The sequence below is a fragment of the Natronococcus sp. A-GB1 genome, from assembly GCF_029688845.1.
GTDB lineage: Archaea > Halobacteriota > Halobacteria > Halobacteriales > Natrialbaceae > Natronococcus.
This window is the reverse complement of record NZ_JARUKW010000016.1, coordinates 1-53,990: the sequence shown is the minus strand read 5'-3', so window position 1 is coordinate 53,990 and position 53,990 is coordinate 1. Positions and strand designations below refer to the sequence as shown.

Here is a 53,990-nt window from a genome sequence, read left to right as displayed (position 1 = left end):
GAGGCGGTTGATCTTCCGCAGATCGATCGGAACCCCCTGATCGGTCGCGTACTCGTAGCTCCGGGCCAGCGCCTCTCGATCTGGAAAGAGGACGCGAAACCGCCACCGATCGTCCTCGAGACCCGCCTCGAGGACTGTCGCCTCCTCTCTGGTGAGCAGGCTGACGGCGTCGACGACCGCCTCGTTCCATCGGATCCGGTAACACCGCTCACCCTCGAGGTCGAGGATCGACGTTGCGATCTCGACCGTCGGATCTCCGGCGAGCGCGTCGTCGGCGCGCTCGAGGGTCTCCTCGTCGCCGAGGAATCGGACGCAGGGTATCACTGTCCCGGGACCCGCCGCGACGATGCGCTCGACCTCGACCTCGAGGTCGGAGACGCGCTCGAGCGTCTGCCCGAGCGCGAACGCCTCGGCGGGGATCGTGAACTCGGCGATCGTGCTCATGCCGAGTCACACGACGGCCGACTGCAAGAGTCATACACCACGTGAGGTGGAACTGCACCGCCGCTGACGAAACCGAAATGGGTTACGAAGGTTGATTTCGTCCGGCGAACTTAAGCAGTTTCACCTGAAACTGGGTGGTATGTTAACCGACGAGTTCGGGCGCGAGGTCACGGGGGTTCGGATCTCGCTCACCGATCGGTGTAACTTCGACTGCATCTACTGTCACAACGAGGGGCTCGGCGACACGCGGGGACCGATGGATCCGCAGGACGACGAGATGAGCGCCGACGACGTCGTTCGCTTCCTCGAGGTCGTCGAGGAGTTCGGCGTCGACTCGGTGAAGTTCACGGGCGGAGAGCCGATGCTTCGTCAGGATCTCGAGGAGATCATCGAGCGTACGCCCGACTCGATGGAGGTCTCGCTGACGACCAACGGCACCTTCCTTCCCGGTCGGGCCGAGGACTTAGTCGACGCCGGGCTCGAGCGGGTCAACGTCTCCCAGGACGCGCTCGATCCCGAGGACTTCGCCGCAGTGACAAAAAGCGGCGCCTACGAGAAGGTCCTCGAGGGCGTCCGGGCGGCCGTCGACGCCGGCCTGGACCCGGTCAAACTCAACATGGTCGTTTTCGAACATACTGCCGGGTACGTCCCGGAGATGGTCGACCACGTCGCCGAGAACGACGGGCTCCAGCTCCAGCTGATCGAGTACATGCCCGAGCTGACGGGCCGGCCGGAGTGGAACATCGACATCCAGCGGGTCCACGACTGGCTCGCCGAACAGGCCGACGAGATCGAACACCGGGAGATGCACGACCGCAAGCGCTACTGGGTCGACGGCGGAATGGTCGAGATCGTCGACCCCGTCGAGAACCCGACCTTCTGTGCGAACTGCCACCGCGTTCGGGTGACCCACGAGGGGTACCTGAAGGGCTGTCTCAACCGCAGTGACGACCTCCGGCCGATGGGCGAGATGACCAAACCCGAGATCCGCGAGGCCTACCGCGAGGTCGTCGCGAACCGCGTTCCCTACTACGGCGAGTACATGATCAAAAACGACGACGGTGAGTGGGAGATCAACGACGAGTACGTCGAGGGGTACGCGGAGGTTTAGCTCAGTCCGTCGACGGTCGTCGAGGACGTCTCCCCGAAGACGTGGTGTTCGGTCGCGGCGACCCGCCGCAGCCCCTCGCTGACGGTCGCCTCGACGCGGTAGCCTTCCTCCACGAGGTCGTCCGTACACGCCGACGTCCACCCCGAGTCGTCGGCCGCGACGACGATGACGTCGAGTCGAGCCTGGGAGTCCTCGTAGTCAGCGTGTGCGAGCTCGAGCGCGCCGCAGCTGCTCGACCCGTACTCGATCGTGCCGCGAACGGTGACCTCCTCGCCGTCGACGGTCACGTCGGGCGGATCTTGTGGCCGAAGCTCCGGATCGGTCGTCTCCAGCGAGGCGTCGAGACCGACGCCCGGCAGTCGCTCGAGACAGCCCGCGGTGGCAACGAACCCCCCGGTCGCCGCCGTCGCGAGGAACGCACGTCGCTCCATACCGGTAGTTTCTGTTAGTACACAAAACTATTGTGGCCGACACGCTCTGCGGCTCCGCTATCAGTGGCGGGTTCGCCGTCGACGGGTCGATCCCGACCGTCCGCCGCCGAATCCGACGACGATCAGTACCGCTGCGACGAGCAACAGGACGACGGCTGCGACCGGTTGTCCGCTCCCGCCGAAGACGTACACTGCGTAACCGACAGTCCCCGATAGCAACCCCACGAGAAGGCTCGAGGACGCCCGAATCGCCTCGAGCCGGCGCGTATCGGCCTCGCGACCGAGCTGGTCGCCGAGCGCGATCGCCCCGTGTGCGAGGTCCCAGGCGACGACGGTCGCGACCGTGGCGACGATCGTCGGCTCGACCGCGGTCGCCTCGAGCCCGCCGGCGACCACCCCGAGGAAGAGCGCGAGCGCGCCGACGTCGACGGCGCGGTGACGGCCGGTCGCCAGCCCGACGGCGAAGACGAGCCCGCCGACCGCGCCGAACCCGAGGGCGCTCGCCGATTGGTTCCCCGCGGCGAGGACGGCGACGAGGACGACGGCGCCGGCGGCGACGCTCGAGCGAACGGCGGGTCGACGGGTGATCTCGCTCACCGGCGATCACCCGCGCTCGCGGCTCGCCGGGCGAAGACGGTGTCGATCGACTCGTCGGCAGGCCAGTCGACCACGGGGATCCCCGCTCGCCGGAGGTCGAACATTCGGACCGTCCTGGCGACGCGGGCCAGTCGCTCGCCGGCGGTGCCGTCGGCGGTCGGATCCGGGCTGACGATCGTGACCGGATACCCTCGGGAGTCAAGCCGGCGCGCGATGTCTTCCGAGACGCCGTCACAAAGCGGCGTCAGGAGGACGACCTGCGTCCCGGTTGCGAGCCGTCGCCTGAGTCCCCGAAGCTGCCAGAGCCACCGACCCCCGTTCGTCGGCGGGATCGTCGAGAACTGCGGGTGGCTCGCGAGGAGCTCCGCCAGCCGGACCTCGTGGTGGCGACCCGCGGCCGGCGCGAGCCAGCAGGGCTCCTCGTCCCGATTCCGGTCGATCGCTCCGAGCCCCGCCAGACCGACGGTGTCACCCTCGGCCAGCAACGAGGCGGCGATCCGGCCCGCCGCGGCGACCGACCGGTTGACGGCGTGGGTGGTCTCGGAGTCGGGCGCCAAGTAGGCGTCACGCCGGGCGTCGACCAGGACGACGACGCGGGCCGAGCGCTCCTCGTGGAACTGCAGCGTCGCCAGCTCGCCGGTCCTCGCGCGGCGGTTCCAGTCGACCCGGGCGAGGGGGTCGCCCCTTCGGTACTGCCGGACCGAGTGGAAGGTCGTCCCGGCGCCCGCCTCTTCGGTTCGAAGTCGACCCGAGACGGTGGCTCCGGCGGGACGCAGCGGAACCGGAGCCGCGACCGGTCGCAGCTCGGGCTCGCAGACGACCGTCGTCTCCGCGCCGACCAGGTACTCGCGTTCGGTCGACCGCGAGAGGTCGCCGACGACCGCGAGCACGGGGTCGAACTCGTGGCTGCCGCGCCCGACCGTGACCGCGTACTCGAGGCGAACCGACTCGCCGGGCCGGAGCGCGGTTCCGAGCCGACTCGAGCCCTCCGTGACGGCCATCCCCGCGGGGACGCCGTCGACGATCCGGAGGTCGGGGACGAACCCGTCGCGCTCGTTGATGATCGTCACCGTCACGTCGATCTCGTCGCCGGGTGCGGGCTCGTCGTCGCTCAGTTCGCGATCGATCGAGAGCTCGAGCTCGGGCGGCTCGAACGCCCGGGAGAAGCCGGCGTAGCCGACGCCGACGACGCCGGCCAGGACGACCGCGGGGGCCTCGGCGACGACCCCGACGCCGACGGCCAGCAGCGCGACGACGCCGATTCCGTGCCAGTAGTTCGTCGCGCGCTCGCGGCGCCGTTGGGTGCCGTCGATCGGGTCCGTGGCGGTCCGTGTTCCCCGATCGCGAACGGGTCGTCCCTCGTCGGGATCGTACCGGGGAAGCGAGCCGTCGCTCTCGCCGTCGCCGACCCTCGCGATGGCGGCGACCGCGCGTCGAACGCCGTCGTCGCACCGCGACCCGCGACCCGCGACGGCGGCGATTCTGTCTCGAACCGATCCCGACGGTCGCTCGAGCGAGGGCGAGAGGAAGGCGGCCGCGACGTCGTCGTCGGTCCACTCCCCGGACTCGACGCGCTCGCGTGCTCGCTCCTCGTCGTCCCCACCGAACCGCGAGCAGACCGCGATCGCCGCGGCTCGAAGCCCCTCGACGGTTCTGCGGCTCGTCACCGCGTAGCTCGTCTCGACCGACCGAAAGGCTCCAAGCGACTCCCGGAGGGTTTCGCCCGGGACGGGAACGTCAGTCGAGCGCTCGGGGTCGGGTGTGCCAACGTTCCGAGGCGGCTCGCGGGCAAACAGCGCCCGAAGGCCGATCCCGATCGCGGCGAGACCGACGACGACGATCACCGGCTGTGCGAGCCCGAACTCGAGGAGGCCGGCGAGGACGGCGATCGCGGCGACGAACGCCGCCAGACCGAACGCCAGCGCGATGGCTCGGCGGTTCACGTTCCGTCGCCTCCGTCGGCGTACTCGGACTCGATCTTTCGGAGGACCGACACGGCCCGTCGCTCCATCGCCGCCGTCGTCTCGCTGTCGCCGTACCTGACGTCCTCGAACAGCCGGGTGAGTTCCTCGACGTGGTCGCGCTCGAGTCCAGCTTCGATCGCGGCGTCGGCGAACTCCCGGGGCGTGCTCGAGTCGGGGCGGTCGACCTCGAGGGGTGCGGTCATCTCCCGCCAGGCGCGGTACACCTCGTTGTCGGCGGCGGTCCCCCCGTCGATCCGATCAGCCGCGCGACCCGCGGCGGAGCCGACGGCGGCAGCCTCGGTCTCGGTCGGCGCTCGTCCCTCATCTTCGGGTGTCGGTTCCGAGGGCGGAGACGTCGGTTCGGTCGCGTTTCGAGTTAGCAGGAGCCCACCGACGAAGACGGCCGCGAGAACGGCGAGGACACCGAGGAGCGGCCCGGTGGGAACCGATCGCTCGCCGTCACCCTCCCCGGGCTCACCCCCTTCTTCCCCGATGCCCGGCTCCTCGGCCTCTTCGACGGTCGGCTCCTCGCCGCCGAGCGGCACCGTTCCCAGGGCCGCCAGCGCGTACGCCAGCCCGAGAGCGACGAGCGCGACGACGAGGGCGATCGCGAGCAGCCGAACGGCATCCCGACGGTGGGCCAGCAGGTACCAGACCAGGATGATCGCCAGCAGGGCAACGACGGCGTAGAGGAGATACTCGAGAAACGGCGGGATCTCACCGCCGGTCTGGGGGTCGGGTTCGGGTGGCTGTCCAGTGCCTCCTCCCTCCCCCTCGCCGGTCCCCGTCCCGCCGGAGCCACCGGTCTCGAGCGGTGAGCGAACGGTCGCCGCGGCCAGCCCGATCGCGACGATCGCGGCGGCCGCGGCGACGAGGCGGACGAGGACGGTTCTTCGTGACACGCGTTGACGGCGATACGAAGGCGTCGGTAATAAGCGCCGGTCCTTCCGTTTTGCCAACGTTTGGCGCCCGCAGCCGAGGGGGATTCGTTGCGCTTAAGTACCCATCGGCGATAGGTGTGAGTGCAATACGTGCAGGGGACGCCGTCCCCGAGTCCGTACGGGCGACGATACACACACCGTGTCGTGGTAGCCAAGCGGCCCAAGGCGCATGGTTGCTAACCATGTGGCGTCAAGCCTCCGGGGTTCAAATCCCCGCCACGACGTCGGCTTACCCGATCGACGTCCAGTCGGTCGGCTCTGAAACGCGCGCACACCAGACACAGATTCACCACACATGAGCGAGGAAGAACCTCAAGAGCAAGAGGACGAAGACCTTCAGTACTTCGTCCGCATCGGTCAAACCGACCTCGACGGGACGAAATCCGTCGAACGCTCGCTCTCGGAGATGAACGGGATCGGTCGTCGGACCGCCCGACTCATCGCCGAGAAAGCGGGCGTCGACCGAACGGCGACGTTCGGCCGACTCGACGAAGACGTCATCGACGAGGTCGTGACAGTCGTAGAGAACTACGCCGACGAAGTCCCGGACTGGCTCAACAACCGCCAGAACGACTTCTACACCGGCGAAACAACCCACGAGATCGGCAACGATCTCCAGTTGACCCGACAGCACGACATCAACCGGATGAAGATGATCGACTCCTACAGGGGCGTTCGCCACAAACGCGGCCAGAAGGTCCGCGGCCAGCGAACGAAGTCCACCGGTCGTACGGAGGGCACCATCGGCGTCAACGTCGAGGAGATCCGCGAGGAACAGGAAGAGGAAGCCGCCGAGGAGGATGACGAATAATGCCGCTCGGAACCGACACCAAGCAGTACGAGACGCCGAATCATCCCTACCAGGGCGAGCGCATCGCCGACGAACACTCGCTGGTCGAGCGCTACGGGCTCTCGAACAAGGAGGAGCTCTGGCGAGCGCAGTCCGAGCTTCGTTCCTACCGACGCGAGGCGCGTGACCTGCTCGGTCAGGCACAGGACGACGAGACCGTCATGCGCCGCTCCGAGGAGTTCCTCGGACGGCTCAAGCGCGTCGGCATCCTCAACGAGGCCGACGAGCTCGGCGACGTTCTCTCCCTCGAGATCGAGGACGTCCTCGAGCGCCGTCTCCAGACGGTCGTCTACCGGAAGGGGTTCGCGAACACGACCCAGCAGGCCCGTCAGTTCATCGTCCACGGCCACATCGTGGTCGACGGCCAGCGCCACCGGGTTCCCTCCTACGTCGTCGACGTCGACGAGGAGGATCTCGTCGGCTTCGAGGAGAACAGCCCGCTGTCGGACGACCTGCACCCGGAACGCGCGGAGGAGCAATAACATGAGCCAGGACGACGAGAAGTGGGGCGTAGCCCACGTGCACGCATCGTTCAACAACACGATCATGACCGTCACCGACCTCACCGGGTCGGAGACGATCGCCAAGTCCTCCGGCGGGACCGCGGTCAAGCAGAACCGCGACGAGGCCTCGCCGTACGCGGCGATGCAGATGGCCGAGTCGATCGCCGAGGAGGTCAAGGCTGCCGGCATCACGGGACTGCACGTTCGCGTGCGCGGTCCCGGCGGCAACCTCCAGAAGTCCCCCGGTCCCGGCGCGCAGGCGACGATCCGCGCGCTGGCCCGCTCGGGCATCGAGATCGGGCGCATCGAGGACGTCACGCCGATCCCACACGACGGATCGCGCGCACCCAAAGGCAAGGGCGGCTACTAACCCATGAGTGAGGAGTACGACGTCGAGTTCGTCGAACGCGGGGATCGAGAGGGTCGATTCCTCGTCCGCGGGATCACCCCCGCGTTCGCCAACGGGATCCGTCGCGCGATGGTTGCCGACGTCCCGACGATGGCGATCGACACCGTCCGGTTCGTCGAGAACTCGTCGGTGATGTTCGACGAACAGCTCGCCCTGCGGCTCGGACTCGTTCCGCTGACGACCCCGCCGGAAGGCGAGTTCGTCGAGGACGACACCGTGACGCTCTCGATCGACGTCGAAGGACCGGCCACCGCCTACTCGGGCGATCTCGTCTCGAGCGACTCGCTCGTCGAAGCCGCCGACGAGAACGTCCCGATCATCGAGCTCAAAGAGGGCCAGCGCCTCGAGGCCGAGGCCGAGGCCCGACTCGAGCGCGGGAAGAACCACGCGAAACACCAGGGCGGGGTCGCGGTCGGCTACCGACATCTCCAGCGCGTGGAGGTCGTCGACGACCTGCCGGAGTTCCAGGAGCCCGAATCCCAGATCGTCCGGGGAGTCGTCGAGGAGAACGGCGAACTCGTCCCGACGAGCGAGTTCGACCACGACCTCTCGACCCGCCATCCCGGCAAGGAGGTCCACCTGGAGGACGTTTCGAACGCCTTCGTCTTCCACGTGGAGACGGACGGCTCCTTTAGTGTCGAGGAACTGGTCACGCGAGCCGTCGACTCGATCGAGGCGCGCGCGACCGAACTCGAAGAGGCAGTACAGCTATAACATGATCCGACGCCCCCAAACCCACGTCGCCGACGCGTTCCTCGCCAGCGCCGTCTCCAGCGAGACTGGCAGGACGTCGGCAGCTCGAACCGAAAGGGGTTTGAAGGGGCGACGGGTAGACGGAAGTGCGAGCAGGGATAGCCAAGTCAGGCCAACGGCGCAGCGTTCAGGGCGCTGTCTCGTAGGAGTCCGCAGGTTCAAATCCTGCTCCCTGCATTTTTCGGCTCGACCGAACCGAAGAGCCGTAAAAATGGACCGCACGGATTTGAGCCACGGGAGTCGCAACAGCGTCTCCCGACGGTTCAAATCCTGCTCCCTGCATCCACTTCTCAGCGATCAACTGCACCGACGAGACGAGGAACTGTCTCGTCGCGTGCCCGCAGTATTTGGAGGAAACCAATGAGTAGCAAAACCAATCCGAGGCTCAACGATCTCATCGCCGAGCTGAAGTCGACGTCCCGGGAACGGGACGCCGACGTCTGGCAAGACGTTGCGGATCGTCTCGAGAAGCCCCGGCGTACTCACGCCGAGGTCAATCTGGGCCGTATCGAGCGATACGCACGCGAGGAAGAGACCGTCGTCGTTCCCGGCAAGGTGCTGGGATCCGGCGCACTACAGAAAAACGTCACCGTCGCCGCCGTCGACTTTTCGTCCTCCGCAGAGACGAAGATCGAACAGGTCGGCGACACCGTCCCGCTCGAGCAGGTGCTCGAGAACAACCCCGAGGGAGCCAACGTCCGGGTGATTCGATGAGCATGGCAGAGTTCGAAGCAGATGTCGTCGTCGACGCTCGAGACTGCATTCTCGGCCGCGTCGCGAGCCAGGTCGCACAGCGTGCCCTCGACGGGGAGCGCGTCGCGATCGTCAACGCAGAGGACGCCGTCATCACCGGCGACGCCGAGGACGTCTTCGGGACCTACCGCAAGCGTCTGGAGCTCGGCTCCGACAGCGGTCCGTACTACCCGAAGCGACCCGACACGATCCTCAAGCGCTCCGTTCGCGGCATGCTGCCGTACAAGAAGCCCCGCGGCCGGGAGGCGCTCGACAACGTTCGGGTCTACGTCGGCAACCCCTACGAGGACGACGAGGCAGAGGTCCTCGAGGACACGTCGCTCGATCGACTCTCGAACATCCGCTTCGTGCACCTGCACGAGGTCAGCGAACAGTTAGGTGCTAACGTCACATGGTAACGAACACGAGTGGAAAGAAGAAGACCGCCGTCGCCCGCGCAACGGTTCGCGAGGGCGAGGGCCGCGTCCGTATCAACTCGAAACCGGTCGAACTGGTCGAACCGGAGATGTCGCGACTCAAGATGCTCGAGCCGTTCCGCATCGCCGGCGACGAACTCCGCGACGAGATGGACATCGAGATCCACGTCGAGGGTGGCGGCATCAGCGGACAGGCCGACGCCGTCCGCACCGCCATCGCCCGCGGGATCGTCCAGCATACGAACGACGCCGAGCTCCGCGACGCCTACATGGAGTTCGACCGCTCGCTGCTGGTCAACGACGTTCGACAGTCCGAACCGAAGAAGTGGGGCGGCCCGGGCGCTCGGGCTCGCTACCAGAAGTCCTACCGCTGAGGTGATTCACATATGATGGTACCGGTTCGGTGTTTCACCTGTGGAAACGTCGTCGGCGAACACTGGGAGGAGTTCGACGAGCGAGCCAACCAGGGCGACGAAGACCCACAGGAGGTGCTCGACGATCTCGGCGTCGACCGCTACTGCTGTCGGCGGATGCTCGTCAGCCACACCGACCTCGTCGACGTGGTCTCACCATACCAGTAACAATGCAACAGGAACGCCACAACCGATACGAGAAGGCACGCATTCTGGGCGCGCGAGCGCTGCAGATCTCCTACGGTGCGCCGGTGCTGATCGAGACGGATCGGAGCGAACCGATCCTGATCGCCGCCGAGGAGTACGACGCCGACGTGCTCCCCTTTACGGTCAACCGGGGGTCGAAGCGATGACGCTCGTCACCGACGTCCGGCTCCGCCGGATCCTCGACTCGCGTGGCAACGCCACGGTCGAGGCCGACGTCGTCACCGAGAGTGGTGGCTTCGGCCGCGCCGCGGCGCCGAGCGGGGCGAGTACCGGCGAGTTCGAGGCGATCGAACTGCCGGCTGACGAGGCGATCGCTGCAGCCCGCGAGCACGCCGTGCCGCGGCTCGTCGGCGAGACCTACGCGGGCAACCAGCGCGAGATCGACGCCGCACTGCGGGCCGCCGACGGCACCGACGACTTCTCGAAGATCGGCGCCAACAGCGCGGTCGCGATCTCGATGGCTGCCGCGAAGGCCGGCGCCGACGTGCTGGGCGCGCCGCTGTTCCAGCACCTCGGCGGCACCTTCCGGGGCGAGAACTTCCCGACACCGCTTGGCAACGTCGTCGGCGGGGGCGAACACGCCGCCGACGCGACCGACATTCAGGAGTTCCTCGCCGCACCCGTCGGCGCGCCGAGCGTCGAGGACGCCGTCTTCGCCAACGCCGCCGTCCACGGCGAGGTCGCCGACATCCTCGAGGAGCGTGACTACCCCTCCGGAAAGGGCGACGAGGGCGCGTGGGCGCCGTCGATCGACGACGAGGAAGCGTTCGAGATCGTCGAGGAGGCCGTCTCACGGGTCGAAGACGAGGTCGGCTTCACGATTGGCTTCGGACTCGACGTCGCGGCCGCGGAGATGTACGACGCCGACTCGGAAACCTACGAATACGACTCGGCGGGCGTCAGCCGCGACACCGACGAGCAGATCGAGTACATCGCCGATCTGGTCCGCGAGTACGACCTGGTCTACGTCGAGGATCCCCTCGACGAGAACGACTACGACGCCTTCGCCGACCTCACCGACGAGGTCGGCGAGCAGACGCTGGTCTGTGGCGACGACCTGTTCGTCACGAACACCGACCGACTGCGGGAGGGAATCGATCGCGACGCGGCAAACAGCATCCTGATCAAGCCGAACCAGATCGGGACGCTGACCGACGCCTTCGACGCGATCGAACTCGCGACCGAGCACGGCTACGACTCGGTCGTCTCCCACCGTTCGGGCGAGACCGAGGACGCGACTATCGCACACCTCGCCGTCGCAACCGACGCGCCCTTTATCAAGACGGGCGCCGTCGGCGGCGAGCGAACCGCCAAGCTCAACGAGCTCATCAGAATCGCAGACGACGCGACATGACAGACGAAAACGCAACCCAGGAAGGGCTCGACGCCGCCGACGAGGAGATCGACGAGGAGCCGGCCGAAGGGCCCGGCCCCGCCGCCGATCCCGACGAGGACGTCGAGCCTGCTGACGAACAGCCCGCCGAGGCCGAGGAGGCCGAGGCCGAAGAAGACGCAGGACCCTCGCTCGACGACGACGTCATGAGCGACGAGGAGGCCGACCTGCTGATCCCCGTCGAGGACTACCTCGGCGCCGGCGTCCACATCGGGACCCAGCAGAAGACCAAGGACATGGAGCGGTTCATCCACCGCGTCCGGACCGACGGCCTCTACGTGCTCGACGTCTCGAAGACCGACGGCCGCATCCGAACGGCCGCGGACTTCCTCTCGAACTACGACCCGGAGCAGATCCTGGTCACCTCGAGCCGCCAGTACGGTCGGTTCCCGGCCGAGAAGTTCGCCGAGGCCGTGGGCGCCCGCGCCCGCACCGGCCGCTTCATCCCCGGCACACTGACCAACCCGAAGTACGACGGCTACATCGAACCCGACGTCGTGGTCGTCACCGACCCGATCGGCGACGCCCAGGCCGTCAAGGAGGCGATCACCGTGGGTATCCCGGTCATCGCGATGTGTGACTCGAACAACCAGGTCAGCAACGTCGACCTGGTCGTCCCAACGAACAACAAGGGTCGCAAGGCCCTCTCCGTGGTCTACTGGCTGCTCGCCAACGAGGTTCTCGACCGCCGCGGCGCCGAGCCGTCCTACGCGCTCGAGGACTTCGAGAGCATGGTGTAGCCGACGGATTTGCTTTTCTCGTCGATCGTCGCCCCGGAGCGATAGCGTTAGGGTTCTTCCCTGTGAAACGAACTGTATGCTCGAGCACGTCTTCGAGTTCGAAGAGAAGAAAATGCCGCTGCCGGTGTTGGTGTCGACGATCGGCCTGATAGCGCTTTTTGCGGTCGGGCTCGTCTACCGGCTGATCTCGTTCGCCGTTCTGTAGGGCCGACCGGCGCGAGCGGAGCGATCCGACACGACGAGCGTCGCACCCGGACACAGTCAACTATTAACCGCCGTCGTTCGAACGGCCGGGTATGACACGCTCGAGCGCCCCCGGCAAGGTCTATCTCTTCGGGGAGCACGCGGTCGTCTACGGCGAGCCCGCGGTCCCGTGTGCGATCGAACGGCGGGCGCGCGTCGGCGTCCGGCGACGCGACGACGGGAAGCTGCGCGTTCACGCCGAGGACCTCAGTCTGGACGGCTTCACGGTCGAGTACGGCGGGAGCGCGGACGAACAGCCCGACGTCGACGTCTCCGAGTCGCTGGTGACGGCGGCGATGGGGTACGTCGACGGCGCGATCGAACAGGTACGAGACGTCACTGGTGAGGAGGCGGTCGGCTTCGACGTCACCATCGAGAGCGACATCCCGCTGGGTGCGGGACTGGGCTCCTCCGCGGCAGTGGTCGTCGCCGCTATCGACGCTGCAACCCGCGAACTGGGAGTCGAACTCGAGCCAACCGAGATCGCCGACCGCGCCTTTCGGACCGAGTACGAGGTTCAGGATGGCCAGGCCTCCCGCGCCGACACGTTCTGCTCGGCGACGGGCGGGGCGGTCCGCGTCGAGGGCGACGACTGCGGCTCGATCGAGGCGCCAGACCTCCCGCTCGTGATCGGGTTCGACGGCGGCGCGGGCGATACGGGGCAGCTCGTCGCGGGAGTTAGAGAACTCCGCGAGGAGTACCACTTCGCCGAGGATACCGTCGCGGCGATCGGCGACGTCGTTCGCAACGGCGAGGAGGCCCTCGAGGCGGGCGACCTCGAGGAACTCGGTCGACTGATGAACTTCAACCACGGGCTGCTGTCGGCGCTGGGGGTGTCCTCGCGCTCGCTGGACTCGATGGTCTGGGCGGCCAGAGACGCCGGCGCCCGCGGCGCGAAGCTGACGGGGGCCGGCGGCGGCGGCTGTATCGTCGCGCTCGATCCGACCGACGAGACCGAGACTGCCCTCTCGTACACGCCCGGCTGCGAGGAGACCTTCCGTGCCGAACTCGCCGAGACGGGGGTGGAGCGACTCGAATGATCGTCCTGAAGCTCGGCGGCAGCGTCGTCACCGACAAGGACCGCGCCGAGACCCTCGACGGCGAGGCGCTCGACCGGGCGGCAGATGCCGTCGCCGACGCCCTCGAGTCCCCCTCGGAATCGCTCGCCGAGGGGCTCGTCGTCGTCCACGGCGGCGGGAGCTTCGGTCACCACAACGCGAGCGAACACGGCGTCAGCACGACGTCCGGAACGCACGATCCAGCCGCAGTACAGGACATCCACGGGGCGATGACGACGCTGAACGCGTTCGTACGGTCGCGGCTGCTCGAGCGCAACGTCCCCGCGGTCCCGATCCACCCCTTTTCGGTGGGTCATCGCGACGCCGACGGCGAACTCCACCTGCCGACGGGACAGGTCCGGACGCTGCTCGAGGAGGGGTTCGTTCCCGTTCTCCACGGCGACGTGATCGCTCACGCGGGCGAGGGAACGACGATTGTCAGCGGCGACGAGCTCGTCGCCGAACTCGCGCGCGCCCTCGAGGCCGACCGGATCGGCCTCTGCTCGACGGTTCCGGGCGTACTCGACGACGACGATGCGGTCATCGACCGCATCGCGTCCTACGGGACCGTCGCCGACGTCCTCGGCGAGAGCGAGGCGACCGACGTCACCGGCGGGATGGCCGCGAAGGTGCGGGCGCTGCTCGCACTCGAGGCCGACGCGTCGATTTTCGGGCTCGAGGAACTCGAGGGGTTCCTCGAGGGCGAGGCGTCGGGGACGACGATCGAATAGCGCGTCGGTGACGTTCGTCGGCGTCGAACGGTCGCTCCGCAGTGAGGAAACGATTATCGAGAGCGGGGCTGTACGCTCACTATGTCTATTGGTAGCACACCAGCGGCGCCGCGAGAGGCGATCGACGACGTCGCCTACCTCGCTCGGTCGGAACACCGCGTTCCGGCGCTGGCCGCGATGGCGGCCCGTCCGCGGACTCGCGGCGAACTCCGCGGGCTAACCGGGGCGTCGCCGTCGACGATCCGACGAACACTCCGGAGCTTCGAGGACCGCGGCTGGGTTCGTCGCGACGGACATCGGTACCGGGCAACCGCACTTGGGACGGCCGTCGCCAACGGGATGGAGACGCTGCTCGCCCTGATCGAAACCGAGCGAACGCTGCGGGGCGTCTGGACCGAGCTGCCGGACGCGATCCTCGAGCTCGCCCTCGAGCAACCGGGACGGACGACCGTGACCGCCGCCGAACACGACACGCCGTATCGGCCGGTGAACAGGTTCCGCTCGCTGCTTCGCGAGACCGACCGGTTCCGGTTCGTCGGGTTCGACGTCGGGCTCTACGATCCCTGTACTGACGAGTTCGGACAGCGCGTCCTCGATGGGATGGACGCGGAGCTGATCGACTCGCCCGACGTCGCCGCGTACATGCTGTCGACGTATCCCGAACGGTGTGCCAGGCTCCTCGAGAGCGGGAACCTGACCGCGCTGGTTCACGACGAGCTACCGCCCTACGGGATCAGCAGGCTCGACGACCGGGTCGCCGTCAGCGGCTACGACCCCGACAGCGGCGGCGTGACGGTACTCGTCGATACGGACCTACCCGAAGCCCGCGAGTGGGCCGACGCGGTCTACGCGACCTACAGGAGCGAGGCCCACCCGCTCGATCCCGAACGGATCGAGGATGTAGAGATCGAAGCCTAACACGGAGCTCCGGCGGCAGGCGAAACTGGGGCCATCAGTCGAACAGCACCCGATTTAGAATCGGTCGCAGGAACGACCCTCGGCGCGTCTTTTTCGAGTGGACCAGCAGTACGGGCTGTTCGATCGCGGCGGCGAGTCGATCCGACCGTCGTTCGACGAACAGGTCCGGCAGCCGACGGTGGGTGACAGTACTCAGCATCACCAGATCGGCCGATGCGATCGCTTCGGAGAGCCCCTCGACCTCGTCGTCCGTGCGAACGATCGTCGAGTCGACGGGGACGGTACAGAGATCGTCGAGATCGTCGTGGTACGCCTCGACCGTCTCGAGCAGCTCCTCCGGTGCGTCCTCGGAGACCGCAAAGAGGAACCTGACCGACGCCCCCAGCGTGTCGGCCATCGCGTCCGCGAGCTCGACTTTGAGCGGGTCGTTGAACGGGCTGCGATCGGTGACGACCGCGATCTCGTCGATCTCACCGCGCTGTTCGTGCTGGACGAAGACGACGTCACAGGGGGCGTGTTCCATGATCCAGTCCGCGTCCCGGCCGAACAGGGTCTCGAGCCGGCTCGTCGGCCGCTGGCGAGCCAACACGAGGTCCGCCCCGGTCCGTTCCGCGAAGTTGACGACCGCGTGGCGGCTGTCGTGGCTGACGATCTCGCCGACCTCGACGGGCACCTCGAGGTACCGCACCAGGTGGTCGGTCCGGGTCTCGAACTCGACGTCCTCGGAGGTGAGCTCGTCGGCCGCGGTGTCGAGGGGAACCTGGTCGGGTACCTCGTCGAACCGAACGACGCGGATCCGCCCGCCACGGCGGCGAACGATCGGTGCGGCCATCTGGATCAGGGCGTCCTCCTGCTCGCGGGTGACGTCCCGCCGGATCGGGATGAGGACTTCGTACTGGTCGGATCGCTCGAGCTGGGCTTCCGTGTCGCGGACGAACTGTCGTCCCGCTTCGCGGCGCGCGAGGCCTTTCGCGATTCCCTCGCGCTCGACACGTTCCTGGGCGTACAGCTTGTACCAGACGAACCCGCCGATGACGATCCCGACCGAGCCGACGATCGGGAGCAGCTCCATCCGGGAGATGATGAACACGCCCGAAGCGATGCCGAACAGCTGGACCCACGGGTAGCCGGGCGTGGAGAACTCGGGGTCGTACCACTCCAGATCGCGTTCGCGAAATGCGATGAGGGCACCACAGACCAGGATGTAGACGAGGATCTGGAAGGCGCCGGCGGATTTGGCGATCTGTTCGACGTCGAGCGTGAGGATCGCGAGAATCATGATCCCGCCGGTAGAGAGGATCGCGACCGCCGGAGTCGCGAATCGCGGGTGGATATACTCGAAGATGTCCAGAAAGAGATTGTCGCGACTCAACGCGAGCGGGTACCGCGAGGCCGTCAGAATACCTGCGTTGGCGGTACTGACCAGGGCCAGCAGTGCGGCCAGAACGATCGCGTACAGGAACAGTTCGCCAAACAGCAGGTCGACCGCCTCGGCCATCGGCGCCTCCTCCCCGGCCAGCGCTTCGCCCTCGATGACGCCGACGAGGACGAACACCAACAGGGCGTAGAGGATCGAGGTCGCGACCAGCGAGACGAGGAGTCCAAGCGGAAGGTTCCGGCCCGGGTCCTCGATCTCCTCGGCGACGGCCGCGACCTTCGTGACGCCGGCGTAGGAGACGAGCACGGTCGCGGTCGCGGTGAACACGCCACCCATCCCCTCGGTGAAGAACGGATCGTAGTTCGCGCCGTCGACCCGGATGATCGATCCGGCGACGAACACCGACAGGATCACCAGCATGACGACGACCATGATCAGTTGCAGTCCGCCGGTCTGTTTGACCCCGATCAGGTTGATAGCGATGAGAACGACCGCGAACGTCACTGCCACCGCCTCGACGCTCGGCAGCGCCATCACGGCCTCGAGGTAGAACATGCCGCCGACGAGCGCGAGCGCTCCCTTCAACATCAGCATGAGCCAGGTCCCGAGCCCGGCGATCGTTCCCATCGCCGGCCCCATCCCTCGCTCGATGAAGACGTAGTCCCCGCCAGCTTCCGGCATCGCCGTCCCCAGCTCGGCGATGCTGAGTGCGGCGGGAACGACCAGGATCGCCGCGACCACGAACGCGAGGATCACGGCGGGGCCGGCTTCGGCCATCGCGATCCCGGGCAGGATGAAGATTCCGCTGCCGATCATCGCGCCCATGCTGATCGCGATTACGGCAGACAGCCCCAGGTCGCGCTCGAGATCCTTCGTCATCGGACGATGGTTTTCCGCGAGCGCTAAGAAACGTTGGTGTTTCGGAACCGATTGCGAAGCCGTCGACACCTCGACCCGCACTCGTCAACCACTTTCGGTCAAAAGCAAACGATCGGGCGGTTCGACACTCGATCGACGGCTCGGCGCGCTCGCCGGGACCCAACCCACTGCGTTTTTAACATCCGAGCGTGTAGGGAGGAACAACGTACCCGCGGGCAAGTGCGTTCGGGCCTCACGGCGTTTCCGGGAGGCCGACTGGCGGAATACCCTGCCACGAACGCATAGCGGGATGGCCGACGCGCTGCAAGACGCCGGGGCCGCACAACCGGGAGTCCGCGGACCGTTTCAGTGAGAGTCCACACGCGGCTTTCAGTGCTAGCAACTATGGAAATCGAAATTGCAACGATTGGCGGTTACGAGGAAGTCGGACGGCAGATGACTGCCGTTCGCGCCGGCGACGACGTCGTCATCTTCGACATGGGGCTGAACCTCTCGCAGGTTCTTATCCACGACAACGTCGAGACCGAGCGGATGCACAGTCTGGATCTGATCGACATGGGTGCGATTCCGGACGACCGAATCATGTCCGACCTCGAGGGCGACGTCCAGGCGATCGTCCCGACGCACGGCCACCTGGATCACATCGGCGCCATCTCGAAGCTGGCCCACCGGTACGACGCACCGATCGTCGCGACGCCGTTTACGATCGAACTGGTCAAACAGCAGATCGAGGGCGAACAGAAGTTCGGCGTCGAGAACGACCTCGTGAAGATGGACGCCGGCGAAACGATGTCGATCGGCGACTCCGGCCAGGTCGACCTCGAGTTCGTCAACGTCACCCACTCGATCATCGACGCGATCAACCCCGTGCTCCACACCCCCGAGGGCGCCGTGGTCTACGGGCTCGACAAGCGGATGGACCACACGCCGGTCATCGGCGACCCGATCGACATGGAGCGGTTCCGCGAGATCGGTCGCGAGGGCAACGGCGTGCTGTGTTACATCGAGGACTGTACGAACGCGAGCAAGAAGGGCCGGACCCCCAGCGAGAACGTCGCCCGCGAACACCTCCGTGACGTCCTCTACAGCATGGAGGACTACGACGGCGGGATCGTGGCGACGACGTTCTCGAGTCACATCTCACGGGTCACGAGCCTCGTCGAGTTCGCGAAGGACATCGGCCGCCAGCCCGTGCTGCTGGGCCGCTCGATGGAGAAGTACTCGGGCACGGCCGAGCGACTGGACTTCGTCGACTTCCCGGACGATCTCGGCATGTTCGGCCACCGCAAATCCGTCGATCGCACGTTCAAGCGGATCATGAACGAGGGCAAGGAGAACTTCCTGCCGGTCGTAACGGGCCACCAGGGCGAGCCCCGCGCGATGCTCACCCGGATGGCCCGCGGCGAGACTCCATACGAACTGGACGACGGCGACAAGGTCGTCTTCTCCGCTCGCGTGATTCCGGAGCCGACCAACGAGGGTCAGCGCTACCAGGCCGAGAAGCTGCTGGGTATGCAGGGCGCCCGCGTCTACGACGACATCCACGTTTCGGGCCACCTCAACCAGGAGGGCCACTACGAGATGCTCGACGCGCTCCAGCCCCAGCACATCATCCCCGCTCACCAGGACCTGAAAGGGTTCTCCAGCTACGTCGACCTCTGCGAGAGCGAGGGGTACAGGATGGGCCGCGACCTGCACGTGACTCGCAACGGCAACCTCATCCAGCTTGTCGACTGATATGACGATTCCCGAGGCACGCGAGGAAGCGGTGCTCGAGGCCGTCAACCAGCGCCGCAAACTGGTCAACGAGGCGATCCCCGAAGCGCTTCCGATCCAGCGGCCAGAACGGCTCTACGAGGCCTCACGGTACCTGCTGGACGCAGGCGGCAAGCGGCTCCGACCGACGGTGTTGCTGACAACCGCGGAAGCACTCGCCGACGTCGAGCCGCTCTCGACGGACTACCGGGAGTTTCCCACCCTCGACGGACGGTCGGACCCACCGGCCGCGGACGGAGAGGACGCCCAGCCGCAGACACCGGAGACGATCGACGCGATGGCCGCCGCTGTCAGCGTCGAGGTCATCCAGTCGTTTACGCTGATTCACGACGACATCATGGACGACGACGACCTCCGCCGTGGGGTTCCGTCTGTCCACCGCGAGTACGACCTCGAGACGGCGATTCTCGCGGGCGACACGCTCTACTCCAAGGCGTTCGAGATCATGCTCGAAACCGGTGCGGCGTCGGACAGAGCGGTCGACGCCCTCGACGTGCTGGCGACGACCTGCACGAAGATCTGCGAGGGCCAGGCGCTCGACGTCGACTTCGAGCAACGCGAGGACGTCTCCCCCGAGGAGTATCTCGAGATGGTCGAACAGAAGACCGCCGTCCTCTACGCCGCGTCGGCGTGTCTCCCGGCAATCTTGCAGGGAGCGGACCAGGAGACGATCGACGCGCTGTACGGCTACGGGCTCGACATCGGGCGTGCCTTCCAGATCCACGACGACGTGCTCGATCTGACCGTGCCAAGCGAGGAGCTCGGCAAACAGCGAGGAAGCGACCTCGTCGAGGAGAAACAGACGCTGATTACCGTCCACGCCCGCGATCAGGGAGTCGAAATCGAGGACCTGGTCGACACCGAGGACGTCGAACGCGTCACCGAAAGCGAGATCGACGACGCCGTCGCCGAACTCGAGCGCGTCGGCTCGATCACCTACGCGAACGACCGTGCCCGCGAACTCGTCGAGCAGGGGAAGGACCGACTCGAGGTGCTCCCGGACAACGAGGCCCGCGAACTGCTCTGTGACATCGCGGACTACCTGATCGAACGCGGATACTGATCGGGTCGGTCTCGACCCCGATTCTCGAGGAGTTCCGTCGGGAGTCCGGGAGTCGATCCGACTGGAGACCGTTCTCGTGCGAACTCCTGCCGTCGGTTCCGAAGATCGCGAGCCGTCCTCCGACCGCTCCGGGAAATCGGGACGGCAGCCGTCTCAGTCGAGACAGAACTCCTCGACGAGACTGCGACACTGCTCGGGCTCGAGGGGCTTCAGGACGTACGCGTCCGCCCGTGGCGGTTCGGACTGTACCTTCTCTAGCTCCGGTTGTGTCCCCGTCAGCACGACGACCGGAATCTCGCGGAGTTCCTCGTCGGCCCTGATAGTTTGGAGCACCTCCTCCCCGCTTTTCTTCGGAAAGTGCCAGTCGAGAAGGACGAGATCGGGACGGGGGGCGGACTCGTACTCGCCGCGTCGCTCGAGGAACTCGATCGCCTCGACGCCGTCGGTGACGACGTGGTAGTTCCCCCGGAGCCCTGCGTTCTCGAACATCTCCCTGGTGAGACGGACGTCGCCCGGGTTATCCTCCGCTAAGAGTATCTCTCCCACATGCTTCGGACCACCCATACTGGACCTACCAGAGACGGGTACATAATTGTCACTACCGATTGGCAACGGTGGGCTGCTCCGAAAGACCGAGCGGCGAACGGGGGCTATCAGATCGCGGGGTCTCAGCGTCGCTCCATTCTACCCCGCGATGGGACCGGCGTGTACGTCCGTCGAACGACGCGTTCTCTGCTAGTTCCCGAGAAGGGCATCGATCACCAAGTGTGTAGGGACGAGTCTTAGGCACGTAACATCCGTAGTAGTGTGTATGAACGACCACACGCCCGACGAGCCGGTAGACGTGCTTCTGATCGAGGACAACCCGGGTGACGTTCGCCTCACGCAAGAGGCGTTCCGCGCGACCGAGAGCGAGATCTCGTTCCGGGTCATCAGCGACGGGAAGGAGGCGGCGACGTACTTCCGACAGCCCGAGGATTCCGAGCCATGTCCCGACCTGGTGTTGCTCGATCTGAATCTCCCGCGAAAGGACGGGCTCGACATCCTCGAAATGCTCGAGGAGGAACTCGACTACCCGCCGCCGCCGGTGCTCGTGCTCTCGAGTTCGAGCGCCGAGGAGGATATCACCGCGAGCTACGCCAGCGCCGCGAACGCCTACCTCACGAAGCCCGACGCCATGCCGGAGTTCACCTCGATGGCGGAGGCGATCGAACGGTTCTGGATCGACGCGGCACAGCAGCCGCCCGCGCCGGCCTGACGCGGAATCGGCGAGACGACGCTCCTGCTCGGAACGTGGGCGGACGGGCCGACACCGCTGCGGTTTTGAGCGGGCGGCGAATACCCCACGGTAATGGACGACGACTTGCGCGAACGGATCGAGCGGGAGGCGGAGAAACACGCGCTGTTGAACGCGGTAAAACACGAGAGCGACGCCGACGTCGGCGCGATCATGGGGCCGCTGATGGGCGACAACCCGGCGTTTCGCGAACACGGCGACCAGATTCCGGGCGTCGTCGGCGGTGTCGTCGGACGGGTCAACGACCTCACATACGCCGAGAAGCGCGAACGGCTCGAGGAGCTCGCGCCCGAGGAGCTCGCCGAGATCGAGGCCGAGGACGAGGGCGACGACCACGACCTGCCCGACCTCCCCCGCGCGGAGGAGTACGACGAGGTACGGATGCGGTGTGCACCGAACCCCAACGGGCCGTGGCACGTCGGCCACGCCCGGATGCCCGCCGTCATCGGCACCTACAAGGAGCGCTACGACGGCTGGTTCTGCGTTCGCTTCGACGACACCGACCCCGAGACCAAGCGGCCCGACCTCGAGGCCTACGACGCGATCCTCGAGGATCTCGACTACCTCGGGTTCGGGCCCGACGCGACGTTCAAAGCCAGCGACCGCCTCGACATCTACTACGACCACGCCCGGAAGCTGATCGACATGGGCGGGGCCTACACCTGCTCGTGTTCGGGCGAGGAGTTCTCCGAGCTGAAAAACAGCGGCGAGGCCTGTCCCCACCGCGAGAAGGACGTCGAAACCGTTCTCGAAGAGTTCGAGGACATGATCGCGGGCGTCTACGACAGCGGCGAGATGGTCCTCCGCGTGAAGACCGACATCGAGCACAAGAACCCCGCGCTGCGGGACTGGGTCGGTTTCCGAATGATCGACACGCCCCACCCGCGCAAGGAAGCCGAGGAGTACCGCTGCTGGCCGATGCTCGACTTCCAGTCGGCGATCGACGACCACGTCGTCGACGTCACCCACATCATCCGCGGGATCGACCTGCAGGACTCGGCGAAACGGCAGGGCTTTCTGTACGACTACTTCGGCTGGGAGTACCCCGAGGTCGTCCACTGGGGCCACGTCCAGATCGACGCCTACGACGTGAAGATGAGCACGTCGACGATCGCGGAACTGATCGACGAGGGACAACTCGATGGCTGGGACGATCCGCGCGCGCCGACGCTGCAGAGCCTTCGTCGGCGCGGCATCCGTGGCGAGGCCATCGTCGACGCGATGGTTGGCCTCGGCACGTCGACCAGCGACGTCGACCTCGCGATGAGTTCGATCTACGCGAACAATCGCGACCTGATCGACGAAGAGACCGACCGCCGGTTCCTCGTCCGCGACGGGCGCGAGGTCCCGTTAGGTGGGAGCCCACCCGGCGAGGCGAACCCGCCGCTACACCCCAACCACGAGGACCGCGGCGTCCGCGAGATCCCCGCCGGCGACGCCGTCCTGCTCGAGCCCGACGACCTCCCCCAGCGCGAGGAGCGGATCTGGCTCAAGGGGCTGGGCTGTTTCCAGTACACCCGTGATACGCTCCAGTACACTGGTGAAGATATCGACGTCGTTCGCGAGGGCGACGTCGACGTCGTCCACTGGGTGCCGGCAGCCGAGAGCGTCCCCGTCCGAATGCGGACGATGGACGGCGACGTCAGTGGCCGGGCCGAACCCGAGGTCGCCGCCCTCGAGCCCGACGAGATGGTGCAGTTCGAGCGCGTCGGCTTCGCTCGGATCGACGGCTCGGACGGAGAGGACGGGACGCTCGCCTACTACGCCCACCCCTGAGCCGTCGCGACTACCGGATACCGAACCCGTCGACCGATTCGATCGCGCCTCGAGTCGAACGGCGAGGGCCCGACTCGGGACGGAGACAGCGGATGATCGGCGTTACTCGTCTTCGTCGTCGTTATCGTCCGTCTCATCCTCGCCGTTCTCTTCTTCCGCTTCACCGTTCTCGTCGTCCATCTCCTCGGCCTCGTCTTCTTTCGCTACCCGCCCTCGAGCAGGTCGTCAGCGCTGTCGGGAAGGGGATCCGCGACGACGCCGTCCTGACGCCCGAGAACGCGTGCGTGGGGAGCACAGACGGCCCTGTTTTCGTCCCACGGGATGTGGAGTTCGACACAGGCCGGGCGGTCGCAGCCGTTTTCAGCGCAGTCCATACGCCCGGAACGACGGCGAGCGACTCGGCGTTTGCGGTCACTCAGAGGACGAAGACCGCGACGAGGAAACCAAGCAGGATCGACGCCGTCAGCAGGACTTGAGCGGCCGTCGACGCGAGGATCCCGACCGTTGCGTAGAACGCCGACCGGGTGCTGTGGTCGACGTCGCCACCGCGGACGAACTCGAGGACGAACACGGTTCCGAACAGGCCGACGAGCAGCCCGATCGGGCCGGTCAGGAGCATGAGCGCGATCCCGACGACCGCGGCGGCACCCGTCGTCGTCCAGGACGCACCACCAGCACGGGCGGCGATCGAGCCCGCGAAGAACTCGACGAACAGGGTGAGCGCGCCGAGGGAAAGCAGGACGAGCAGGGAGATCGGTCCGGGTTCGGTAAACCCCGACCCCCACCAGTACAACAGGACACCCGAGACGGAGAGCAGGCCGCCGGGGACGAGCGGGACGACCGTGCCGGCGACACCGCCGACGAGCAGGGCAATCGCGAGGGCGGCGATGACGTCGACCATAGGGAGGCGAAGACGCGGCGACGGCAAAGACGTACCGCCTCCGGAACGGTTAGGGACGGGGGGACGAACCGACCGGTATGGGACGGATACGCGGAGCGATCGTCGTCGGCGCCTCCTCGGGAATCGGCGAGGCGCTCGCTCGAAAGCTCGCCGCCGACGGCTACGAGGTCGGGCTGGCGGCCAGACGAACCGATCGACTCCGGGCGATCGGCGAGGAGCTCCCAACACGATCGTACGTCGCGACGATGGACATCGCCGACCCCGAGACCGCTCGCGAGCGGTTCGACACGCTCGCCGACGCGATGGAATCGGTCGATCTCGTCGTCATCAGCGCCGGCACCGCCGATCTGAACCCCGACCTCGAGTGGGAACCCGAGCGGAAGACGATCGACGTCAACGTTCGCGGATTCGCGGCGATCGCGACCGCGGCGATCTCGCAGTTCGAGGAGCAGGGGATCGACGGCCACCTCGTCGGCATTTCGTCGGTCGCAGCCCACTTCGGCAACGGCGCCGTGCCGGCGTACAACGCCTCGAAGGCGTTCGTTACGACCTACCTCGAGGGGCTGCGGACGCGAGCGCGCGGGAGCGAGACGGACATGACGGTGACGACCGTCGAACCAGGGTTCGTCGACACTGAGCTGGCCTACGGCTCGTTCTGGATGTGTTCGCCCGAGACTGCGGCCGAAGGGATCGCTCGAGCGATCCGCAAGGAGCGAAGCCACGTCTACGTCACCCGTCGGTGGCGACTCGTCGCGTGGGCCTTCGACATCGTTCCGAACGCGATCCTGCGACGGGTGCTGTCGTAGCGCCGCCAGTCGCGTCAGGACTCCGCGAATCGCTCCCGGACCTCGAGCGCCGCCTCGGTTCCGTAGCGGTCGACCAGCGGGCAGAACGCCTCGCCGAGGGCCCGCATACACTGCCCGGTAGAGTGGTAGTCGAGTCGCTCGGCGACCGTCTTCAAGTCGCGGGCCTGCAGTACTCGGAGAACCAGCAGCCGCTCCTGTCGGGTCGTCAGTTCGACCGTCGACGGCCGCTCTATGAGGTAGCGAACGACTAGTTCACGAAACGGGCCGGGATCGACGTCGAACAGACCCGGCCCGTAGGCGGCGCCCGCGACGACGCGCCACTCGTGAGCGCTCAACTCGAGGGGTGGGGCGGCGTCGACGGGGACACTTCGCAGGACCGCCCGCGCGACGTCTGGCTCAAGGTCGGCGAGGGCGTCCGAACAGAGAGCGGCGAACCGTCGGGCGAAGCGCGCGGCGTGGCGGTCGCACAACGTCTCGCCAGTCTCGCCCGTCGGCGAGAGTAACAGCGCCGAGTACTCCCCGCTGGTGTCGTTGCGCGTCGTCGAGATGTGGACCGCCGCGTACCCGTTCGCCCGCCAGAACTCGAGGAGGCCGGGCGTCGCGCCGAACCCGGTGCCGAGCCAGTCGGCTTCGCTACCGAATTCCTCGCGGATCTCCGCGAGCAGCCGCGAGCCCAGCCCCCGCGAGCGCGCGGCGTGGTGGGTCGCGATCCGCACGACCCGTACTCCGGCGGGCTCGCCCGCACACTCGTCCCGTAGCTGGCTCGTGAGCACGTCGGGGAGCATGTTGCCGCGAATTCGGCCACCCTCGTACATCATCGCTCGCTGCTCGGCCGGAAGGTTCCCCTCGCGGGCCAGCAGGGCGACGCTGACGACGTGGCCGTCGTGGACCAGCGCGCGAGCCTCGAGGTTCGGCGCGTCGAGCAGGCGCGCGAGGTCGGTGGGCTCGGTGCGGTAGTGAGCGAGCACGAGCAGCCCGAACGCCTCCCGCAGCAGCCCCTCGTCGGCCAGCAGCTCCTCGGGCTCGAGTCGCCGATAGCGGACGGTCTCCGGCGCGGCGTCCGCGACGAGTGAGCCGACCGGGGGACGGGCGTCGAGCAACAGGGCGCGAAACGCCCAGACTTCGACCGGATCGCCGGCAGCGTATCGGATCGGTTCCGCCAACGTGCGCTCGGTGACGGTGTGTTCGCTCTCGGCGAGGCGATCCCGGAACCGGACGGAGAACCCTCTCCCCGCCCCCTCGTAGCCGTGGATCGTCGTCGCGAACGCGATCCGATCGGCCGCAAGCAGCGACTCGAGGGTCGCGACCGGGAACGCGGCGGCCTCGTCGACGATCACGACGTCGGCGGCCTCGCAGTCCTCGAGCGCCGCGGTCGGCTCGAGGTAACGGACGCGTCCGCCCGCCGCCGTTTCGAGTCGGCGTTGTTCGGCCGTCTCGACTTCCTCGAGGCTCTCACAGAGCTCCCGGGCGCGATCGAACACCTCCCGCGCGTTCCGGACGTTTGGGGCGGTCACGAGCACGTCTTCGCCGTCGGCGGCGAACGCGCCGGCCGCCAACCCCGCCGCGCTCGACTTCCCGCGGCCGCGGTCGGCCTCGAGCACGACCGCCGCCGGAGCGTCGAGCAGCGATTCGAACGCGGCGACGGCCTCGATCTGGTCGCTAGTCAGACAGGCCTCGTAGGCCGGTAGCGGGAAGCGGTGGTCCGCGGGCGGCTCCAGTTCCGCGTCCGCGTTCAGACTCGGCGGGGGACGGGTCAGCCCCTCGTCGACGGTCCAGCTCGTCTCGAGATCAACGATTCCGATTCCCCGGTGCGCTCGAAGCGTCTCGACGAGGCGGCGTCTGAACCGACCGGTGACGTCCGACAGCGAGAACGGCGGGACGGCGAGGGAGTCGTCGAACGCGTCCCGGCGGTCGGGCCAGGACTCGAGCGACGGCGTCAGCAGGATGAGGAGCCCGCCGCCGTCGACCGTTCCGACGAGCTTCCCGAGAGCGTCGGGCTGGAGCTGGTCGTGGGCGTCGAGGACGACGACGTCCCGCGTCGTGCCGAGCAGCTCGCCGACGTGGGTCTGGGAGAGCTGTTCGCAACGCAGCCGATCCTCGGGTCCGACGAGCGTGGTCCGGGTGATCGCTACCGAAAGTCGGTCGAGGATCGCCTCGAGGCGCTCGTACCCGCGTTCCCGGTCGCCGGCCAGTACCAGCGCTCGTCGTTCGTTCGTCCGCACCGCCTCCGCGCGGAGCGATCGGGCGAGGTCGACGAGGTCGTCGTCAGCGGCCATACCCTCGCGTCGTCGCCTCGGGTGTAAGAGGTCACGGTCTGGCGGTCGCGTCCCCCGCGGTCAATCGTCACAGCCGGTCACGGTCGATCGGCCCGCCTCGAGTTTCGATCCGAAACCGCCGCTACCGGCCGTGCGGACCGATCCCACTCGTCCGGTCGTTTGGACACGCTTTTAAGGGGGGCAACGCTACTGCGTAGTACACCCTACGCGGGGTTGATGATGCTCCTAGCCTCACAGGACTTCCGCCGACCGGACGTCGGCCCGGGACCCAGCCCGGACGGCAGGGGAGCGCGAGCCCGCGCGTAGGAGAGGTGAACAACCAATGTCAGTCTACGTAACCACAGACATCCCAGCCGACCTCGCAGAGGACGCCCTCGAGGCCCTCGAGGTCGCACGAGACACCGGACGCGTAAAGAAAGGAACCAACGAGACCACCAAAGCGATCGAGCGCGGCAACGCGGACCTCGTCTACGTCGCCGAGGACGTCTCCCCCGAGGAGATTGTCATGCACCTGCCCGAACTCGCAGACGAGAAGGGTATCTCCGTCGTCTTCGTCGAGACCCAGGACGACGTCGGCCACGCCGCCGGCCTCGAGGTCGGGAGCGCCGCCGCGGCGATCGTCGACGCCGGCGAGGCGTCCGACGACGTCGAAGAGATCGCCAACAAGGTCGAGGACCTCGACTGAGGTGACCTGAGATGAGCGCTGAAGAGAACGAAAGCGGATCCACGCCCGCCGAGGTCATCGAGGTCGTCGGCAAGACCGGCATGCACGGCGAAGCCATGCAGGTCAAGTGCCGCATTCAGGAGGGCGAAAACCAGGGTCGAATCATCACCCGAAACTGCCTCGGGCCGGTCCGCGAAGGAGACGTACTCCAGCTTCGCGAGACCGCCCGCGAGGCGGACTCCATCGGAGGACAATAATGGTCGAGAAACGTACCTGTGACTACACGGGCGAGGATATCGAGCCCGGAACGGGCATCATGTACGTCCAGAACGACGGTACCGTGCTTCACTTCGCCAGCGCGAAGGCGGAGAAGAACTACAAGCTCGGTCGCGAGCCGCGTGACCTCGAGTGGACCGAGGCCGGTCGCGCCGGCAAAGGTCCCGCCGAGACCGACACGCCTGCCGACGAGGACGAAACCGTCGAGGCCGGCGAGGACGAGGATCTCGAGGCCGAGACCGACGTCGACGACGAGGACGAGGACGTCCCCGCGGGCGACGAGTCGGTCGACGAGACCGAGGAACTCGAGGAGAGTGAGGCCTGATGAGTGAGGCCGAGCGCACGTTCGTGATGATCAAGCCCGACGCGTTCGCGCGCGGGCTGGTCGGCGAGGTCGTCTCCCGACTCGAGGACCGCGGGCTGAAGCTCGTCGGTATCAAGATCGAGAACATGCCCCGCGAGCGGGCCGAGGAACACTACGGCGAACACGAAGACAAGCCGTTCTACGACGACCTCGTCGAGTTCGTCACCTCCGGTCCGGTCGTCCCGATGGTCTGGGAGGGCCAGGACGCGACCCGGCAGGTCCGCCAGATGATCGGCGAGACGGACCCGCTCGAGGCCGCGCCCGGAACGATCCGGGGCGACTACGCGCTCGACCTCGGTCGGAACGTCGTCCACGCGGCCGACCACGAGGACGAGGGCGCCAACGAGCGAGAGATCTCGCTGCACTTCGACGACGCCGAACTGATCGACTACGATCAGCACGACGCCGCCTGGCTCTACGAGTAGCGCTCCGGCGGCCAACTCGTTACCGACGTTCGCGACCGAGTTTTTCTGTTTACCAACATACATTGAATTAGATGAGCCAGAAGCATACATAGACGGAACATCTAATGTATCGGCTGTAGTAGACGAGCATGGTGGTTTCGAATGGTAACTCAGGGTAGGTGGTTCGTGAATGCGTAAGCGAGAACAGGGCTCGAGATCGATCGCGAGCGCGGAGCCCCCGTCTTTGGATCTGATCTTCGATCTTCTCTCGAACCGGCGACGACGGTACGTGCTGTACTGTCTCTCCGAGCGCGCCGACGGCGTCGCCGCCGTCGACGAGCTCGTCGACGCGGTGGTTCGACTCGAGACCGAAGCCGGCGACATCGATCGGGAGTTCGACGAACACCGGAAAAACGTCCGAACGGAGCTCCGACACTCCCATCTTCCCAAGCTCACCGACACCAGTCTGCTCGAACACGACCGGCGCAGTGACACCGTCCGCTACTGGAATCAGCCCTCCCTCGAGGAGTGGCTCGAGCATGCCAAACACAAGGAGCTGTAGCCGGACGGGCCATTTCTCTGCGGTCAGTAGCGGTCGAAACCGGAGTTGTGGCGTTTGCCACCGCCTCCTCGCCCTGTGAAGTGATAGCATTCCCATCCTCAAAGCTTAACAGGCGAGCTACCGATACGGATCATAGAGGTGTCCTTATGACTGATCACGAACTTCCAGAACTTCCGTACGACTACGACGCGCTCGAACCGGCGATCTCCGAACAGGTCGTCACCTGGCATCACGACACGCACCATCAGGGGTACGTCGACGGCCTGAACAGCGCCGAGGAGACCCTCGAGGAGAACCGCGAGAGCGGCGACTTCAGCTCGTCCGGTGCCGCGATGGAGAGCGTCACCCACAACGGCTGTGGCCACTACCTCCACACGCTGTTCTGGGAGAACATGTCCCCCGACGGCGGCGGCGAACCCGAAGGCGACCTCGCGGACCGTATCGAGGAGGACTTCGGCTCCTACGACGCCTGGAAGGGCGAGTTCGAGGCCGCCGCGAGCGGCGCCGGTGGCTGGGCACTGCTCGTCTACGACCCGGTCGCCAAGCAGCTCCGCAACCTGAAGGTCGACCGCCACGACCTCCACGCGCTGTGGGGTGCCCACCCCATCCTCGCCTGCGACGTCTGGGAGCACTCGTACTACTACGACTACGGCCCGGACCGCGGCGAGTTCATCGACGGCTTCTTCGACGTCGTCAACTGGGACAAGGCTGCAGAAGAGTACGAGAAGTGCCTCGACCACTTCGAGTAAGCGACGACCTGGCAACCCACGTATTTTTATCGCACTCGTTCGCTCAGCGACGGCAGTGACGTCCTCCCCGTCGTAAACGACGGGGCTTCCCCAGCACGAGGAAACCCGGCCTGTTGCCGAGCAGGTTTCAGGACCGTCTCTTTCGACGTCGAAGGTGCGGGTTTCACACCACCACTCTTCCGAAAGCGTCCTGTGGCACCGTCACGAGTGCTCCCATCGCCAAGCGTGTCATCGCCGGTCGTTTTCAACGACCGGCTCTCACCCAGGGCGTCAACCTCACGGTCGAAGGCGGTTCGGTCACACTTAGACGGCACACAGGCCGATTTACCGTGCTTGCGAACGACGCGAACCCCGCGCCCGCCGTACCGTGGTACGGCGGGCCGTGGTGACCTTCGCCCCGGAAAACCCCGGACGTCGGTTTCAGGCGCGTCCCGTCCTTCCGCGCAAGTGCCGGAAGTCGGCGTAAACCTTGTGAATGCGTACGTTACGGTGCGTGCTAAACGTTTGGGTTTCAACAAGGCCACCGCCGGTGGGTTGCGTCGCCGAGTGACGCGATTCACGCCCGTCCCCAGAACGCGGAGCGTTCTGGTGTGCGAACGAGACGCTTTGCGTCTCGTCAACGCCGTAAACGGCAGGATTCTCTCGCTGTTTAAAGATAGCGTCGCGGATCGCGAGCCGACCGCGGACGAAGCGAGCCCTCTCGAGCCGTCGCCGGCGTCGAGACCGGTGCGGTCTTGTGGCACCGCGCCGATAGCAACGCCCATGCCAGTTCCGAAAGACGAGTTCGATCAGCTCCCGCCCTGTGACTTCTACACGCCCGCGGAGCTGTTCGAAGACGATCAGATGTACACCGTCTACGAGATCGCGCGTCTGCTCCAGGGGCTCGAGCCCGACGCGGATATCGACCGCGAGACCGAGAACATCCTGCTCGACTGGGCGATCCCGTGGGTGATGACCAACGCCGACGAACTCGTCGTCGCCGAGCCGCGCGACGAGGAGGAGCCGGGGTTCTACGGACTGAAAGACGAATGATCCTCCTCGTGGTCGGATCGGATCGCGTCGACGCCGGCAAGACGACGTTCTCGACGGGCCTGCTCGAGCGAACCGGCGCGGTCGGCGCCAAACCCCGTGCGGGAAACGACTACTGGTTCGACCACGACGACTGTCGGCGCGCGCTCGCCGACGGTCGGCTGTACGGGAAAGATGCTGCGCGACTCGCGACCGCGGAGGCCCGAGGACGCGAGCCGGAACAGCTCAACCCCGTCCACCGGCTGTGGCGGCCCAGTCCCGGCCCCAGTGCCGGACTGCTCGGACAGACCGACCGGGAGTTCGTCGTCGACCGGATCGGTGCTCCGGGTGAGGCCGGCGAACCGACGTACGTCCGCAACGCCACCGTCGACGTCCCCGACCCCGTCGCCTCGGCGCTGCCCCTCGAGGAGGCGATCCCTGTCGAAACCGTCGACGAGCTCAACGACGTCACGGCCGACCGGTACGTGCCGGCGTTCGAGTCGCTTTCGACCGAACTCGAGGCGACCGACGTCGCCGTCGTCGAATCTTACGGCGACATCGCTCGGCCGCTGAACGATCTCGATCCCGCGGCGATCGCCGCGGTCGTGGTCGTCGAGCCGGGGCGGGCCCGGATCTATCCGGGTAATCGGTACTGCCGGGCCTGCGAGATCGCCAGCACGAGTCCGAAAGACGGCAGCCTCGAGAAGCGAGTGCCGACGGTTCTCGACTACCTCGATCCACTCGAACGGGTTCGGCTGCCACCGCTGGCCGGAGAGGAACGCGAGGACCCGGAACGTGTCGCCGAGGCCTACGCCGACGCCTACGACGCTCTGCTCGAGGCCGCCGGCCGGGTTTAGGCCTGTCGGGCCATCTGCGCCGACAGTTCGACGTGGTCGTAGGGGTTCGTCGTCACGCTCGGGCCGTGGCCCGTGTGGAGCTCCGCGAGCTCCGGGGAGATCCGATCGAGGACGAGATCGATGCTCTCGATCAGGGTCTCGCGGTCGCCCTCCTCGAGGTCGGTCCGCCCGAAGCTGCCGTTCTGGAAGACGAGGTCGCCCGCGAAGAGGATCCCCGCGTCCGCCGAGTAAAAACAGAGGTGATCGTCCTTGTGGCCGGGGGTGTGGAGCGCAACGTACTCGTGGTCGCCCAGCTGAACCGTCTCCCCGTCGGCGATCCCGTGATCGACCCCGTCGATCGACGGATCGTATCCCCACGCCTCGACGCCGAACGCCGATTTGACCGCCTCGAGGTTCCCGACGTGGTCGGGGTGGGTGTGGGTGAGCACGACTGCGTCGAGGTCATCGACGTGGGACTCGACGGCGCCGACGACGTCGAAGTTCGCGCCGGGATCGACGAGCACCGTACGCTCGCCGGTGACGAGGTAGACGTTGCTGGTGAAAGCCTGCACGCCCTGCGCGAGGTTCGTGACCATACGGGGCCGTACAGGAGCGGGGGGCTTGTGCGTGTCGACCTCGGTGTGGGCGCTCGAGCGGCGATCAGCGACCGAACGCGATATTCACAAGCATTTTTAGCTCCGGCACGTAGTAGAGGACGAATGACTCGGTCGGTCCCCGTCGGGGTCGGTATCCTCGTCATTACTGTCGTGCTCGCTGGCTTCACCCTCCCGATAGCGATGGCCGGCGCCGTCGACGGGGGCCAGCAGTCGCTCACGGACCGCGAGAGCGCAGTTCCGGCTCAGCACGCAGCCGACGACTTCGACTCCCAGAGCTTCGACAGCACGACCTTCGAGATCACCGTCCACGAAAACGGGAGCGCGACCTGGACGTTCCGCCACGAGCAGCGCCTCGGAGACGACGACGAAGAGGCGACCTTTGGCGCGTTCGCCGAGGAGTTCGAGGAGGACGAGACCGGGCTCTACGAGCGGTTCACCGATCAGGCCGAGGCGCTGACTGACACCGGCGAGGAGACGACCGACCGTGAGATGGAGGCGACCGCGTTCAACCGCTCGGCGTCGACCGAGTACAGACCCGGCGCGATGGGCGTCATCGAGATGTCGTTCGTCTGGGACGGGTTCGCCGACGTCGAGGACGACCGCATCGTCGTCGGCGACGTGTTCCAGAACATGTATCTGGGCTCCGATCAGTCGCTCGTGGTCGAACCCGGTGACAACCTCGTGTTCACCGACGCCGACCCCGCGGGCGAGTACACCGCCACCACGATGGAGAACGCCAGTTCGATGACCTGGACCGGCGAGCAGGAGTTCCTCGACGGCCACCCCTCCATCGTGCTCCAGGACGCCGACGACATCGGAAGCGACGGCACCGCGGGAACAACCGGCGGCTCGGGCGAGGGTACCCTGCTCTCGTGGCCGGTGATGCTCGGCACCACCGTGGTCGTCCTCGGCGCCATCATCGCCGGCGCGTGGTATCGAACCAGGCGGGACGATGCATCACCGGATGACTCAGCGGGGGAGACCGCCGAGCCGACCGGTCCCCGAGCGGAGCCATCGGGGGCGGGTGCGGCGGCCACGGAGCCAAAGGACCGGGACGAGCCGGGGTCGCTCACCGAAGAGGAGCTCTTGACCGACGAGGACCGGGTTATCAAGCTCATCAAAGAGAACGGCGGCCGGATGAAGCAGGTCAACATCGTCGAGGAAACCGGCTGGTCGAAGTCCAAGGTCAGTATGCTCCTCTCCGAGATGGAACGTGAAGGCGACATTAGCAAGCTCCGTGTCGGCCGCGAGAACATCATCAGTCTCGAGGGGTTCGAACCCGAAGCGGCAAAGTCGCCGTTCGACGAGTAGGGCGCAATCGCCACCGAACCCCGTGTCAGGATTCGACAGAGCCGGCTCGAAACGGAACGCTTAAACGGTACACGGCGTTACGAAAGAGTGCAGGCGAAAGAAGACGGACGCTCCGATAGTGTAGTCCGGCCAATCATATTGCCCTCTCACGGCAATGACCAGGGTTCGAATCCCTGTCGGAGCATTTCTACGCCAAACTGCTCGACGAGCACCGCAAAACGTGTGTGGGTCCCGTCGTGAGCCGTGAACTCGATCACGGGATCAAAAGTCGAGAAACGTGAGCCCACGGGCGCTTCGTGTGGTTCGAACCCCTGTCGGCACACCCCGTCCCCATTTCGCAGTTTTCGACCGTCCACTACCCAGTGGCGCGTACCTTCGGTCCGTAACTGCTCGAGAGATCCGATCGGTCGCCGTGGACGAAAGGAAGACACCGGCGGCGATCCAGCTAGCAGTATGCACGATCGCATTCACGCTCGAGAACCCACCCACGATATCGAGCGCTGGTCGACCGGAACCATCGAGTCGATCGCCCAGCGGGACGGACACTGCGTGGTCACCGTCTCGTCCGAGGACGGAGAGTCGCTCGAGCTCGTCGTCACCCACGCGATTCGGGAGCTGTTTCTCAGTCGGTTGGATATCGACGACGACGAATCGCCGGTCGGGGAGCGCGTCTGGTACCGAAAACACGGCGGCTGAGACAGACGGATGTCCTGAACGGGTGCGATCTGTCGGTCGTGCTGCTGGAGGCTCACTGGCAAGTGTACGGCTGGCTCAGTGATCGCCGATACCCGACGCTTGAAGCGATTACGGACCGACTGCGTGATACAATGTCGAACACTGACCGACAGTACGATCTCGTCCTGTGGGGTGCGACCGGATTCACCGGAACGCTCGTTGCCGAGTATCTCACCGAAACGTACACGCCGGAGGAACTCTCGCTCGCCCTCGGTGGCCGAAACGAGGACCGGCTCCGAACGCTCGCAGACGACCTCGTGGCTGGCGCTCAGTGGGAGTCGCTCCCGATCGTCCGTGGCGATGCGACGGATCGAGAACGTCTTCAGGAGATCGCCGACAGTACGCGCGTCGTCTGTACGACCGTCGGGCCGTACACGACGTACGGGACGCCGCTCGTCGAGGCGTGTGTCGAGGCCGGAACCGACTACTGCGACCTCACGGGAGAACTCAACTGGATCCGGGAGATGATCGACCGGTACCACGAGGACGCCCTCGAGGCGGGGAGCCGCATCGTCCACACCTGCGGCGTGGACTCGATCCCCGCCGACATCGGGACGATGGCCGTGCAGTCGGCTGCGGTCGACGAGTTCGGGACGCCGTGTGACCTGGTTCGGCTCTACGTGGACGGGCGCGGCGGCGTCAGCGGCGGAACGCTAGCCAGCGCGGTCGCGATGTTCGACGCCGCGTCGACCGATCCGATCGCTCGGCAAGCCCTCCGGAACCCGTACTCGCTTGCGCCACCCGGGGAGCGCACCGGTGTCGACTCGGGCGAGCAGCGGCGTCCAAAGTGGGACCCGCTGCGATCGGTATGGACCGCACCGTCACCGATGGCCGCCGTGAACGAGCGCGTGATCCGACGCACCAACGCACTCCTCGAGTATCCGTGGGGTCGCGAGTTTCGCTGTACCGAGACCGTTCCGACCGGAAGCGGAATCCGAGGTGGGGCAGTCGCGACCCTCGTCGCTGGCGGGTTCGGGTTGGCGGCTGCCGGAATGGCGATCGATCCGGTTCGAGCCGGGTTACAGCGGTTCGTGTTTCCCGACCCAGGCGAAGGACCGAGCAGGGAACGAATCGAGAGCGGGCACTTCACTGTTCGGCTCCTCGGTCGCGGAACGGCCACCGACGGTCCGTTCGTCGTCGAGGGAACGATTCGTGCGGACGTCGACCCGGGGTACGGGGCGACCGCACGGATGCTCAGCGAGGCTGCGATGTGTCTCGTCCGTAACGAAACCGCAACGCCGCTCGAGGGGGGCGTGCTGACGCCGGCCTCGGGAATCGGCGAGCCGCTCGTCGATCGGCTTCGAGATGCCGGGCTAACCGTGAGCGTGTCCACCTAACCACCGAGGGCGATGGGATGGCCCCGTTTCCGTCACGCTCGAGGCTCACCGGTCGACGAGGCGACCCAGCACGCCACCCGGCAGCCCGGAACGGAGTATCCGATCGGCCAGCCAGTCCGGCAGCACGGCCGACAGCCGCGGAAGCCAGCGAGCCCGACGTCCGATCCGGTATCGGCTGCGCGGCGCCCTCGCCGTAGCGGCCTCGGTGACGGTCTCGGCGACGGTCTCCGGACGTACATCCCGCGGACTGTAACCGTCGAACGCAGCGTACTGCTCGGCGTAGGGGCTTTGTCGGTCGGACGCGAGCGTCTCGGCTGCCCGTTCGTTCAACCCCGTCCGGACGGGGCCGGGTTCGACGAGCGACACCGTGACGCCGTGAGGACCGAGCTCGCGGCGCAGCGCATCGACGTACCCGTGAAGCCCGGCTTTCGCAGCGCTGTAAGCGCCGTGGTACGGCAACGCGACGTTCCCGAGGACGGAACCGACCGCGACGATCCGGCCCTCGCGACGACGAAGCGTCGGCAGAGTTGCGTGGACCACCGTGTGGACCGCGGCGAGGTTCGCCTCCAGATGCCGCCGAAACGTCGCCGGCGAGACGTCCTCGAGCGCGCCGAGTTCATACCAGCCGACCGTCGAGATCAGGCAGTCGACCGGTCGGTCGGCCAACAGCTCCCGGACGGCGATTTCGTCCCGCACGTCCAGTCGGACGGTGTCGACTGCAGCCGGAAGGTCGGCGAGCCGGTCCGAATCCCGGTCGAGACAGAGAACGTCGTGGCCCGCCTCAGCGAGCCGGGTCGCGATTCGTCGTCCGATTCCGCCGCCCGCACCGGTGAGCGTGACCTGCATACGTTCGGAATGATCGACCGGTGGAGGGATAGTAACAGCCGAAACAATAGTGGCGTGATCCGAACGCGGTTCCCGCCGCGAACTCGATCGTTCGGTCGCGAGAAGCGTTATGCTCCTCGGCCCGCTACTCGAGGTGATGGTCCATCCAGCGACTCGTCGCCTCGACGTCATAACAGACGATCTCGAGAACCGAGGATTCACGCTCCGGTCGGACGGCGACGCGACGCTTGCCGTCAGCGACCCGACGGCGTTTGCCGGCGTCGACGCGCCGTTGCACCTCGTCTACCCACCCGACAGTGCGCCACTGACTATCGTCTCGAGGATCGCGACCGCTGTGCATCGGGGACACGTTCCGGTACTCGTTGCGGACCGGTGGACGAAAGACGAGCTGAGGGAGGTTCTCGAGTCGCCGTTCCTCCTCGCGTCCCGACGCGACGGTGCCAGGCAGTTTTACGCCGTCGAGGACCGGATCGGACTGACCGACGACAGCTTCGCCTGTCTCGGGACCCCCGGTCGAATCGAGTGGTACGAAACGGCCGCAAACGGCGACGATCCCTCGCTGGTCCTCGACGTCGGCGGCGAGACCGTCGCGGTCCTCGAGAGCGTCGAAACGTTACGCTGTCCCGGCCCCGAGCCGGCGGCGTTCCGGTATCGGTACAGTCGCGACGAGGACGGCCGACTGTCCGTGTTTCGTGGAGAGACACCGGTCGGACAGGACACCAGTTTCCGCTCGATGCGTGCCGACGGGTTCCGTCCCGTTCCCCTCCCTCTCGTCACCGAACACCACGTCCGCCGGAACGGCCATCTCGCACGGGCGACACTCTGCGCTTTCGTCACCGGGGACGAAGTCGAGTACAGCCGCTGTCGGACGAGATAGCAGGGTGGATCAAGCGGTGGCGAAAGCAGCTTCGCTGCGATTCGGCCACGGAGCGTCGGCCTGCCGGAAACCGCCGCTTCCGCCGTGGACTCGGCGGAGCCGGGAGCAGTTGTAACGTTGAGCTGGAACCGCTCGAGTATCTCTGCGCTCGACGTCGATTTCCGAGCGGGGAGTCGTCGATCGAACCCGATTACACTCGCAGATGGCGATCGGTGATATCGTCGTTCAACTCGGAGACCCGACGATCAGCCGGCTGAACGCGGTCTCCGAAGAGGTTTCGACCGACGCGTCGCGCGTACGAACTCGTCAGCATAACCGAGATGGCGTCACCGATGTTCGCGCCGTGGGAGTGCTGGAGTCCGATTGTGTGGCCGATCTCGTGGGCGATCGTCTCGGCGACGGCCGCCTCGACGCGGTTCGTCCCCTCGGCAGCCATCCAGGTGATCCCGTAGCGGTCGATCGGTTCACAGCACGTCGGAAGAATCGCGGGGGACGCGATACCGTTGCCCGAACTGATCTCCGGGTGGTGCGAGAGGAGGAGGTGGCTGTCGACGGACGATCGCGCTCGGCTGTACTTGGCCCAGTTCACGAGCGACCGCCTCGCGGCCGGCATCTCGTCGCCGAACGTCGACAGCGTCGACGGCAGCGTCGTCACCTCCTCCGGAACGGTCAGGGCCTCGTCGATCAGTTCGAACGAGTTCGCAAACCGCGGTTCGAGAATATCCCGCACTCCCGATTCGGCGAGGCGCTGACCCGTGTCCCGTCGCTGTCCGCTCTCCTCGAACCCGGTCGTGAGCCCGTCCGTCTGGTAGACGGCGATGGTTATCGTCTCCGGCGCGCGAACGCGGCGCACACCACGGTCGAACGCGACTGCCCCTCCTGCAGCGGTCCCGACCCCCGTGAGGAACGTGCGCCGATCCATACAAGTCCAAAATGAAGTAATTCATCATATACCTTCTGTTTAATTTAATAGTCTCTCTAAAATACAAGTGGAGTGGGTTGAACGAACCCAGGCAGAAACTGAGTCCTTGGAGAAGACCCGAGCGGCGGGCAGGTATGCCGAGCGAATCGTCGGGATCTCGACTAGCCCTCGACCGCTTCCGGCACGTCGGTTCGAGTCGGTTCGTTCGTGTCGACTCCGAGTAGTCCCACCCACGCCTCGGCGTCCGCTTCGGGTGCGGTCACGTCCGCGAGGACGGCGTCACAGTCCCGACAGACCGTCCAGACGGCGACGTGTGGGGGCTGGCAGCACGGGTCGATCCGTTCGTCGTTTCGATCGACCGGCCCGTCACAGCTCGGACAGCGCTCGAGCAGGAGCCGGATCCGCTCGAGAAGCGCCAGGCGGTCGTCACGCTCGAGATCCGACCAGTCATCGACCGTCTCACGGAGGACCGACGCGGACGCGGCGTCGGCGACGAGCGCGGCGTCGGACTCCCAGCGGAGGAGCCGGTTGCCATCGATCGAGTATGCCCGCGGCCCGCGTTCGACGGCCTCGGAGACCGCTGCGAGCGCCTCGACGTCGTCGGCTCCCGGCGCCGACTCGCGGCGACTGACTTCAACGCGGAACGCCTCTCGGAACCAGTCGGTCAACGAGAGTGTTCCCTCGGACGGTCGGTCAGCGACCCCGGCAGCGGCGAGTTGCTCCCAGGGCGTCTCCGAAGAGGTTCCCTCGAGCGAACGGGATGCGATCGGTTCCTTTCCGAACAGCCGAAGGATCGACGCCGGAAGGTAGCGCTCAGTGAGTGCCGGCGTTCCCGGGACGAGATAGCCACGGAGGTAGATCGCCGCGAGGAAGCCGCCGAGCGCGACCACCCCAAGTAGGCTAGTCGTAACGATTCCCAGCGTCGCCGCCAGGACGAGTGCGATCACCGCGTTGACGGCCGTACACGGTAGACAGCGGTTCTCGCCCGTGTACTCCGGCTGTCGAACGGATCCGACATCTATGGGAGAGAGGCGCATTGGGTACTGTGAGAGGGTACCACGCTGTACGGCAAAAACGTTCGCGACGGATTCGAACGATCTGCCCTCGACGAGACCGTACCCAGATTTCTCGAGGTCCTGCCCAGTGACGGACTCGATAGCGTTGTCAGGCGGGCTACCGACCTTGCGTTGCCTGTCCACGGGCAGCCAGTAGCGTCGTCGGCACCGGTGGACGCCGTTCCGCCTCAGTCGAGGTCGTCGATCGGGCCGGAGTGACACTCGGGGCACCGAAGCGTTCCCTTTGTCGGGAGGTCAACGTCCCGCCGGGAAAACGTTGCCTGGCAGTTCCGACAGCGAACGGTCGCCCGCGTGTCCGGCTCGAGGCGGGCCCGCGGCAGTCGGAGATCGTCGGTGTACGGATCCATAGGTAGCTATTGTCTACCACAGTAATGAATCCTCGGACGGGCCAGTAGCCGTGCCCGATGACGAAAGCGGTTCGCTAGCAATCACCGGTTCGACTGTTCTCAGCCCTCAGGGTGCCGCATACCGCGGTATCGGATGCACTCGATCCCGGTAAAAAGGGACCGGCTCACGCAATGAGGTTCGTCATTCTTCCTGAGTCCCTTGCACGACTGTCGAACGTTCCGAAAACCGCGTACTCGACTCCGAAGACTACTACTATGAGTTCGAACGATCTACTCGTCGATAAGTGTCCAGTGTGTGAAATGTACTTCGCCGTCACCTCGAGCGCCGACCTCCAGCGGCGACTCAACGCCCACGAGCTCGAGCAACACGGCAAGGTCAAGCCGACGCGAGTCGACCACCGTGCGGCGAACCACCGGTAGCGACGCCCAGTTTTTTGAGGACGGTCTCTGGTATCGAGCGAACGGCGGGGGTACCATTATGCGGTCTCACATAATCCGTTATGACGAATGCGTTCGCGAACGTTCTGGGTGCTCGACGACGAGGATCGACCGATCGTCGACGACCTCGCCGTCGGGCTCGGACGGACGCCCGCACGGGTCCTGGCATACCTGTTGTTGCGGGCCGACCGCGAGGACGACCCCGCGACGACGATCCAGCTCCGGGTCGGAACCGAGCTGAGCCGATCGCCGATCAGCGACGCGGTCACCCGGCTCGAGGCCGACGGACTGATCGAGCGCTCCACGGTCGCGAGCGTCAACCAGGGACGGCCGCCGTCGGCGTGGCGACCAACCGATGACCTCGCCTCGAGCCGCCGTCGGGTGTACGAGCGACACGCGGCGACGCTGCTCGAGCGGGCGGACGAGATCTTCCGGGAGGACGCGACGAACCGGGAGCCAAAGGCGGCTGACGAGCCGAAGATGACCGTCGCGCTGAACTGGCGACCGAACGGGCTTCACGTTCCGCTGTACGCGGCCGCCGAGTCGGGCTGGTACGACGAGTACGGGGTCGGCGTCGGGTTCGAACACCATGAGGGATCCCGACGCGCGGTCGATCGGATCGCCGCCGGCGAGGCGGACGTCGCGGTCGCCGGCGCCGCGACCGTCCTCCGGGCCAGGGCGGCCGGCGTACCGATCGTACCGATCGCGGTCCTTTACCAGCGCGCGATGACGGTGCTGTACTCCACCCGCGACGTCTTCGGCGCGGAGCTTCGCGGCGTCGACCAGCTTCGAGGCCAGCGGATCGGCATGCCCGCCCGTTCCGAGACGGGAGTGCTCGGTCGTCTGTTCGTCTCCCAGACGGCCCTCGAGGGGGATCTCGAGATCGAGGAGACGACCGGCGAGGAACGGACGGCGCTGCTAGCCGGCGAGGCCGACGTCGTCACCGGCTCCATCACCGACCCGCGACAGCTCGAGGAACGCGGCGAGACCGTCGACACGCTGTTGCTCACCGACCACTTCCCGGTCTACGGGCCGACGATTGTCGCCCGAGAACAGGCGCTGGAGCGGCGTCGGTCGTCGCTCGAGTCCCTCCTCGCGGGGACGGCCGGCGGCTGGCGGGAGGCGACCCGCGACCCCGACCCGGCAGCGGCGCGAATCGCCGATCGCGGCGACGACGAGCCCGAGCGCGTTCGGGAGACGTTCGAGCGAGCGGTCCGGGAGTTCGGGCACAGCGACGACACGCGCGAACGCGGCTGGGGCTGGCAGCGCGAGCGAACCTGGGATCGACTCCGAACGGCGCTCGAGCAGGGGGAGCTGCTCGCGGAGGGAACGTGATCGACCTCGAGAGCGTCGGCATCGCGTTCGACGAGTTCACCGCGGTCGCCGACGTCGATTTCGGGGTCGACGACGGGGAGTTCGTCACCGTCGTCGGCCCCTCGGGCTGCGGGAAGACGACGCTGCTGCGCGCGATCGGCGGGCTCCAGGAGCCGACGACCGGGCGCGTGACCATCGACGGCCGATCGCCGTCGGTCGCACAGGAGGCGGGCGACGTCGGGTTCGTCTTCCAGCAACACACGCTGCTCCCCTGGAAAAGCGCCCTCGAGAACGTCGTCTTTCTCCGGAAAATGGCCGACAAGCCACCGGCTCGCGAGGGCGCGCGGGCGTTGCTCGAGACGATGGGGCTCGACGGGTTCGAGGACGCCCGGCCGGCCGCGCTCTCGGGCGGGATGAAACAGCGTGTCGCCATCGCTCGAGCGATCCACCTCGGGGCGGACGTGCTGTTGATGGACGAGCCGTTCGGCGAACTCGACGAGATCACCCGCGACGAGCTCGGCGTCGAGATCAGGTCGCTCTGGCGTCGCGAGCGGAAGACGATCGTCTTCGTCACTCACAGCGTCCCCGAGGCGGTGTTCCTCGGTGATCGGTGCGTCGTGATGCGCGATCAGCCGGGACGGATCGAGGCGACGTTCGACATCGACCTTCCTGAACCCCGGGACACGGAATCGCTCGGCTCGGGGGCGTTCCAAGAACAGGTTGCGGCCGTCCGCCGGACGCTGCACGAGAGCTATGACTGAACGGATCGGCGTCGGCGGAAGTCGCGCCGTCTACCCCGCGAGCGCGCTCTGTGCGGGCGTTGCACTTTGGTGGGCGCTGACGGCCCTCGGCGACATCCCGCCGTTTCTCCTTCCCGCTCCCGACGCCGTCGTCGCGCGGCTGGCCGGCAATCCGGAGCTGTACCTCGTGAACGCGCTGTTTACCCTCGAGAAGGTCGTCTACGGCGGCGCGGTCGGAATCGGGGCGGGAATCGCCCTCGCCGCCTTCGTCGCGTACGTCCCGTGGTTTCGCCGGGCGGTCTATCCCTACCTCGTGACGGTCCGGGTGTTGCCGAAGCTCGCGATCGCCCCGCTGTTGCTCATCTATCTGGGCACGGGAATGACGACGGCGATCGTCTTCGTCGCGCTCATCACCTTCTTCCCGCTCGTGTTGAACACCGCGGCGGGGCTCGATCGCACGCCGACGGCCCACCACGACCTGCTGCGGTCGGTCGACGCCGGGCCGATCGAGCGGATTCTGTACGTCGACGTTCCCTACGCAGTCCCCGACATCTTCGCCGGCCTGAAACAGTCGGTGACCCTCGCGGTCGTCGGCGCGGTCGTCGCGGAGTGGGTCGTCGCCGACAACGGGCTGGGATTTCTCATCCTGATGGGGTCGGAGAACGTTCGCCCCGACGTCATGCTCGCGGCGCTTGTCGTCCTGTTGCTCGTGGGACTGGCGCTGTACGGGATCGTCGTCCTCGTCCAGCGACGCGTCCACGAACGGCTCGGGCTCGAGACCCTCGACTGACGCCCGTTCAGAACCAGGGAACCGTGTCACGATCAGTGCCAGAACGCGCGCTCGAGGGCGACGGGAACGAGATAGAAGCCGATACCGACCACGGAGAGGACGACCAGCGCGGCGTAGGTCTCCGCGGTCCGGAGGTACGCCGCCGTCTCGAACACCCGGTAGCCGAGCCCGGCGTTGAGCGTGACGAACTCGGCGACGACCGCGCCGATGACCGACAGCGTCGCGGCGATCTTGAGTCCGGCGAAGACGCTCGGTGCGGCCGCGGGGATCCGAACGTGGACGAAAACCGCCGTCGGCGACGCGTCGACCGTCCGCAGTAGCTCGAGATACGACTCCGGGGTGCCGCGAAGCCCGTCGAGGGTCGCGATCGTGATCGGGAACACCGTCAGCGTGGTGACGACCAGCGCTCGGGCGGGAACGCCGCGGCCGAACCACAGGAACAACAGCGGGGCGATCGCGATCACCGGCGCGATGCGGAGCGCGACGACGTACGGGAGGATCGTGCTCGCCGCTCGACGGGAGCCGATCATCGCGAAGGCGAGGCCGGCGCCGACGACGGTGCCGGCGACGAGTCCGATTCCAGCCGTTGCCGCCGTGACGGCGGCGTCGCCGAGCAGCGTCGGATACGTCTCGGCGAGCGTCGCCCCGACCTCGGCCGGCGACGGCAACACGATCGTCGGCACGTCGTAGTAGACGACGGCGCCGTGCCACGCCAAGAGCAACAGGACGAACACGATCGTCGGCGGGAGCAGCCGCATCACGAGCCCGTGGACGACCGTTTGGGAGCCCTCGAGGACGTCGCGACTGCTCGGGACCCGCTCGAGCCGTCGCCCGCCGCGTCGGTCGGCCTGCTCGTCGATCATGCGGGGCGTTGATCTCGACTCTCGGGTGCTGCGGGCCGGCTACTCATCGATTCGGTCGGCGAACTCCGCGACGTACTCGTCCTCGGCGTCGAGGTAGTCGTTCGTCCAGACGTCGGCCGGGTCGACCTCGTTCTCGAGGGCGTCGCCGTCGGCGAGCACGTCGTGGGTTTCCTCCCACGGCTCCGGAGCGCTCGCTCCCCAGCCCTCCGTCTCGACCGTCTCCGAGAGCATGTACCCGGTGTACATCTCCTCCCACTTGTCGGCCTGGTTCTCCCGGGTCTCCTCGAGTTCGGGCTGGACGTCGACGAGGTGGTCGATCGCCTCGTCCGGATTCTGGGCCGCCCAGACGGCGCCCCTCGCGGTCGCCCGGAGGAACGCCTCGACCGTGTCCGGGTTCTCCTCGGCGAAGGATTCGTCAGTCGTGATCAGGTGGCCGTAGGAGGAGACGGCGTCTTCGATCTCGAGGACGTCGATCTCCCGGTCCTGGTGTCTGGCGTCGACGACGTCGCTGAAGACGCCGCCCGCCACGTCGATCTCGCCGGCCAGCAGCTGCTGGACGGTGTCGAAGCCGGCGTCGACGTACTCGACGGTGTCGAGGAGGTCGTGATGATCGAGGTACGCCTCGGTCATCGTCCGGACCATCCCCGGACCGCTCCCGACCGTGACGCCCTCGAGCTGGTCGGGGTCGGTGAGTTCGCCGAACCCCTCGCGGTCGGCGAAGACGACGTTCGGGTTTCGCTGCATAACGATGCCGACCGCCCGCGGGGACAGCTCGTTGCTGTTGACCGTCAGGATCTGGTCACCGCTCGAGATCGCGAACTCGGTGTTGCCGAGTCCGGCCTGGTTCGCTGCGAAGTCGGAGCCATCGCCGCTCTCGAACTCGACGTCGGTAAACCCCTCCTCCTCGTAGAACCCGTTCTCGCGGGCGGCAACGTAGGGCGTGTGAAGTCCACCTATGTTCCAGTTGAGCAGTAGCGATACGGACTCTACCGCGACCCCGTCCTCCGCGGACGGATCGCCGTCCCCGTTCCCGCTGAGCCGACCGGCACACCCCGAGAGGGCGACCGCGCCACCGAGGGCGAGGACCCCACGTCGCGTACTTTGTGTGTAATTCACACTCTCACCAGTAGTGGCTGTCAACGAAAGACTGTATAAATCATTTGGATTAAGGTTTAAGTGCTCGAGTACCGAACCGCTACCAACCGGCCGACTTCGTACTCCGTTTCGCTGTAGTAGGCAGCCCGTTGACACGATTCGAGACGTGGTAATGGCTGATTTCTATCATAGTGTCGACGACTCTCCCGCGACAGGACCCAGCACTATGCGAATCGATAGCCTCGTTGTTATCGGAGAGTCGACAGAGACGCTCCAGAGCGCATAATTTCGAGGTTTAATTATAGATTTATTATAATAAGGTCTAAGATCGTGTACGTTGGCCACACACAACGCATGGTAGATGAAACCACGGGACGCATAACGGATGACGGGGAGCGTGACACATGACGACGGCACAGATTACGGACGAGGCACAACGACAGCTAGCCCGGACGCTCGACGTCGATGAGGTCCGCGACGGCGATCAGCTGACGATCGAGCGGCTGCGCGACGAGGTAGAGCGGACGGACGATCCCGAGTTCGCCTCGATGGGCGAATCGATTCGGAGCGATCTCTCGGGGAAGCTGGACGCCGAGTTGCTCGAGACGCAACTCGAGGAGCTCTCGAGACAGCTCGAGCGCCTGCCGGAGGTCCGGGAACAGGGAATCCCGGAGGGTGAGACCGAAGCGGAGGTGCTCTATCGCGAACTCGCCGAACCCGGCTGGGAGATCTACGACCATCTCGTCGACGTCGACTTCTTCGAGAGTCTCGAGGCGAATCTGCCGCGGTTCACGCCGGAACACATCGAGGGGACGGCCCACGAGCTGATCGCCACCGACGAGCTGACGGCCGAACTCGAGGCGCTCGGGTTCGACGAGCAAGAGCGAATCGCGCTCGTCATGGACGTCACGAACAACAACGACCGGCTCGCTCGGTGGGTCCCGACGAAGGAGATCCCCGCCGAGGTGGAGTTCGGCGTCGAACACGTTCCGCCGCTCCACCAGCGGGCGGCCGGCGGGACGCTGCTCTGGGTCGACGCACTGGACGTCCACCTCTGGCAGAACCGGGTTCTCGTCACCGACGAGATTCTCGACGACGGCTACTGGGATATCAAGGCGCTGCTCGGCGGGTTCCACCTGCTGGCGCAGGCGGCGCTCGATATCACCCGCGAGGAGGGACTGACCGACTCGCAGCTGACCGCCGCGATCACCGCCGGTGCGGCGATCATGATCGTCAATCAGGAGGAGATCTGCAAGAACATGTTCTGGATCACGGAAGAGATGCGTGCGCCATCCGAAGCGAGGTAATCATCAATGTCACTCGAAGAAGACAGGGCCGTACAGGCCGCAAAAGATACGGTTGTTAGGGAGACAGACCAGGGGTTCCGCGTGCTCGGATCCCCCGAGAAATCGGTAACACACCAGCACGACGTCGATCGGATCGAGGAGTTCGACGTCACAAACGAGATGATCCAGGAGTCGGGTGAGAACCCGGAGGCCTGGCTCACTTACGGCGGGAACTACGAACAACACCGCCGGACGACGGCCGACGTCATCACGCCCGACAACGTCGCCGACCTCGAGGTAGAGTATATGCTCGACGTCGGCGCCGGCTCGAGCATGGAGGGGACGCCGCTGATCGTGCCGGGCGATCCGCCGATCATGTATCAGTCGAACGGCCCGAACCACGTCAAGGCCATCGACGCTCGGGAGGGTGACATCCTCTGGAGCTACACGTACGCCGTCCCCTCGGACGTCGTGCTCTGCTGTGACGACAACAACCGCGGCGTCGCCGCCTACGGCGACAAGGTGTTCATGACGACGCTCGACTCGGGCGTCGTCGCTCTCGATCGCTACACCGGCGAGGAGGAGTGGTACACCTCGACCGCCGACCACGAGGAGGGGTACTCCGCAACCTGGGCGCCGGTCGCGTTCGACGGAATGATCTTCACCGGCAGCGCCGGCGGCGAGTACGGCGTTCGCGGGTTCCACAAGGCGCTTGACGCCGAGACCGGCGAGGAGCTGTGGCACACCTGGACCTCACCCGAGACCGAGTGGGTCGGCGACAGCATCAACCAGTCCTGTGCGACGAACTGGATGAACGCGACGATCGACGTCGAGAAGCGGCGACTCTACTTGCCGATCGGTAACCCGGGTCCGGACTTCGACGGCTCCGTCCGTCCGGGGCCGAACCGCAACAGCTGCGGGACGCTCGCGCTCGATATGGACACCGGTGAACGGCTGTGGGCCCACCAGGAGGTCGCACACGACGTCTGGGACTACGACTCGGCGGCACCGCGGATCCTCATCCGGGATATGGAGATCGACCACCGCAACACGACGAAAGACGTCGTCGTTTCCGCGGGCAAGACCGCCTGGCTCTACACGATGGACGCCGACACGGGCGAGCTCATCGAACGCAGCGAACCCGGCGTCCAGCAGCTGAACATGTACCGGATGATCCCGCACATCGACGAGGGACGTCGGATGCCGTTCATGCCCGGCGCGATGGGGGGCAACGACTGGCAACCGCCAGCCTACAATCCCGAGACCGGGCTCGCGTACATGAAGATGAACAACTCGCCCCAGGAAGCCTGGTGGCGCTTCGAGGAGTACGAGGAGGGCAAAAAGTACTGGGGCGGAATCTTAGAGGACCAGACCGAAGCAGTTCCCGACGAGTACAACGGGAAGATCAGCGCCATCGTCGCGATTAACCCCGAAACCGGCGAGCGGGTCTGGCGCGACTGGATCGAGAGCGAGGCATACATCTGGGGCGGCATGGTGACGACCGAGACCGGCGTCGTCTTCACCGGCACCCAGAACGGCGACTTCATCGCCTACGACGGCGAGAGCGGCGACCGCCTCTGGGAGTACGACCTCGGCGAGGCGTCGATCGCCGGCAGCCCGATGAGCTGGTACGACCCCGAGACGGAGAAACAGTACGTCGCGATCCAGGTCGGCGGCAGCGGCTGGCTCCGGCGCGGCGCCGGCGGCCGCGACACGCGCCTGGCGGTCTTCTCGCTGTCGGAGTGAGCGACCGACGACGTTCGTTTTTTGGCCCGCTGATCGGTCAGCAACCGGTGTTCGGCCGAGCCACCACGAGGATGTACGGCTCCGCCCGACCCGCCAGCTCGAGGCGCTCGAGCGTCTCGATCTCGAATCCGGCCTCGAGAACACGATCGACCCAGTACGCCTCCGGGTCGGGATCGCCCGCGGCGTCGTCGGGGACGAGCGGGAGCTCGAGAACGCCGACCGTTGCGTCGGCCGCACAGACCCGTCGCAGCTCCGAAAGCGCGTCCTCGGCGCTCGAGGCCGGAAGATCGTGCAGCACCCGACAGGCAGTCGCGACGTCGACCGAGCCGTCTCGCAGCGGGAGCGTCGCCCCGTCGCCGGCTACCGGCTCGACGTCGATCCCGGCGCGGTCGGCGTTGCGCCGCGCTAATCGCGGTCCGTTCCCGAGGATGACGCGGTCGTCGAAGACGTCGAGACCGACGACGTCCGTTCCGTCCGGAACGTGCGGTGCGATCCCTACGAGGGATCGGCCCGTGCCGCAGCCGACGTCGAGAACCCGATCCGCCCGGTCGAGCGGCAGTCGGCTCGCGAGGGCGTCGTACTTCGCTCGCTCGAGCGACCAGGGCGTCGGGCCCACCAGCCGACGTAGCGTTCGGAGCCCGCGAACGGCCGCGACTGAGGCGACGAGCGACGCAGCCGCCCGCCGGCTTCGGGACCGCGTTCGGCTCCCGACGACGGCCGCAGCTGCGATCGCGACCGCCGCGAGCGCGAGCGATCGGAACCGTCGCCGCCAGTGGTAGACGCCGAAGTAGTACCGGGGTCCGAGCACACTCACTCGACGCTCAGATCGCTCCCGCCGTGGGCTTCCTCGAACTCGAGTTCAATCTCGAGCTCCGAGGTTCGCTGGCCGGAGAACTCGATCTCGACCTCGATCGGCTCTCGGTACTCGAAGGGGATCTCCCAGCTGCTGCCCGAGATCGTCAGCGACGCGTCGTTCTCGAGGGCGTCGGCGATCTCGCGGAGAAAGCTCGCCGTCTCGGTTCGCGAGAGGTAGATCTCCTGCTCGAAGAAGCCGTCCGTAATGACCCTCCGCTCGGGATCGTCGTCGTCGGGGAACTCGACGTTGTTCGTCATGGTGACGTGTACCACGCCGTCGATACATAAATGTGCGTGACGGCGTCCGGGAGGTGACGGAACACTCAACTATCGGCTGCGTGTACGGTAGTTCATGACGCTGCTCGAGGCGCTGGGGAACACTCGACGGCTAAAGATCATTCGAGAGCTGTCCCGGGAGCCGAAGTACGTCTCCGAACTCGCCGAAGCCGTAGGGATGAACGGGAAGTCGGCCGTCCACCACCTCGGGGTGCTCGAAGAGGCGGGACTCGTCGACCACTACCGACGCGGGAATCGCAAGTACTACCGCCTCGTCAGCGATGTGGAACTGTACGCTGCGCCGCCGCCAGAACGGACGTTCATCCTTCAGACCAGAGAGCAGTCCGACGAGTCAGCGTAACGAGGGGACATGTCTCCAGTCAACGTTCGTCGCTTCGCTTCGAGTTCGAAGCGGTAGCTAAAGCTATTTACATTACCATGTTGATTGTGCCCGTATGCCAGAGTGTGCACACTGTGGAGAGGAGTACCCGGCACCAGGTCCGTACAAGAGTCACGTACTCACGTGTACGAACGAGAACGGGGCGGTCGCCGCGGACGAACCGGTCGAAGAGACCGCGTCCGAGTCGTCCGACTCGAGCGCGGAGGCGGAATCCGAGGCGACGACGATGGATCAGTATATCGAGCGCGTCGTCGACGACCGGCTCGAGACGGTCGAGTCCGAACTCACGCAGATGTCCGAGGATGTCGAGGAACTCGAGAACTTCGCGACGATCAGCCTCGGCGAGCGACGGCTCGATCAGGCCGAAGCGAACCTCTCGGAGTACTCGGCGTCGCTCACCGACCTCTCCGAGCGGACGCTCGAGCAGGTCAACGAACTCGAGTCGCAACTGGAGTACCAGACGGTCGTGCTCGCGACGGCACTCGACGCGCTTGCCGAGGCCAACGTCGACGTCGACACCGACCCGATAGACGCCTACCGCCAGGACCAGATCGTCACCGAGCAGTCGCCCTCGAAGCGGCTCGAGGAGGCCATCGAGAAACTCGAATCCTGACCCGTCGGCGATCGTTCCGGCCTTCGGCGTCGGAGAACGTCAAACTTCTCGGACGCCGATAACCCGATCCTGCAGGTAGTCGAGGTACATCGCGTTGAAGATGAGCTTTACCTCGTCGCTGGCCGGAAGCGCCTGGCAGGTGAGAACGATCCCCCGCTCTTCGACCTCCTCGTCGGTGAGGATGAGATCCATATCCATCTCGACGTCGCCCTCGTAGACGATGCCGGCGCAGTTCGCACACGAGGCGGCGCGACACTCGTAGGGCCACTCGAACCCCTGATCCTCGGCGGCGTCGAGGATGTACCGTCGACCGGTGATTTCGATCCGACCGTAGTCGTCCCCCTCGAGATCGGCCGCCGCCGCCTTCTCGAAGAGATCGTCGTCGTCCAGGTCCCACCCCTGCTCGCTCAGGATCTCGTAGTTGAGGTACTCGACGGTTCGGACGGGTCCCTCCTCGCCGTCGCTGTCACCGCGCTCCGCGGCGTCCTCGCCGAGCCTGACGTGAGGGAGGTTGTGTGACATACACAACCACTAGCCGTGCATGTACTTAGCATCGGTGGTCACCTCCGGCTCTCGGTTCCGACCGGTTCAGCCGTCGACGAACGCGTCGAACTCGTCGACCCTTTGGGCGAACTCCTCGGGCGACTCCTCGTCGGCCGTCTCGAGGGCCCGCTCGAAGTGATCGGCCGTAAGCTCGAGGGTCTCGAGGCCGGTCGTCGCTCCAGCTTCTCCGTCGATCGAGTCGTTTCGCTCACCGCCGACGGACGCCTCGACGTAGTCGCGAACGGCGTTCATCGCTGCGGTCCGGCAGATGCCCTCGATATCGGAGCCGACGGCGCCCTCGGTCCGCTCGGCGAGCGTCCCGAGGTCGACGTCCGCCGCGAGCGGGCGATCCCGAAGGTGGATTTCGAATATCTCCCGTCTGGCCGCCTCGTCGGGCTCCCCGACGCGGACGTGTCGCTCGAACCGCCCCGCCCGGAGGAGCGCATCGTCGATCCGATCCGGTCGGTTCGTCGTCGCGAGAACGACGACATCCTCGAGCTCCTCGAGCCCGTCGAGTTCGGTCAGGAGCTGGCTGACGACGCGTTCACCGACCGCCGTCTCGCTGGAGTCGCTCCGGGTACCGGCGATGGCGTCGATTTCGTCGAACACGAGCACCGTCGGCGCGTTCTCGCGGGCCTTGCTGAAGACGTTGCGAATCCCGCGCTCGGATTCGCCGACGTACTTGTCGACGAGTTCGGGCCCCTTGATCGAGATGAAGTTCGACTGGGCCTCGTTCGCGACGGCCCGTGCGAGCAGCGTCTTCCCGGTCCCCGGCGGGCCGTATAGCAGGACCCCGGTCGCCGGACGCAGCGAGACGCGGTCGAAGGCGTCGGCGTACTCGAGGGGCCACTGAACCGTTTCCCGGAGAGTTCGCGTCACCTCCTCGAGCCCGCCGACGTCCTCCCAGGTCGCGTCCGGCACCTCGACGAACACCTCTCGCATCGCCGACGGTTCGATCTCGCGTACCGCCGCTTCGAGATCCGATTCATCGATCTCGACGGCGTCCAGTCGGTCGGTCGACAGTTCGATGGAATCGCTCGAGGAGTCGGCTCGCAGCCGACGCAGCGCACACATTGCGCTCTCCCTGATCAGGTTCTCAAGATCCGCCCCGACAAAGCCGTGGGTGCGCTCGGCGTAGCGCTCGAGGTCGATCGAGTCACTGATAGAGACGTCGGCCGCGTGGATCCCGAGGATTTCGGCTCGCTCGTCGGCGTCCGGCACGCCGATCTCGACCTCGCGGTCGAACCGGCCCGGGCGGCGGAGGGCGGGATCGACGGAGTCGACGCGGTTCGTCGTCCCGACGACGACGACCTGGCCTCTGTCGTCACCGCCGTCGAGCAGGGAGAGCAGCTGGGCGACGATCCGGCGCTCGACGTCGCCGACGTCCTCCCGTTTCGGCGCGATGGCGTCGATCTCGTCGATGAAAACGATCGCCGGGGCGTTCTCCTTGGCCTCCTCGAACACCTCTCGGAGCCGTTCCTCGCTCTCGCCGTGGTACTTCGAGACAATCTCCGGGCCCCGAAGCGTCTGAAAGTGGGCGCCGACCTCGTTGGCCATCGCGCGGGCGATGAGCGTCTTCCCGGTCCCCGGCGGTCCGTACAGGAGGACTCCCTTCGGCGGGTCGATGCCGAGTCGATCGAAAACGCCGGGATATCGCATCGGCAACTCGACGACCTCCCGAACCTGCTCGAGTTCGTCCTCGAGGCCGCCGACGTCGTCGTAGGTCACCGCGGGATCCGTCGCATCGCAGTCCTCCTCGTCGACCGCCGCCGGTTCGGGCGCGATGACGATCGACGTCCACTCCTCGACGACGGCGGGATCGGCCGGATCGACGTCGACGACTTCGATCGGAACGGATCGGGAGAGTTCGGCGTCAATTCGTACCGTCTCCCCGTCTGAAACGACGCGGCCGACGAGGGCATCTCGCTGAGCGAACTCGAGCGCCTCGGCAGAGGAAACGTCGTCGGGTAACGCTATCGAGACCCGTTCGGCCGACCTGACCTCGGCTGGTTCGACCCGAACGCGTTCTCCCGTATCGACGTCGAGTCGCTTCGCGAGCTCCCGATCGAGACGGATCGTGCGCTCCGCCAGTTCCTCGGACGGGCGCGACAGCACCTCGACGACGGCCGATTCACCCGTCGGTCCCTCGAGAGAGACGTACTCCCCGGATTCGACACCGAGCGAATTCATCACGTCCCGCTCGAGGACGGCAACGGAGCGTTCCCGCTGGTTCGAGGCGAGCGGTTTGACGGTGAGTTTCATCGATAGAGTCGTCCTTTGGTAACGTGTCACGCTCGAAGGCAAGAACGTTTGGATCGATTGCTGGGTCGAGGTCCGAACGGTCGCATAGTCGGTCCGTCCGGATCGAACGAATGCTTATCAGAGATGACGTTGAGAGATAACATGGAACATGACAGACAGAGACTTAGAGGACTACCTGATCCTCCGCGCGCTCGACGACCCAATCACGGAATCCGAACTCGAGGCCGCCGGCGAACAGTCCGGAGAGACTCTCGAGGAACTCCGCGACGAGGGGGTCGGAATCCGGTGGGTCGACTCCGAAGTACTGACGAACGAGAACGGAAAGATCACGGGCACCTTCTGTCACTATCGAGCCGAAGACACGGACGCCGTTCGCGAACACGCCGAGCGAGCGGGCCTCCCGGCGACGCGAATCGACCGGCGAGGGGAGCCGCTCGAGGGCGAGTAGCACCGGTCTCGCTGGTGTCCAGTCGGAGCGAAGCGATTGCTCCGCGGACACTCGACTCTTGGCGATATCGTACGTGGTCGATCGTAGGCAACGTCTGTTTCGACCGACAGCGAGTCTGCTGACCGCTCTTGGTGGGAAGGATAACGGCTACCGTGGTCGGCGTTTCGACTCTCGGTAACTGAAGTGTATGAAAGGGAGCGGCGAATCGGATTTCCCAGAGAGTCTCCCACTCCAGTACTCCCCGAAACGCAGGCGAGCTTATCTTCCGTGTTCGGGATGGGTACGGGAGGTACCTCGCCGCTGTGGCCGCTGTAATGCCGACCGACGGAATCGAACCGTCGTTAGACCACTGTCGGTCGCCGA

Annotated in this window: 62 protein-coding genes, 3 tRNA genes and 1 rRNA gene (1 of these 66 running past the window's edge); 44 read left to right on the top strand and 22 right to left on the bottom strand. The window is 66.3% G+C overall.

Annotation, left to right across the window (positions count from 1 at the left end; translation table 11 throughout):
• A protein-coding gene (locus tag QA600_RS17495; protein WP_278293219.1) for a helix-turn-helix domain-containing protein crosses the window boundary here: on the bottom strand, positions 1–444 show its 5' portion. It extends 216 nt beyond the left edge of the window; only the first 444 of its 660 coding nucleotides appear in the window; the start codon lies at positions 442–444; its stop codon lies beyond the left edge, outside the window.
• A 139-nt stretch (positions 445–583) separates the two neighbouring features.
• On the opposite strand from QA600_RS17495, the gene moaA reads away from it, so the two are divergent.
• Positions 584–1,555, top strand: coding sequence for a GTP 3',8-cyclase MoaA (gene moaA, locus QA600_RS17490; protein WP_278293218.1), 972 nt, complete (start codon positions 584–586; stop codon positions 1,553–1,555).
• Here the strand turns inward: moaA and QA600_RS17485 are convergent.
• Genes QA600_RS17485 through QA600_RS17470 form a run of 4 tightly spaced genes read right to left on the bottom strand, consistent with a single transcriptional unit; the run spans position 1,552 to position 5,449 of the window.
• The gene (locus QA600_RS17485) at positions 1,552–1,986 is read right to left on the bottom strand and encodes a hypothetical protein (RefSeq protein WP_278293217.1); all 435 of its coding nucleotides are present in this window, start codon (positions 1,984–1,986) and stop codon (positions 1,552–1,554) included. The genes moaA and QA600_RS17485 overlap by 4 nt on opposite strands.
• Positions 1,987–2,046: 60 nt before the next feature.
• Positions 2,047–2,583, bottom strand: a complete 537-nt coding sequence (locus tag QA600_RS17480; protein ID WP_278293216.1) for a hypothetical protein — start codon at positions 2,581–2,583, stop codon at positions 2,047–2,049.
• On the bottom strand, positions 2,580–4,526 hold the full coding sequence (locus QA600_RS17475) for a DUF58 domain-containing protein (protein ID WP_278293215.1): 1,947 nt from the start codon (positions 4,524–4,526) through the stop codon (positions 2,580–2,582). Before QA600_RS17475 ends, QA600_RS17480 begins: the two co-directional genes overlap by 4 nt.
• Complete coding sequence (locus QA600_RS17470) at positions 4,523–5,449, bottom strand: DUF4129 domain-containing protein (RefSeq protein WP_278293214.1); 927 nt, start codon at positions 5,447–5,449, stop codon at positions 4,523–4,525. The genes QA600_RS17475 and QA600_RS17470 overlap by 4 nt, the downstream gene beginning before the upstream one ends.
• Before the next feature lie 180 nt (positions 5,450–5,629).
• On the opposite strand from QA600_RS17470, the gene QA600_RS17465 reads away from it, so the two are divergent.
• The 17 genes from QA600_RS17465 (at position 5,630) to QA600_RS17385 (ending at position 14,875) form a co-directional block, all read left to right on the top strand.
• A tRNA-Ser gene (locus QA600_RS17465) sits at positions 5,630–5,712 on the top strand.
• A 71-nt stretch (positions 5,713–5,783) separates the two neighbouring features.
• On the top strand, positions 5,784–6,299 hold the full coding sequence (locus QA600_RS17460) for a 30S ribosomal protein S13 (protein WP_005557961.1): 516 nt from the start codon (positions 5,784–5,786) through the stop codon (positions 6,297–6,299).
• Positions 6,299–6,820, top strand: coding sequence for a 30S ribosomal protein S4 (locus QA600_RS17455; RefSeq protein ID WP_278293213.1), 522 nt, complete (start codon positions 6,299–6,301; stop codon positions 6,818–6,820). Before QA600_RS17460 ends, QA600_RS17455 begins: the two co-directional genes overlap by 1 nt.
• Position 6,821: 1 nt before the next feature.
• Positions 6,822–7,211, top strand: a complete 390-nt coding sequence (locus QA600_RS17450) for a 30S ribosomal protein S11 (RefSeq protein WP_005557955.1) — start codon at positions 6,822–6,824, stop codon at positions 7,209–7,211.
• Positions 7,212–7,214: 3 nt separating this feature from the next.
• Positions 7,215–7,964 carry a DNA-directed RNA polymerase subunit D gene (locus tag QA600_RS17445; protein WP_278293212.1) on the top strand — a complete coding sequence of 250 codons (750 nt, stop codon included), beginning with the start codon at positions 7,215–7,217 and terminating at the stop codon, positions 7,962–7,964.
• Between the two features lie 131 nt (positions 7,965–8,095).
• Positions 8,096–8,180: transfer RNA gene (locus QA600_RS17440), tRNA-Leu, on the top strand.
• A gap of 183 nt (positions 8,181–8,363) precedes the next feature.
• Positions 8,364–8,717, top strand: coding sequence for a 50S ribosomal protein L18e (locus QA600_RS17435; protein ID WP_005557951.1), 354 nt, complete (start codon positions 8,364–8,366; stop codon positions 8,715–8,717).
• Positions 8,714–9,154, top strand: a complete 441-nt coding sequence (locus QA600_RS17430) for a 50S ribosomal protein L13 (RefSeq protein ID WP_005557949.1) — start codon at positions 8,714–8,716, stop codon at positions 9,152–9,154. Before QA600_RS17435 ends, QA600_RS17430 begins: the two co-directional genes overlap by 4 nt.
• Positions 9,148–9,546, top strand: coding sequence for a 30S ribosomal protein S9 (locus QA600_RS17425; RefSeq protein WP_005557947.1), 399 nt, complete (start codon positions 9,148–9,150; stop codon positions 9,544–9,546). Before QA600_RS17430 ends, QA600_RS17425 begins: the two co-directional genes overlap by 7 nt.
• Before the next feature lie 12 nt (positions 9,547–9,558).
• Positions 9,559–9,753, top strand: coding sequence for a DNA-directed RNA polymerase subunit N (locus QA600_RS17420; protein WP_005557945.1), 195 nt, complete (start codon positions 9,559–9,561; stop codon positions 9,751–9,753).
• Between the two features lie 2 nt (positions 9,754–9,755).
• The gene (locus QA600_RS17415) at positions 9,756–9,938 is read left to right on the top strand and encodes a DNA-directed RNA polymerase subunit K (protein WP_278293211.1); all 183 of its coding nucleotides are present in this window, start codon (positions 9,756–9,758) and stop codon (positions 9,936–9,938) included.
• Entirely contained in the window at positions 9,935–11,146 is a 1,212-nt protein-coding gene (eno, locus tag QA600_RS17410; protein ID WP_278293210.1) for a phosphopyruvate hydratase, read from the top strand. Before QA600_RS17415 ends, eno begins: the two co-directional genes overlap by 4 nt.
• Positions 11,143–11,925 (top strand): 30S ribosomal protein S2, encoded by a 783-nt coding sequence (rpsB, locus tag QA600_RS17405; RefSeq protein ID WP_278293209.1) that lies wholly within the window; start codon positions 11,143–11,145, stop codon positions 11,923–11,925. Before eno ends, rpsB begins: the two co-directional genes overlap by 4 nt.
• Positions 11,926–12,001: 76 nt before the next feature.
• Positions 12,002–12,130 (top strand): hypothetical protein, encoded by a 129-nt coding sequence (locus tag QA600_RS17400; protein WP_278293208.1) that lies wholly within the window; start codon positions 12,002–12,004, stop codon positions 12,128–12,130.
• A 91-nt stretch (positions 12,131–12,221) separates the two neighbouring features.
• Positions 12,222–13,208 carry a mevalonate kinase gene (gene mvk, locus QA600_RS17395; protein ID WP_278293207.1) on the top strand — a complete coding sequence of 329 codons (987 nt, stop codon included), beginning with the start codon at positions 12,222–12,224 and terminating at the stop codon, positions 13,206–13,208.
• A complete protein-coding gene (locus tag QA600_RS17390; protein WP_278293206.1) occupies positions 13,205–13,957 on the top strand; it encodes an isopentenyl phosphate kinase in 753 nt (250 codons plus the stop codon). The genes mvk and QA600_RS17390 overlap by 4 nt, the downstream gene beginning before the upstream one ends.
• 81 nt (positions 13,958–14,038) lie before the next feature.
• Complete coding sequence (locus QA600_RS17385; RefSeq protein ID WP_278293205.1) at positions 14,039–14,875, top strand: MarR family transcriptional regulator; 837 nt, start codon at positions 14,039–14,041, stop codon at positions 14,873–14,875.
• A 34-nt stretch (positions 14,876–14,909) separates the two neighbouring features.
• Here the strand turns inward: QA600_RS17385 and QA600_RS17380 are convergent, their stop codons facing one another.
• Positions 14,910–17,132 (bottom strand): amino acid permease, encoded by a 2,223-nt coding sequence (locus QA600_RS17380; protein WP_278293204.1) that lies wholly within the window; start codon positions 17,130–17,132, stop codon positions 14,910–14,912.
• Positions 17,133–17,516: 384 nt separating this feature from the next.
• Between QA600_RS17380 and QA600_RS17375 the strand changes: the two genes are divergently transcribed.
• A complete protein-coding gene (locus QA600_RS17375; protein ID WP_278293203.1) occupies positions 17,517–18,869 on the top strand; it encodes a ribonuclease J in 1,353 nt (450 codons plus the stop codon).
• Between the two features lies 1 nt (position 18,870).
• Positions 18,871–19,971 carry a polyprenyl synthetase family protein gene (locus QA600_RS17370; RefSeq protein WP_278293202.1) on the top strand — a complete coding sequence of 367 codons (1,101 nt, stop codon included), beginning with the start codon at positions 18,871–18,873 and terminating at the stop codon, positions 19,969–19,971.
• 153 nt (positions 19,972–20,124) lie between these two features.
• Here the strand turns inward: QA600_RS17370 and QA600_RS17365 are convergent, their stop codons facing one another.
• On the bottom strand, positions 20,125–20,535 hold the full coding sequence (locus QA600_RS17365) for a response regulator (RefSeq protein ID WP_278293201.1): 411 nt from the start codon (positions 20,533–20,535) through the stop codon (positions 20,125–20,127).
• 247 nt (positions 20,536–20,782) lie between these two features.
• Between QA600_RS17365 and QA600_RS17360 the strand changes: the two genes are divergently transcribed.
• Positions 20,783–21,229, top strand: coding sequence for a response regulator (locus QA600_RS17360; RefSeq protein ID WP_278293200.1), 447 nt, complete (start codon positions 20,783–20,785; stop codon positions 21,227–21,229).
• Between the two features lie 93 nt (positions 21,230–21,322).
• The gene (locus tag QA600_RS17355) at positions 21,323–23,044 is read left to right on the top strand and encodes a glutamate--tRNA ligase (protein WP_278293199.1); all 1,722 of its coding nucleotides are present in this window, start codon (positions 21,323–21,325) and stop codon (positions 23,042–23,044) included.
• Between the two features lie 203 nt (positions 23,045–23,247).
• Here QA600_RS17355 and QA600_RS17350 read toward each other — a convergent pair whose 3' ends face one another.
• Together QA600_RS17350 and QA600_RS17345 are read right to left on the bottom strand one after the other, a co-directional pair.
• On the bottom strand, positions 23,248–23,418 hold the full coding sequence (locus tag QA600_RS17350; protein WP_278293198.1) for a hypothetical protein: 171 nt from the start codon (positions 23,416–23,418) through the stop codon (positions 23,248–23,250).
• A gap of 41 nt (positions 23,419–23,459) precedes the next feature.
• The gene (locus QA600_RS17345; protein WP_278293197.1) at positions 23,460–23,945 is read right to left on the bottom strand and encodes a DUF456 domain-containing protein; all 486 of its coding nucleotides are present in this window, start codon (positions 23,943–23,945) and stop codon (positions 23,460–23,462) included.
• Positions 23,946–24,022: 77 nt separating this feature from the next.
• Between QA600_RS17345 and QA600_RS17340 the strand changes: the two genes are divergently transcribed.
• Positions 24,023–24,751, top strand: a complete 729-nt coding sequence (locus tag QA600_RS17340; RefSeq protein ID WP_278293196.1) for an SDR family NAD(P)-dependent oxidoreductase — start codon at positions 24,023–24,025, stop codon at positions 24,749–24,751.
• A 14-nt stretch (positions 24,752–24,765) separates the two neighbouring features.
• Here QA600_RS17340 and tmcA read toward each other — a convergent pair whose 3' ends face one another.
• The gene (gene tmcA / locus QA600_RS17335; RefSeq protein WP_278293195.1) at positions 24,766–27,027 is read right to left on the bottom strand and encodes a tRNA(Met) cytidine acetyltransferase TmcA; all 2,262 of its coding nucleotides are present in this window, start codon (positions 27,025–27,027) and stop codon (positions 24,766–24,768) included.
• 322 nt (positions 27,028–27,349) lie between these two features.
• Between tmcA and rpl7ae the strand changes: the two genes are divergently transcribed.
• The 8 genes from rpl7ae (at position 27,350) to QA600_RS17295 (ending at position 31,911) form a co-directional block, all read left to right on the top strand.
• On the top strand, positions 27,350–27,712 hold the full coding sequence (rpl7ae, locus tag QA600_RS17330; protein WP_005557922.1) for a 50S ribosomal protein L7Ae: 363 nt from the start codon (positions 27,350–27,352) through the stop codon (positions 27,710–27,712).
• Between the two features lie 11 nt (positions 27,713–27,723).
• Positions 27,724–27,948 carry a 30S ribosomal protein S28e gene (locus QA600_RS17325; RefSeq protein ID WP_005557920.1) on the top strand — a complete coding sequence of 75 codons (225 nt, stop codon included), beginning with the start codon at positions 27,724–27,726 and terminating at the stop codon, positions 27,946–27,948.
• On the top strand, positions 27,948–28,292 hold the full coding sequence (locus QA600_RS17320; protein ID WP_278293194.1) for a 50S ribosomal protein L24e: 345 nt from the start codon (positions 27,948–27,950) through the stop codon (positions 28,290–28,292). The genes QA600_RS17325 and QA600_RS17320 overlap by 1 nt, the downstream gene beginning before the upstream one ends.
• The gene (gene ndk / locus QA600_RS17315; RefSeq protein ID WP_278293193.1) at positions 28,292–28,756 is read left to right on the top strand and encodes a nucleoside-diphosphate kinase; all 465 of its coding nucleotides are present in this window, start codon (positions 28,292–28,294) and stop codon (positions 28,754–28,756) included. The genes QA600_RS17320 and ndk overlap by 1 nt, the downstream gene beginning before the upstream one ends.
• Before the next feature lie 169 nt (positions 28,757–28,925).
• Positions 28,926–29,297, top strand: coding sequence for a hypothetical protein (locus tag QA600_RS17310; protein ID WP_278293192.1), 372 nt, complete (start codon positions 28,926–28,928; stop codon positions 29,295–29,297).
• A gap of 146 nt (positions 29,298–29,443) precedes the next feature.
• A complete protein-coding gene (sod, locus tag QA600_RS17305) occupies positions 29,444–30,046 on the top strand; it encodes a superoxide dismutase (protein ID WP_278293191.1) in 603 nt (200 codons plus the stop codon).
• 762 nt (positions 30,047–30,808) lie between these two features.
• The gene (locus QA600_RS17300; RefSeq protein WP_278293190.1) at positions 30,809–31,078 is read left to right on the top strand and encodes a DUF5827 family protein; all 270 of its coding nucleotides are present in this window, start codon (positions 30,809–30,811) and stop codon (positions 31,076–31,078) included.
• Positions 31,075–31,911, top strand: a complete 837-nt coding sequence (locus tag QA600_RS17295; RefSeq protein WP_278293189.1) for an ATPase — start codon at positions 31,075–31,077, stop codon at positions 31,909–31,911. The genes QA600_RS17300 and QA600_RS17295 overlap by 4 nt, the downstream gene beginning before the upstream one ends.
• On the opposite strand, the gene QA600_RS17290 is transcribed toward QA600_RS17295, so the two are convergent.
• Positions 31,908–32,486, bottom strand: coding sequence for an MBL fold metallo-hydrolase (locus QA600_RS17290; RefSeq protein ID WP_278293188.1), 579 nt, complete (start codon positions 32,484–32,486; stop codon positions 31,908–31,910). The two genes, QA600_RS17295 and QA600_RS17290, sit on opposite strands and share 4 nt — an antisense overlap.
• A 123-nt stretch (positions 32,487–32,609) precedes the next feature.
• Between QA600_RS17290 and QA600_RS17285 the strand changes: the two genes are divergently transcribed.
• The 4 genes from QA600_RS17285 (at position 32,610) to QA600_RS17270 (ending at position 35,890) form a co-directional block, all read left to right on the top strand.
• The gene (locus QA600_RS17285; protein WP_278293187.1) at positions 32,610–33,818 is read left to right on the top strand and encodes a helix-turn-helix domain-containing protein; all 1,209 of its coding nucleotides are present in this window, start codon (positions 32,610–32,612) and stop codon (positions 33,816–33,818) included.
• Between the two features lie 109 nt (positions 33,819–33,927).
• A tRNA-Glu gene (locus QA600_RS17280) sits at positions 33,928–34,002 on the top strand.
• A gap of 269 nt (positions 34,003–34,271) precedes the next feature.
• Positions 34,272–34,514 carry a hypothetical protein gene (locus QA600_RS17275; protein ID WP_278293186.1) on the top strand — a complete coding sequence of 81 codons (243 nt, stop codon included), beginning with the start codon at positions 34,272–34,274 and terminating at the stop codon, positions 34,512–34,514.
• 131 nt (positions 34,515–34,645) lie between these two features.
• Entirely contained in the window at positions 34,646–35,890 is a 1,245-nt protein-coding gene (locus QA600_RS17270) for a saccharopine dehydrogenase NADP-binding domain-containing protein (RefSeq protein ID WP_278293185.1), read from the top strand.
• 45 nt (positions 35,891–35,935) lie between these two features.
• Here the strand turns inward: QA600_RS17270 and QA600_RS17265 are convergent, their stop codons facing one another.
• On the bottom strand, positions 35,936–36,736 hold the full coding sequence (locus QA600_RS17265) for an SDR family NAD(P)-dependent oxidoreductase (protein WP_278293184.1): 801 nt from the start codon (positions 36,734–36,736) through the stop codon (positions 35,936–35,938).
• A 136-nt stretch (positions 36,737–36,872) separates the two neighbouring features.
• On the opposite strand from QA600_RS17265, the gene QA600_RS17260 reads away from it, so the two are divergent.
• The gene (locus QA600_RS17260) at positions 36,873–37,613 is read left to right on the top strand and encodes a hypothetical protein (protein ID WP_278293183.1); all 741 of its coding nucleotides are present in this window, start codon (positions 36,873–36,875) and stop codon (positions 37,611–37,613) included.
• 190 nt (positions 37,614–37,803) lie between these two features.
• Here the strand turns inward: QA600_RS17260 and QA600_RS17255 are convergent, their stop codons facing one another.
• The 3 genes from QA600_RS17255 to QA600_RS17245 form a co-directional block, all read right to left on the bottom strand.
• Positions 37,804–38,535: a zinc-dependent metalloprotease family protein gene (locus QA600_RS17255; protein WP_278293182.1), complete on the bottom strand. Its 732-nt coding sequence runs from the start codon at positions 38,533–38,535 to the stop codon at positions 37,804–37,806.
• A gap of 161 nt (positions 38,536–38,696) precedes the next feature.
• The gene (locus QA600_RS17250) at positions 38,697–39,572 is read right to left on the bottom strand and encodes a hypothetical protein (RefSeq protein WP_278293181.1); all 876 of its coding nucleotides are present in this window, start codon (positions 39,570–39,572) and stop codon (positions 38,697–38,699) included.
• Between the two features lie 206 nt (positions 39,573–39,778).
• Positions 39,779–39,958, bottom strand: a complete 180-nt coding sequence (locus tag QA600_RS17245; RefSeq protein WP_005557889.1) for a hypothetical protein — start codon at positions 39,956–39,958, stop codon at positions 39,779–39,781.
• Positions 39,959–40,465: 507 nt separating this feature from the next.
• Here QA600_RS17245 and QA600_RS17240 point away from each other — a divergent pair.
• Genes QA600_RS17240 through QA600_RS17230 form a run of 3 tightly spaced genes read left to right on the top strand, consistent with a single transcriptional unit; the run spans position 40,466 to position 43,240 of the window.
• On the top strand, positions 40,466–41,731 hold the full coding sequence (locus QA600_RS17240) for an ABC transporter substrate-binding protein (protein ID WP_278293180.1): 1,266 nt from the start codon (positions 40,466–40,468) through the stop codon (positions 41,729–41,731).
• Positions 41,728–42,471 carry an ABC transporter ATP-binding protein gene (locus QA600_RS17235; RefSeq protein WP_278293179.1) on the top strand — a complete coding sequence of 248 codons (744 nt, stop codon included), beginning with the start codon at positions 41,728–41,730 and terminating at the stop codon, positions 42,469–42,471. Before QA600_RS17240 ends, QA600_RS17235 begins: the two co-directional genes overlap by 4 nt.
• The gene (locus QA600_RS17230; RefSeq protein ID WP_278293178.1) at positions 42,464–43,240 is read left to right on the top strand and encodes an ABC transporter permease; all 777 of its coding nucleotides are present in this window, start codon (positions 42,464–42,466) and stop codon (positions 43,238–43,240) included. The genes QA600_RS17235 and QA600_RS17230 overlap by 8 nt, the downstream gene beginning before the upstream one ends.
• Positions 43,241–43,272: 32 nt before the next feature.
• Here the strand turns inward: QA600_RS17230 and QA600_RS17225 are convergent, their stop codons facing one another.
• Both QA600_RS17225 and QA600_RS17220 read right to left on the bottom strand, forming a co-directional pair.
• Entirely contained in the window at positions 43,273–44,103 is an 831-nt protein-coding gene (locus QA600_RS17225) for an ABC transporter permease (protein WP_278293177.1), read from the bottom strand.
• A gap of 39 nt (positions 44,104–44,142) precedes the next feature.
• Complete coding sequence (locus QA600_RS17220; protein WP_278293176.1) at positions 44,143–45,219, bottom strand: ABC transporter substrate-binding protein; 1,077 nt, start codon at positions 45,217–45,219, stop codon at positions 44,143–44,145.
• Positions 45,220–45,602: 383 nt separating this feature from the next.
• Here QA600_RS17220 and QA600_RS17215 point away from each other — a divergent pair, with 383 nt between their 5' ends.
• Together QA600_RS17215 and QA600_RS17210 are read left to right on the top strand one after the other, a co-directional pair.
• Positions 45,603–46,505 (top strand): hypothetical protein, encoded by a 903-nt coding sequence (locus QA600_RS17215; protein WP_278293175.1) that lies wholly within the window; start codon positions 45,603–45,605, stop codon positions 46,503–46,505.
• 6 nt (positions 46,506–46,511) lie between these two features.
• Positions 46,512–48,230, top strand: a complete 1,719-nt coding sequence (locus QA600_RS17210; protein WP_278293174.1) for a PQQ-binding-like beta-propeller repeat protein — start codon at positions 46,512–46,514, stop codon at positions 48,228–48,230.
• A 37-nt stretch (positions 48,231–48,267) separates the two neighbouring features.
• Here QA600_RS17210 and QA600_RS17205 read toward each other — a convergent pair whose 3' ends face one another.
• Positions 48,268–49,038: a class I SAM-dependent methyltransferase gene (locus QA600_RS17205; RefSeq protein WP_278293173.1), complete on the bottom strand. Its 771-nt coding sequence runs from the start codon at positions 49,036–49,038 to the stop codon at positions 48,268–48,270.
• Between the two features lie 2 nt (positions 49,039–49,040).
• Complete coding sequence (locus QA600_RS17200) at positions 49,041–49,343, bottom strand: amphi-Trp domain-containing protein (protein ID WP_005557869.1); 303 nt, start codon at positions 49,341–49,343, stop codon at positions 49,041–49,043.
• A gap of 94 nt (positions 49,344–49,437) precedes the next feature.
• Here QA600_RS17200 and QA600_RS17195 point away from each other — a divergent pair, with 94 nt between their 5' ends.
• Positions 49,438–49,722 (top strand): metalloregulator ArsR/SmtB family transcription factor, encoded by a 285-nt coding sequence (locus QA600_RS17195; RefSeq protein WP_278293172.1) that lies wholly within the window; start codon positions 49,438–49,440, stop codon positions 49,720–49,722.
• A 94-nt stretch (positions 49,723–49,816) separates the two neighbouring features.
• Positions 49,817–50,374 (top strand): hypothetical protein, encoded by a 558-nt coding sequence (locus QA600_RS17190; protein WP_278293171.1) that lies wholly within the window; start codon positions 49,817–49,819, stop codon positions 50,372–50,374.
• Positions 50,375–50,413: 39 nt separating this feature from the next.
• Here QA600_RS17190 and fer read toward each other — a convergent pair whose 3' ends face one another.
• Entirely contained in the window at positions 50,414–50,896 is a 483-nt protein-coding gene (fer, locus tag QA600_RS17185; protein ID WP_278293170.1) for a ferredoxin Fer, read from the bottom strand.
• Positions 50,897–50,962: 66 nt separating this feature from the next.
• Positions 50,963–53,179 carry a CDC48 family AAA ATPase gene (locus QA600_RS17180; RefSeq protein ID WP_278293169.1) on the bottom strand — a complete coding sequence of 739 codons (2,217 nt, stop codon included), beginning with the start codon at positions 53,177–53,179 and terminating at the stop codon, positions 50,963–50,965.
• Positions 53,180–53,327: 148 nt separating this feature from the next.
• On the opposite strand from QA600_RS17180, the gene QA600_RS17175 reads away from it, so the two are divergent.
• Complete coding sequence (locus QA600_RS17175) at positions 53,328–53,627, top strand: DUF4242 domain-containing protein (RefSeq protein WP_278293168.1); 300 nt, start codon at positions 53,328–53,330, stop codon at positions 53,625–53,627.
• A gap of 192 nt (positions 53,628–53,819) precedes the next feature.
• On the opposite strand, the gene rrf is transcribed toward QA600_RS17175, so the two are convergent.
• A 5S ribosomal RNA gene (rrf, locus tag QA600_RS17170) occupies positions 53,820–53,941 on the bottom strand.
• Positions 53,942–53,990: the final 49 nt, after the last annotated feature.

Bases quoted from the DNA above. Each gene is read 5' to 3' on its own strand.
- moaA (WP_278293218.1), top strand. From the start codon at position 584: ATGTTAACCGACGAGTTCGGGCGCGAGGTCACGGGGGTTCGGATCTCG.
- QA600_RS17485 (WP_278293217.1), bottom strand. From the start codon at position 1,986: ATGGAGCGACGTGCGTTCCTCGCGACGGCGGCGACCGGGGGGTTCGTT.
- QA600_RS17460 (WP_005557961.1), top strand. From the start codon at position 5,784: ATGAGCGAGGAAGAACCTCAAGAGCAAGAGGACGAAGACCTTCAGTAC.
- QA600_RS17455 (WP_278293213.1), top strand. From the start codon at position 6,299: ATGCCGCTCGGAACCGACACCAAGCAGTACGAGACGCCGAATCATCCC.
- QA600_RS17450 (WP_005557955.1), top strand. From the start codon at position 6,822: ATGAGCCAGGACGACGAGAAGTGGGGCGTAGCCCACGTGCACGCATCG.
- QA600_RS17445 (WP_278293212.1), top strand. From the start codon at position 7,215: ATGAGTGAGGAGTACGACGTCGAGTTCGTCGAACGCGGGGATCGAGAG.
- QA600_RS17435 (WP_005557951.1), top strand. From the start codon at position 8,364: ATGAGTAGCAAAACCAATCCGAGGCTCAACGATCTCATCGCCGAGCTG.
- QA600_RS17430 (WP_005557949.1), top strand. From the start codon at position 8,714: ATGAGCATGGCAGAGTTCGAAGCAGATGTCGTCGTCGACGCTCGAGAC.
- QA600_RS17425 (WP_005557947.1), top strand. From the start codon at position 9,148: ATGGTAACGAACACGAGTGGAAAGAAGAAGACCGCCGTCGCCCGCGCA.
- QA600_RS17420 (WP_005557945.1), top strand. From the start codon at position 9,559: ATGATGGTACCGGTTCGGTGTTTCACCTGTGGAAACGTCGTCGGCGAA.
- QA600_RS17415 (WP_278293211.1), top strand. From the start codon at position 9,756: ATGCAACAGGAACGCCACAACCGATACGAGAAGGCACGCATTCTGGGC.
- eno (WP_278293210.1), top strand. From the start codon at position 9,935: ATGACGCTCGTCACCGACGTCCGGCTCCGCCGGATCCTCGACTCGCGT.
- rpsB (WP_278293209.1), top strand. From the start codon at position 11,143: ATGACAGACGAAAACGCAACCCAGGAAGGGCTCGACGCCGCCGACGAG.
- QA600_RS17400 (WP_278293208.1), top strand. From the start codon at position 12,002: ATGCTCGAGCACGTCTTCGAGTTCGAAGAGAAGAAAATGCCGCTGCCG.
- mvk (WP_278293207.1), top strand. From the start codon at position 12,222: ATGACACGCTCGAGCGCCCCCGGCAAGGTCTATCTCTTCGGGGAGCAC.
- QA600_RS17390 (WP_278293206.1), top strand. From the start codon at position 13,205: ATGATCGTCCTGAAGCTCGGCGGCAGCGTCGTCACCGACAAGGACCGC.
- QA600_RS17385 (WP_278293205.1), top strand. From the start codon at position 14,039: ATGTCTATTGGTAGCACACCAGCGGCGCCGCGAGAGGCGATCGACGAC.
- QA600_RS17380 (WP_278293204.1), bottom strand. From the start codon at position 17,132: ATGACGAAGGATCTCGAGCGCGACCTGGGGCTGTCTGCCGTAATCGCG.
- QA600_RS17375 (WP_278293203.1), top strand. From the start codon at position 17,517: ATGGAAATCGAAATTGCAACGATTGGCGGTTACGAGGAAGTCGGACGG.
- QA600_RS17370 (WP_278293202.1), top strand. From the start codon at position 18,871: ATGACGATTCCCGAGGCACGCGAGGAAGCGGTGCTCGAGGCCGTCAAC.
- QA600_RS17365 (WP_278293201.1), bottom strand. From the start codon at position 20,535: ATGGGTGGTCCGAAGCATGTGGGAGAGATACTCTTAGCGGAGGATAAC.
- QA600_RS17360 (WP_278293200.1), top strand. From the start codon at position 20,783: ATGAACGACCACACGCCCGACGAGCCGGTAGACGTGCTTCTGATCGAG.
- QA600_RS17355 (WP_278293199.1), top strand. From the start codon at position 21,323: ATGGACGACGACTTGCGCGAACGGATCGAGCGGGAGGCGGAGAAACAC.
- QA600_RS17350 (WP_278293198.1), bottom strand. From the start codon at position 23,418: ATGGACTGCGCTGAAAACGGCTGCGACCGCCCGGCCTGTGTCGAACTC.
- QA600_RS17345 (WP_278293197.1), bottom strand. From the start codon at position 23,945: ATGGTCGACGTCATCGCCGCCCTCGCGATTGCCCTGCTCGTCGGCGGT.
- QA600_RS17340 (WP_278293196.1), top strand. From the start codon at position 24,023: ATGGGACGGATACGCGGAGCGATCGTCGTCGGCGCCTCCTCGGGAATC.
- tmcA (WP_278293195.1), bottom strand. From the start codon at position 27,027: ATGGCCGCTGACGACGACCTCGTCGACCTCGCCCGATCGCTCCGCGCG.
- rpl7ae (WP_005557922.1), top strand. From the start codon at position 27,350: ATGTCAGTCTACGTAACCACAGACATCCCAGCCGACCTCGCAGAGGAC.
- QA600_RS17325 (WP_005557920.1), top strand. From the start codon at position 27,724: ATGAGCGCTGAAGAGAACGAAAGCGGATCCACGCCCGCCGAGGTCATC.
- QA600_RS17320 (WP_278293194.1), top strand. From the start codon at position 27,948: ATGGTCGAGAAACGTACCTGTGACTACACGGGCGAGGATATCGAGCCC.
- ndk (WP_278293193.1), top strand. From the start codon at position 28,292: ATGAGTGAGGCCGAGCGCACGTTCGTGATGATCAAGCCCGACGCGTTC.
- QA600_RS17310 (WP_278293192.1), top strand. From the start codon at position 28,926: ATGCGTAAGCGAGAACAGGGCTCGAGATCGATCGCGAGCGCGGAGCCC.
- sod (WP_278293191.1), top strand. From the start codon at position 29,444: ATGACTGATCACGAACTTCCAGAACTTCCGTACGACTACGACGCGCTC.
- QA600_RS17300 (WP_278293190.1), top strand. From the start codon at position 30,809: ATGCCAGTTCCGAAAGACGAGTTCGATCAGCTCCCGCCCTGTGACTTC.
- QA600_RS17295 (WP_278293189.1), top strand. From the start codon at position 31,075: ATGATCCTCCTCGTGGTCGGATCGGATCGCGTCGACGCCGGCAAGACG.
- QA600_RS17290 (WP_278293188.1), bottom strand. From the start codon at position 32,486: ATGGTCACGAACCTCGCGCAGGGCGTGCAGGCTTTCACCAGCAACGTC.
- QA600_RS17285 (WP_278293187.1), top strand. From the start codon at position 32,610: ATGACTCGGTCGGTCCCCGTCGGGGTCGGTATCCTCGTCATTACTGTC.
- QA600_RS17275 (WP_278293186.1), top strand. From the start codon at position 34,272: ATGCACGATCGCATTCACGCTCGAGAACCCACCCACGATATCGAGCGC.
- QA600_RS17270 (WP_278293185.1), top strand. From the start codon at position 34,646: ATGTCGAACACTGACCGACAGTACGATCTCGTCCTGTGGGGTGCGACC.
- QA600_RS17265 (WP_278293184.1), bottom strand. From the start codon at position 36,736: ATGCAGGTCACGCTCACCGGTGCGGGCGGCGGAATCGGACGACGAATC.
- QA600_RS17260 (WP_278293183.1), top strand. From the start codon at position 36,873: ATGGTCCATCCAGCGACTCGTCGCCTCGACGTCATAACAGACGATCTC.
- QA600_RS17255 (WP_278293182.1), bottom strand. From the start codon at position 38,535: ATGGATCGGCGCACGTTCCTCACGGGGGTCGGGACCGCTGCAGGAGGG.
- QA600_RS17250 (WP_278293181.1), bottom strand. From the start codon at position 39,572: ATGCGCCTCTCTCCCATAGATGTCGGATCCGTTCGACAGCCGGAGTAC.
- QA600_RS17245 (WP_005557889.1), bottom strand. From the start codon at position 39,958: ATGGATCCGTACACCGACGATCTCCGACTGCCGCGGGCCCGCCTCGAG.
- QA600_RS17240 (WP_278293180.1), top strand. From the start codon at position 40,466: ATGCGTTCGCGAACGTTCTGGGTGCTCGACGACGAGGATCGACCGATC.
- QA600_RS17230 (WP_278293178.1), top strand. From the start codon at position 42,464: ATGACTGAACGGATCGGCGTCGGCGGAAGTCGCGCCGTCTACCCCGCG.
- QA600_RS17225 (WP_278293177.1), bottom strand. From the start codon at position 44,103: ATGATCGACGAGCAGGCCGACCGACGCGGCGGGCGACGGCTCGAGCGG.
- QA600_RS17215 (WP_278293175.1), top strand. From the start codon at position 45,603: ATGACGACGGCACAGATTACGGACGAGGCACAACGACAGCTAGCCCGG.
- QA600_RS17210 (WP_278293174.1), top strand. From the start codon at position 46,512: ATGTCACTCGAAGAAGACAGGGCCGTACAGGCCGCAAAAGATACGGTT.
- QA600_RS17200 (WP_005557869.1), bottom strand. From the start codon at position 49,343: ATGACGAACAACGTCGAGTTCCCCGACGACGACGATCCCGAGCGGAGG.
- QA600_RS17195 (WP_278293172.1), top strand. From the start codon at position 49,438: ATGACGCTGCTCGAGGCGCTGGGGAACACTCGACGGCTAAAGATCATT.
- QA600_RS17190 (WP_278293171.1), top strand. From the start codon at position 49,817: ATGCCAGAGTGTGCACACTGTGGAGAGGAGTACCCGGCACCAGGTCCG.
- fer (WP_278293170.1), bottom strand. From the start codon at position 50,896: ATGTCACACAACCTCCCTCACGTCAGGCTCGGCGAGGACGCCGCGGAG.
- QA600_RS17180 (WP_278293169.1), bottom strand. From the start codon at position 53,179: ATGAAACTCACCGTCAAACCGCTCGCCTCGAACCAGCGGGAACGCTCC.
- QA600_RS17175 (WP_278293168.1), top strand. From the start codon at position 53,328: ATGACAGACAGAGACTTAGAGGACTACCTGATCCTCCGCGCGCTCGAC.